At 38.5% G+C, this 57671-nt stretch carries 43 protein-coding genes and 1 pseudogene (1 of these 44 running past the window's edge); 33 read left to right on the top strand and 11 right to left on the bottom strand.

The genetic code is table 11. The features are described from left to right. The 15 genes from paaC to JEM65_RS06185 all read left to right on the top strand — a co-directional run. Window positions 1-687: the 3' portion of a 1,2-phenylacetyl-CoA epoxidase subunit PaaC gene (paaC, locus tag JEM65_RS06255; protein ID WP_199598077.1), read on the top strand. The gene continues 69 nt to the left of window position 1, outside the view; the window shows 687 of its 756 coding nt (coding positions 70-756); its start codon lies beyond the left edge, outside the window; its stop codon occupies window positions 685-687. A 100-nt stretch (window positions 688-787) separates the two neighbouring features. Then, window positions 788-1288: a 1,2-phenylacetyl-CoA epoxidase subunit PaaD gene (gene paaD / locus JEM65_RS06250; protein WP_199598076.1), complete on the top strand. Its 501-nt coding sequence runs from the start codon at window positions 788-790 to the stop codon at window positions 1286-1288. Between the two features lie 48 nt (window positions 1289-1336). Next, entirely contained in the window at window positions 1337-2119 is a 783-nt protein-coding gene (locus JEM65_RS06245) for an enoyl-CoA hydratase-related protein (protein WP_199598075.1), read from the top strand. A 45-nt stretch (window positions 2120-2164) separates the two neighbouring features. Next, complete coding sequence (locus JEM65_RS06240; RefSeq protein ID WP_199598074.1) at window positions 2165-2533, top strand: four helix bundle protein; 369 nt, start codon at window positions 2165-2167, stop codon at window positions 2531-2533. Window positions 2534-2599: 66 nt separating this feature from the next. Next, window positions 2600-3781, top strand: a complete 1182-nt coding sequence (locus tag JEM65_RS06235; protein WP_199598073.1) for a 3-hydroxyacyl-CoA dehydrogenase NAD-binding domain-containing protein — start codon at window positions 2600-2602, stop codon at window positions 3779-3781. Between the two features lie 90 nt (window positions 3782-3871). Continuing rightward, window positions 3872-4279 carry a PaaI family thioesterase gene (locus tag JEM65_RS06230; RefSeq protein ID WP_199598072.1) on the top strand — a complete coding sequence of 136 codons (408 nt, stop codon included), beginning with the start codon at window positions 3872-3874 and terminating at the stop codon, window positions 4277-4279. Between the two features lie 53 nt (window positions 4280-4332). Continuing rightward, on the top strand, window positions 4333-5196 hold the full coding sequence (gene ypfJ, locus JEM65_RS06225; RefSeq protein WP_199598071.1) for a KPN_02809 family neutral zinc metallopeptidase: 864 nt from the start codon (window positions 4333-4335) through the stop codon (window positions 5194-5196). A gap of 68 nt (window positions 5197-5264) precedes the next feature. Then, window positions 5265-6476, top strand: a complete 1212-nt coding sequence (pcaF, locus tag JEM65_RS06220; protein ID WP_199598070.1) for a 3-oxoadipyl-CoA thiolase — start codon at window positions 5265-5267, stop codon at window positions 6474-6476. A gap of 169 nt (window positions 6477-6645) precedes the next feature. Beyond that, entirely contained in the window at window positions 6646-9144 is a 2499-nt protein-coding gene (gene paaZ, locus JEM65_RS06215) for a phenylacetic acid degradation bifunctional protein PaaZ (protein ID WP_199598069.1), read from the top strand. A 68-nt stretch (window positions 9145-9212) separates the two neighbouring features. Further along, complete coding sequence (locus tag JEM65_RS06210; RefSeq protein WP_233530546.1) at window positions 9213-9518, top strand: GIY-YIG nuclease family protein; 306 nt, start codon at window positions 9213-9215, stop codon at window positions 9516-9518. A gap of 50 nt (window positions 9519-9568) precedes the next feature. Beyond that, entirely contained in the window at window positions 9569-10321 is a 753-nt protein-coding gene (locus JEM65_RS06205) for an enoyl-CoA hydratase/isomerase family protein (RefSeq protein WP_199598203.1), read from the top strand. A gap of 151 nt (window positions 10322-10472) precedes the next feature. Then, entirely contained in the window at window positions 10473-11066 is a 594-nt protein-coding gene (locus tag JEM65_RS06200; protein WP_199598068.1) for an acyltransferase, read from the top strand. 121 nt (window positions 11067-11187) lie between these two features. Then, window positions 11188-12495 carry a dihydrolipoamide acetyltransferase family protein gene (locus JEM65_RS06195; RefSeq protein WP_199598067.1) on the top strand — a complete coding sequence of 436 codons (1308 nt, stop codon included), beginning with the start codon at window positions 11188-11190 and terminating at the stop codon, window positions 12493-12495. A 187-nt stretch (window positions 12496-12682) separates the two neighbouring features. Next, window positions 12683-14767 carry an alpha-ketoacid dehydrogenase subunit alpha/beta gene (locus JEM65_RS06190; protein WP_199598066.1) on the top strand — a complete coding sequence of 695 codons (2085 nt, stop codon included), beginning with the start codon at window positions 12683-12685 and terminating at the stop codon, window positions 14765-14767. A 59-nt stretch (window positions 14768-14826) separates the two neighbouring features. Continuing rightward, complete coding sequence (locus tag JEM65_RS06185; RefSeq protein ID WP_199598065.1) at window positions 14827-15090, top strand: hypothetical protein; 264 nt, start codon at window positions 14827-14829, stop codon at window positions 15088-15090. A 140-nt stretch (window positions 15091-15230) separates the two neighbouring features. On the opposite strand, the gene JEM65_RS06180 is transcribed toward JEM65_RS06185, so the two are convergent. The 4 genes from JEM65_RS06180 to JEM65_RS06165 all read right to left on the bottom strand — a co-directional run bounded on the left by JEM65_RS06180 (window position 15231) and on the right by JEM65_RS06165 (window position 19769). Continuing rightward, the gene (locus tag JEM65_RS06180; RefSeq protein ID WP_199598064.1) at window positions 15231-16901 is read right to left on the bottom strand and encodes a SulP family inorganic anion transporter; all 1671 of its coding nucleotides are present in this window, start codon (window positions 16899-16901) and stop codon (window positions 15231-15233) included. A gap of 131 nt (window positions 16902-17032) precedes the next feature. Further along, window positions 17033-17581, bottom strand: coding sequence for a DUF4136 domain-containing protein (locus JEM65_RS06175; RefSeq protein ID WP_199598063.1), 549 nt, complete (start codon window positions 17579-17581; stop codon window positions 17033-17035). A 17-nt stretch (window positions 17582-17598) separates the two neighbouring features. Next, window positions 17599-19593 (bottom strand): urocanate hydratase, encoded by a 1995-nt coding sequence (locus JEM65_RS06170; RefSeq protein WP_199598202.1) that lies wholly within the window; start codon window positions 19591-19593, stop codon window positions 17599-17601. 14 nt (window positions 19594-19607) lie between these two features. After that, window positions 19608-19769 carry a DUF5522 domain-containing protein gene (locus JEM65_RS06165; RefSeq protein WP_199598062.1) on the bottom strand — a complete coding sequence of 54 codons (162 nt, stop codon included), beginning with the start codon at window positions 19767-19769 and terminating at the stop codon, window positions 19608-19610. A gap of 49 nt (window positions 19770-19818) precedes the next feature. Here JEM65_RS06165 and JEM65_RS06160 point away from each other — a divergent pair, with 49 nt between their 5' ends. Genes JEM65_RS06160 through hemL form a run of 4 tightly spaced genes read left to right on the top strand, consistent with a single transcriptional unit; the run spans window position 19819 to window position 23196 of the window. Further along, window positions 19819-20151 carry a hypothetical protein gene (locus tag JEM65_RS06160; RefSeq protein WP_199598061.1) on the top strand — a complete coding sequence of 111 codons (333 nt, stop codon included), beginning with the start codon at window positions 19819-19821 and terminating at the stop codon, window positions 20149-20151. After that, the gene (locus JEM65_RS06155; protein WP_199598201.1) at window positions 20148-21059 is read left to right on the top strand and encodes a pyridoxal-phosphate dependent enzyme; all 912 of its coding nucleotides are present in this window, start codon (window positions 20148-20150) and stop codon (window positions 21057-21059) included. The genes JEM65_RS06160 and JEM65_RS06155 overlap by 4 nt, the downstream gene beginning before the upstream one ends. A gap of 4 nt (window positions 21060-21063) precedes the next feature. Then, entirely contained in the window at window positions 21064-21900 is an 837-nt protein-coding gene (locus tag JEM65_RS06150; protein ID WP_306465079.1) for a glucosaminidase domain-containing protein, read from the top strand. A gap of 9 nt (window positions 21901-21909) precedes the next feature. Continuing rightward, on the top strand, window positions 21910-23196 hold the full coding sequence (gene hemL, locus JEM65_RS06145) for a glutamate-1-semialdehyde 2,1-aminomutase (protein WP_199598060.1): 1287 nt from the start codon (window positions 21910-21912) through the stop codon (window positions 23194-23196). A 62-nt stretch (window positions 23197-23258) separates the two neighbouring features. On the opposite strand, the gene JEM65_RS06140 is transcribed toward hemL, so the two are convergent. Next, window positions 23259-23702: a hypothetical protein gene (locus JEM65_RS06140; protein ID WP_199598059.1), complete on the bottom strand. Its 444-nt coding sequence runs from the start codon at window positions 23700-23702 to the stop codon at window positions 23259-23261. A 200-nt stretch (window positions 23703-23902) separates the two neighbouring features. Here JEM65_RS06140 and JEM65_RS06135 point away from each other — a divergent pair, with 200 nt between their 5' ends. From JEM65_RS06135 to JEM65_RS06125, 3 genes are read left to right on the top strand one after another with little or no spacing between them, the layout of a single operon-like run. Further along, window positions 23903-24475 carry a DUF2157 domain-containing protein gene (locus JEM65_RS06135; RefSeq protein WP_199598058.1) on the top strand — a complete coding sequence of 191 codons (573 nt, stop codon included), beginning with the start codon at window positions 23903-23905 and terminating at the stop codon, window positions 24473-24475. A 29-nt stretch (window positions 24476-24504) separates the two neighbouring features. Next, a complete protein-coding gene (locus JEM65_RS06130) occupies window positions 24505-25185 on the top strand; it encodes a hypothetical protein (RefSeq protein WP_233530544.1) in 681 nt (226 codons plus the stop codon). Between the two features lies 1 nt (window position 25186). Further along, window positions 25187-25747 (top strand): GDYXXLXY domain-containing protein, encoded by a 561-nt coding sequence (locus JEM65_RS06125; RefSeq protein WP_199598056.1) that lies wholly within the window; start codon window positions 25187-25189, stop codon window positions 25745-25747. A gap of 338 nt (window positions 25748-26085) precedes the next feature. Here the strand turns inward: JEM65_RS06125 and JEM65_RS06120 are convergent, their stop codons facing one another. The 3 genes from JEM65_RS06120 to lysS form a co-directional block, all read right to left on the bottom strand. After that, window positions 26086-28560, bottom strand: a complete 2475-nt coding sequence (locus JEM65_RS06120) for a zinc-dependent metalloprotease (RefSeq protein WP_199598199.1) — start codon at window positions 28558-28560, stop codon at window positions 26086-26088. Between the two features lie 198 nt (window positions 28561-28758). Next, a complete protein-coding gene (locus tag JEM65_RS06115) occupies window positions 28759-29670 on the bottom strand; it encodes an endonuclease/exonuclease/phosphatase family protein (protein WP_199598055.1) in 912 nt (303 codons plus the stop codon). Between the two features lie 5 nt (window positions 29671-29675). Further along, window positions 29676-31364 (bottom strand): lysine--tRNA ligase, encoded by a 1689-nt coding sequence (gene lysS / locus JEM65_RS06110; RefSeq protein ID WP_199598054.1) that lies wholly within the window; start codon window positions 31362-31364, stop codon window positions 29676-29678. Between the two features lie 156 nt (window positions 31365-31520). Between lysS and JEM65_RS22330 the strand changes: the two are divergent. From JEM65_RS22330 to JEM65_RS06100, 3 genes and pseudogenes are all read left to right on the top strand, one after another. Then, window positions 31521-31595, top strand: a pseudogene (locus JEM65_RS22330) (YqaE/Pmp3 family membrane protein); the annotation flags it as partial. Window positions 31596-31841: 246 nt separating this feature from the next. Next, window positions 31842-32558, top strand: coding sequence for a lipoyl(octanoyl) transferase LipB (lipB, locus tag JEM65_RS06105; RefSeq protein WP_199598053.1), 717 nt, complete (start codon window positions 31842-31844; stop codon window positions 32556-32558). A gap of 5 nt (window positions 32559-32563) precedes the next feature. Next, a complete protein-coding gene (locus JEM65_RS06100) occupies window positions 32564-33043 on the top strand; it encodes a hypothetical protein (protein ID WP_199598052.1) in 480 nt (159 codons plus the stop codon). A gap of 251 nt (window positions 33044-33294) precedes the next feature. Here JEM65_RS06100 and JEM65_RS06095 read toward each other — a convergent pair whose 3' ends face one another. From JEM65_RS06095 to JEM65_RS06085, 3 genes are all read right to left on the bottom strand, one after another. Next, a complete protein-coding gene (locus JEM65_RS06095; RefSeq protein ID WP_199598051.1) occupies window positions 33295-34344 on the bottom strand; it encodes a nucleoid-associated protein in 1050 nt (349 codons plus the stop codon). Window positions 34345-34512: 168 nt separating this feature from the next. Beyond that, window positions 34513-36942, bottom strand: coding sequence for a ribonuclease HII (locus JEM65_RS06090; RefSeq protein WP_199598050.1), 2430 nt, complete (start codon window positions 36940-36942; stop codon window positions 34513-34515). A 26-nt stretch (window positions 36943-36968) separates the two neighbouring features. Beyond that, complete coding sequence (locus JEM65_RS06085; RefSeq protein ID WP_199598049.1) at window positions 36969-37571, bottom strand: ribonuclease HII; 603 nt, start codon at window positions 37569-37571, stop codon at window positions 36969-36971. 192 nt (window positions 37572-37763) lie between these two features. On the opposite strand from JEM65_RS06085, the gene JEM65_RS06080 reads away from it, so the two are divergent. The 8 genes from JEM65_RS06080 (at window position 37764) to JEM65_RS06045 (ending at window position 56512) form a co-directional block, all read left to right on the top strand. Continuing rightward, window positions 37764-40904, top strand: a complete 3141-nt coding sequence (locus JEM65_RS06080; protein WP_199598048.1) for a SusC/RagA family TonB-linked outer membrane protein — start codon at window positions 37764-37766, stop codon at window positions 40902-40904. 22 nt (window positions 40905-40926) lie between these two features. Then, a complete protein-coding gene (locus JEM65_RS06075; RefSeq protein ID WP_199598047.1) occupies window positions 40927-42540 on the top strand; it encodes a RagB/SusD family nutrient uptake outer membrane protein in 1614 nt (537 codons plus the stop codon). Between the two features lie 481 nt (window positions 42541-43021). Further along, the gene (locus tag JEM65_RS06070; protein ID WP_199598046.1) at window positions 43022-46165 is read left to right on the top strand and encodes a SusC/RagA family TonB-linked outer membrane protein; all 3144 of its coding nucleotides are present in this window, start codon (window positions 43022-43024) and stop codon (window positions 46163-46165) included. Window positions 46166-46177: 12 nt separating this feature from the next. Continuing rightward, the gene (locus JEM65_RS06065; protein ID WP_199598045.1) at window positions 46178-47593 is read left to right on the top strand and encodes a RagB/SusD family nutrient uptake outer membrane protein; all 1416 of its coding nucleotides are present in this window, start codon (window positions 46178-46180) and stop codon (window positions 47591-47593) included. Between the two features lie 655 nt (window positions 47594-48248). Next, a complete protein-coding gene (locus tag JEM65_RS06060; protein ID WP_199598044.1) occupies window positions 48249-51416 on the top strand; it encodes a SusC/RagA family TonB-linked outer membrane protein in 3168 nt (1055 codons plus the stop codon). A 21-nt stretch (window positions 51417-51437) separates the two neighbouring features. Continuing rightward, complete coding sequence (locus JEM65_RS06055) at window positions 51438-52892, top strand: SusD/RagB family nutrient-binding outer membrane lipoprotein (protein WP_199598043.1); 1455 nt, start codon at window positions 51438-51440, stop codon at window positions 52890-52892. 28 nt (window positions 52893-52920) lie between these two features. Further along, the gene (locus JEM65_RS06050; RefSeq protein WP_199598042.1) at window positions 52921-53721 is read left to right on the top strand and encodes a hypothetical protein; all 801 of its coding nucleotides are present in this window, start codon (window positions 52921-52923) and stop codon (window positions 53719-53721) included. A gap of 868 nt (window positions 53722-54589) precedes the next feature. Then, the gene (locus JEM65_RS06045) at window positions 54590-56512 is read left to right on the top strand and encodes a putative porin (protein ID WP_199598041.1); all 1923 of its coding nucleotides are present in this window, start codon (window positions 54590-54592) and stop codon (window positions 56510-56512) included. The last annotated feature ends 1159 nt before the right edge of the window (window positions 56513-57671 follow it).

Genomic DNA, 57671 nt, shown 5'->3' with positions numbered 1-57671 from the left:
ATGGGCGAACTGTGCGGTCACGGGCCAAGTTTGGAAACGGATATTGCCTGCACCAATATTTCACTCGATTTATTCGGGCAGGTGCGAAGCTATTATCAATATGCCGCTAAAATTGCCAATGACGGACGTACGGAAGATGACATTGCGATGCTTCGTAAGGAGCGTGATTACGTCAATGTGCTTTTGGCAGAACAGCCGAATACCGATTTTGCCTACACGATGGCGCGTCACTTTTTATTTGATGTGTATCACTTTTTGTTCTTGACAGAATTACAAAAAAGCAAGGATTTAACTTTGGCAGCCATCGCTACCAAATCACTTAAAGAAGTAAGTTACCACCAGCGATTTTCTACAGATTGGATCAAGCGCTTAGGAGACGGCACAGAAGAAAGTCATCAAAAAATGCAAAACGCCATTAACGATATGTGGACCTATACGGACGAATTATTCCATCAAACAGATGCTGACAAAGCTATGTTTGCAGAAGGTATCGGTGTTGATGTGACCAAATTGAAAGCTGTCTACTATGATAAAGTGAATGCAATTCTAGAAGAAGCAACCTTGTCAATTCCCGAATCCAAATACTTTCAAAAAGGAGGTAAAAAAGGCATTCATACCGAGCATATGGGCTTTTTATTAACCGAATTGCAATACATGCAACGCGCGTATCCTAATATGGAATGGTAGAAGAATAATGAATAACGAAGTTCGAATAACGAATCATGAAGTTTTTAATAAGCACAACTTCAGCATTCAATATTCAGCGTTCGATATTCGATTTTAAAAAATGATAGCAACCCAACAACATATCGACCCAAAACTGATCGCGATTCTGGAAACAGTGTCTGATCCAGAAATTCCGGTGCTTTCCATCATGGATATGGGTGTGGTGCGTTCCGCAATAATTCAGGATGACTTTGTAAAAGTTCAAATCACTCCAACTTATAGTGGTTGCCCAGCTATGGATGTTATCGGAGATGATATTAAAAAAGCATTACAGGAAGCTGGATATAAATCAGAGGTAGAATTAATTTTAGCTCCTGCTTGGACCACCGATTGGATTACTCCGAGAGGCAGAAAAGCCTTGGAAGATTATGGCATTGCTGCACCATTAGGTGCTGAAGCAGACAAAGATGTATTGTTACACGGCAAACGCATGGTAAAATGTCCACAATGTGGATCGATAAATACAAAAATGGTGAGCCAGTTTGGTTCTACAGCCTGTAAAGCACAATTTCAGTGTGAGGAATGCCTGGAACCTTTTGATTATTTTAAATGTTTGAAGTAAGTTGACATTACCGAAAGGGTACCAGTTATATAAAAATAGAATTGCAATATGAACGAAAGTATAGTACTCAAAATAGAAAATAAAGTCGCTACAATCTCATTGAACCGACCGGAAGTCTTCAACAGTTTTAATCGCGAAATGGCCTTCAGGCTACATGATGTTCTAGATGAATGTGAAGCTAACAATGAAGTACGAGCAATCATACTCACTGGAAACGGGAAAGCATTTTGCGCGGGCCAAGATTTGAAAGAAGTAACGTCACCAGAGCTAAACCCTGGGTTCAAGAAAATTCTTGAGGAGCATTACAATCCAATCATCACCAGACTGCGTTCTATTAAAAAGCCAATCATTGGAGCTATCAACGGTGTAGCGGCAGGCGCAGGAGCAAATATTGCTTTGGCTTGCGATATTGTGGTAGCTCATGAAAAAGTAAGTTTTATACAAGCCTTTAGTTTGATCGGACTTGTTCCTGATAGTGGCGGAACCTTCTTTTTACCGCGACTAATCGGATTTCAAAAAGCATTAGCATTAGCCATGTTGGGTGATAAAGTATCGGCTGAAGAAGCGGAAAAAATGGGAATGATTTATAAAGTCCTTCCTTTAGAAAGTTTTGAAGAGGACGTCAATCAGCTAGCTATAAAACTCGCAAATATGCCTACAAAAGCATTAGGCATGATTAAAGAATTATTCAACAATTCCATGACCAACGATTTGGAAGCGCAATTAGCTCTAGAGTCTAAATTCCAAATCGAAGCTGCGCAAACTAAAGATTATCTTGAAGGCGTTACTGCCTTTGTCGAAAAGAGGAAACCAGCGTTTAAAGGCAAATAAATATCGAATATCGAACTGAAGAATAACGAATATTGAAGTTTAAGCATGGCGATTCATAAATATGATTTGGAAGAACGTTTGATTCAGTTTGCAGTAAATGTTATTTTAATTTCTGGTAAGATTGATGGAGGTTTCGCGTCTCAACATTTGTCAAAACAACTCATTCGTTCTGCAACCGCTTCTGCTCTAAATTATGGAGAAGCTCAAAGTGCAGAGTCTTCCAGAGATTTTCTTCATAAAATGAAATTGTGCCTAAAGGAATTAAGAGAATCTCTGGTGAATTTGAAAATTCAAAAAGGAGCTGAATTAATTCAAGATTTAGAAAAAGTAGAAGTCATATTGAAAGAAAATAATGAGCTTATAGCCATTTTCGTTTCAAGCATTCGAACTTCAACAAATAAGAATAAATTATAAAAATATGAATCTGATAGAGAAATTAAACTTCGATATTCAGTATTTAAAATTCAATAGTCGTTATTCATGAAAGTAGGAATTATAGGTAGTGGCACCATGGGCAGCGGCATCGCACAAGTTACTGCAACTTCGGGATGTCAAGTTAAATTATACGATACGAATCAACAGGCACTGGATAAAGCAAAAGTTGCTTTAGAAAACATCTTGTCAAGATTGGTTGCAAAAGAGCGGATTGATGAATCCGAGAAAACTCGAATTCAAAACAATATTTCCTACGTCGACACTCTTAAAGATTTGTCCGATTCAGATATAACGATAGAAGCGATTGTAGAAAATTTGGAGATTAAGAAAAAGGTGTTTTCAGAATTGGAAACTTTTGTGTCTGATGATTGTATCATCGCCTCCAATACCTCAAGTTTATCGATTGCATCCATTGCGGCGTCCTTAAAAAAGCCAGAGCGTTGTATTGGAATTCATTTTTTCAATCCCGCACCACTAATGAAACTGGTTGAGGTGATTCCAGCCATTCAAACTTCTAAAGAGGTATTAGAGATGTCAACAAAAATTATCACCGATTGGAAAAAAACAGTGGCCGTCGCAAAAGACACACCGGGCTTTATTGTTAATCGTGTAGCACGTCCATTCTATGGTGAGGCCTTAAGAATCTACGAAGAAGGTATTGCTGATTTTGTAACTATAGATAACAGTCTAAAAACAATAGGTGGTTTCCGTATGGGGCCCTTTGAATTAATGGATTTTATTGGGAATGATGTCAATTACACCGTCACCGAAACCGTATTCACCGCTTTCTATTTCGACCCACGCTACAAACCAGCTTTTACTCAAAAACGATTTGCAGAAGCAGGTTATCTCGGGAGAAAATCAGGGAAGGGTTATTATAATTACGATGAAAAAGGGGCTATTGTAGTACCGAGTTCCAAAGTCACTCAGAGCGCAGTCGAAGAGTCTAAATTAGCACAAAAAATTTTTGACCGTGTTTTAGTCATGCTGATCAATGAAGCTGCTGATGCCTTGTTTATGAATGTCGCTTCCGCTGAAGATATTGACAATGCCATGACCAAAGGGGTAAATTACCCAAAAGGTTTACTCGCTTGGGCAAATGAAAAAGGCATTGATTGGTGCGTTTCCAAAATGGACGAATTGTACAATGAGTATCATGAAGACCGTTACCGTTGCAGCCCTTTGTTGCGGAGGATGAGTAGAGAAGATTTGAGGTTTTTTGATTAACGATTGCAGATTTTTGATTTCAGATTTTTGAAGTATTGATGATCACTTCAAAAATCAACAATCGTTAATCGACAATCTAAAATAATTGTAATGAACGGCGAAAAAATCCCCTTTAAAATGTTAAACCAAGATCCCTACAGCACCTGGCTAGGCATCGAAATTTTAAAATCCGAAATCGGCAGATGCAAAGTCGGGATGACCATTCGTAAAGAAATGCTCAACAGTATGGGGAAAGCACATGGTGGCATCAGTTACGCATTAGCAGACACCGCCTTTGGTTTCGCAGCCAATACCCATGGTAAATATGCCGTGTCCATTGAAACCAGCATTAATCATATTGAGGCATTAAATGAAGGCGATTATTTAACAGCGGAGTCTGTAATTGAGAAAGTGAAAAACAAATTAGGATTTAATATTATTGAAGTCAAACGCCAAGAGGAAGTGGTGGCGCTGTTTAAAGGCGTCGTATATAGGACAAATAAAGAATGGATAGAATAACCAATATTGTTTAATTTTATAAAAATATATACTAACACTAAAGACAAAACAATATGAAATGGCAAGGTAGAAGAAAAAGTGGGAATTTGGAAGACCGTCGCGGGATGAGCGGTAAAGGTAAATTGGCTGCTGGCGGTGGTATTATAGCAGTTGTTGTAGTACTGCTTCAAATGTTTGGAGGTGATACGGGACAAGTATTGGCACCAATTCTTGAAGGTGTAACACAATCACAATCCGTATCAGAAGGCGGAGAGCAACGCGAACTGACTGAAAAAGAAAAAGAACTCGGTGCCTTTATGAACGCTGTCATAGTAGATACTGAAGATATTTGGAGTGAGATATTTAGAGAGAATAATTTAGGGACTTACAAAGAACCAACTGTAGTGTTGTTTACGGATGCTGTGAGAAGTGGCTGTGGCACTGCGAGTGCAGCGTCCGGACCATTCTACTGTCCTGCTGACCAGAAAGTGTATATGGACTTGTCCTTTTTTGATCAGTTAAGAACACGGTTTGGGGCCAAAGGTGGTGATTTCGCAATTGCTTATGTTACTGCCCATGAAATTGGTCATCATATCCAAACCATTTTGGGAACATCTCAAAAAGTCAGACAATTACAACAACAAACCAATCAAGCGGGAGCTAATAAGTTGTCTGTGGCACAAGAACTTCAGGCGGATTTCTACGCTGGGGTTTGGGCGCATCACAACAGAGATTATTTAGAAGAAGGGGACATTGATGAAGCATTGAGTGCGGCAAACGCTGTTGGTGATGATGCTATTCAAAAAAGAACCCAAGGCAGCGTTAAACCTGATAGTTTTACACACGGAACTTCTGAACAACGCAAGTATTGGTTTTTGAAAGGCTATAAAACCGGTGATATCAAGCAAGGCGATACCTTTTCTGAAATCATGAATTAAAATTTAATAACAATAATTCGAAATTGAAGTTTCAATTTTCAACTTCAATTTCGACTTCAATTTCATACATGGAAGCATACATTATAGACGGTATTAGAACACCAATTGGAAGTTATCAAGGCGCATTATCAACTATAAGAACTGACGATTTAGCGGCATTAGTCATAGAAGAACTCGTCAAACGGAATCCAAACATCCCAAAAGAAGCTTATGAAGATGTCATTTTAGGATGTGCTAATCAAGCGGGAGAAGATAACCGAAACGTGGCAAGAATGGCGTCGCTATTGGCAGGTCTGCCGGTCACAGTTCCGGGTGAAACCGTTAACCGTTTATGTAGTTCAGGACTTTCTGCTATTATTCATGCTAACCGCGCGATTAAAGCTGGCGATGGCGATTTGTTTATTGCGGGTGGTGTTGAGCACATGACTCGTGGACCCTATGTGGTTGCGAAACCTTCAAGTGCGTTTGGAACGGATGCTAAAATGTACGATTCTAGTTTTGGATGGCGATTTGTCAATCCGAAGATGCAAAAACTATATGGTACCGATGGGATGGGCCAGACTGCTGAAAATTTAGTAGAGCAGTACACTATTTCGCGTGAGGATCAGGATAAATTTGCCTATTGGAGCCAGATGAAAGCTGCAAAAGCGCAAGAAAATGGTCGATTAGCAAAAGAAATTGTGACGGTCGAAATTCCGCAGCGCAAAAAAGATCCTATTCTATTTTCTAAAGACGAATTTGTAAAGCCAAACACGTCAATGGAAGTTTTAGGGAAATTGCGTGGCGCATTTAAAGCTGAAGGCGGAAGCGTGACCGCTGGAAATTCTTCAGGTTTAAATGATGGTGCCGCTGCAACCATTATCGCTTCAGAAACTGCTGTAAAAAAATACAATCTAAAACCATTAGCACGCATCGTAAGTTCTGCAGTAGTTGGTGTAGAGCCACGAATCATGGGTATCGGTCCTGTTGAAGCTTCTAATAAAGCCTTGGCGAAAGCCGGATTGACTATGGATGATATGGATATTATTGAGCTCAATGAAGCCTTTGCGGCACAGGCATTAGCCTGCACGCGAGCTTGGGGATTGGAGGATAATGATCCACGGTTGAACCCGAATGGCGGTTCCATCGCTATTGGTCACCCGCTTGGTGTTACTGGAACCCGATTAGCGTATTCTGCAGCTCTAGAATTACAAGAAACAGGAAAAAGATATGCGTTAATTACGATGTGTATTGGCGTTGGTCAAGGCTACGCCGCCATCATTGAAAACGCGGATTTGTAGTAATTGGGCGCCTGCCTTGCCTCAAATGCGAAACATTCACGAACTCCTATTTAACAAATAGAGATTGGTGAATAATCCCTAGCGCAGTCAGACATGATAGAACAAGTTGCTACATTAAAATTAGAGTACATAATTTAATAATAAGATATCCACTTTTGTGGGCATTACTATGAAGAAATTACAAAATTACGTCACAGGACAATGGATTGAAGGAAAAGGAGAAGGCGTTCCTATGTTTGACGCCATCACAGGCGAAGTCGTGGCGCTTTCTGATACTGAAGGATTAGATCTTGCTGAAATTTTGCACTACGGACGCACCAAAGGCGGCGAAGTTTTGCGTAAAATGACTTTTCAGGAACGTGGTAATATGTTGAAGAGCCTTGCGCTTTATCTCACCAAAAGGAAAGAAGCTTTTTACGAATTAAGTTATCGAACAGGTGCTACTAGAGTGGACAGCTGGATTGATATTGAAGGCGGATTCGGAAATCTATTTGCCAATGCGTCGTTAAGAAAACTCTTCCCAAATCAGTCGTATCACGTAGAAGGAGAACCTATCGATTTATCTCGTGGCGGACGCTTTATGGCGCATCACATTATGGTGCCAAAACGTGGTGTCGCCATTCATATCAATGCGTTTAACTTCCCAGTTTGGGGGATGTTGGAAAAATGTGCCACTAACTGGATGGCAGGTGTACCAGCAGTAGTGAAGCCTGCAACCAATGGGTCCTTCTTAACGGAAGCTGTCGTGCGTGAAATCATCGTCTCTGGAATCTTACCAGAAGGTGCTTTACAATTAATTACAGGCTCTGCAAGAGCAATTTTAGATACAGTCGAATCTCAAGATGTGGTCACCTTTACAGGTTCCGCGACTACCGGGCGACTTCTAAAATCCCATAAACGCATTATCGAAGAATCAGTGCCTTTCAATATGGAAGCCGATTCCTTAAACTGTTCCGTTTTGGGTGAAGACGCACTTCCGGGAACACCTGAATTCGATTTGTTTATCAAGGAAGTCCGTAACGAAATGACCGTCAAATGTGGACAGAAATGTACCGCCATCCGTCGTGTTATCGTTCCTGAAAATCTTGTCGAAGATGTGCAAATCGCCTTAGGAAAAGCCCTAGATAAAGTCACTATTGGAGATCCTAGATTGAAAGAGGTACGCATGGGTGCTTTGATCAGTAAAGATCAAGCGAATGAAGTAAGAGATCGTGTTCAAGAATTGGCTAGAACAGCAAGCATTGTCTACGGACATCTCGATAAAATTGAAACGATTGGTGCGGATGCCAAAAAGGGTGCTTTCTTAAGTCCAATTTTACTTCGCGAAGATCATCCTTTTATAAATTTGGCAGTTCATGAAACGGAAGCTTTTGGTCCGGTAAGTACTATTATGCCTTATAAAAATTTAGATGAAGCCATTACTTTAGCCCATATGGGGAAAGGTTCTTTGGTCTCCTCAATCGCAACCTACGATGATAAGATCGCAAAAGATTACGTCATCAACGCGGCAAGTCACCACGGACGTATTTTAATCATCAATCGTGAAATGGCCAAAGAAAGCACCGGTCATGGGTCGCCATTACCAAATTTGGTACACGGTGGACCGGGTAGAGCAGGCGGTGGCGAAGAAATGGGCGGTGTGCGTGGTATCAAGCATTACTTGCAACGTACCGCTATCCAAGGATCGCCAACAACCTTAACTGAAATCACTGGCATCTATCAAGCCAATGCAAAATATAAAGAAGCGGAACAGCATCCGTTCAAATACCATTGGGAGGATATTGAAGCAGGAATGTCATTAAAAACCCATAAACGGACCCTGACGGATACAGACATTATCAATTTCGCAAACTTGACTTGGGACCATTTTTATGCCCATACCGATATCACGTCTCTTGACGGCAGTATTTTTGAAAAACGAACTGCTCACGGCTACTTTATCATTGCCGCCGCTGCAGGACTGTTCGTTTATCCAAACAAAGGTCCAGTGGCTGCCAACTACGGATTGGAGGACTGTCGATTCCTTCGTCCATTATACCATAACGACACCATTTATGTGCGTTTAACCTGTAAGCAGAAAGTTGATAGAGACGTCGCTTCAGCTGAACATCCAAGTGGGATTGTCAAATGGTTTGTTGAGGTGTTTGACAGTGCAGACGAATTAGTTGCCGTTGCCACAATTCTGACCATGGTTCAGAAAAAACAAGAGGTTTTTGTTGAAATGACGAACGACACTATCAAAAACTATCTCTCAAAGTTAACGCCGGACCTGAAGCCGAAATGGGGCATCATGACGCCACAACACATGTTGGAGCATCTAGAATACACCTATAAAATTGCCGCCGGAGAAATTCAAGATTTTGAAGTTGCTACCCCAGAGAAAATTTTGGAAAAGGTACATGCGAGCCTGTATAATTATGAGAAATTTCCAAAAAATACCCATTTCCCAACACTCGAAAAAGGCAAATTGGAGCGTTTGATTTATCCAGATTTAGAGACTGCAAAACAGAAGTTTATTGAACAAAGAGAAAAGTATCTGGAGTTTTATAAGGAACATCCAGAAGCTAAATTGAAGAATTTGGTGTTTGGGGAATTGAATAAATATGAAGCCTATTTATTGGAACGAAAACATTTGAATCATCACTTTGAGCAGTTTGGGTTATTATAGAAAGTCACTGCGCACTCGTTGCGCAGTCGCTCATATTGAAGTTTAAATTATGATTTTAATAAGTCATCATGATGTCCAGAGAATATTATACTTACATCCTAACGCACGAAAGAAATCATATCTTTTATGTTGGTGTAACAAATAATATGGCTAGACGGATGAGTGAACATAAGGCAGCGACTTTTAAAACTCACGTTGGTCATTATAATATTAAGAAATTGGTCTACTATGAAACCCATACTGATATTAGACTAGCCATAAGAAGGGAGAAGACCATTAAAAAGTGGAAACGAGATTGGAAAATAAACATAATTACCCAAATGAATCCCAAATGGAACGATTTAAGTGACGGTTGGGATTTATCTAAATATTGAAAAAGAACAAAACGAATGCGCAACAAGTGCGCATTGACAAATTAAGAAGCATGACACAACCCTACGTAAAACAAACCATAGAAAACGAAGTCGCTTACATCGAATTTTTTCACCCAGCCCACAATTCCCTACCAGGAGATTTGTTGGCAGAATTAACGGACACCATAACCGCTGCAGGCAAAAATGACGCCATAAAAGTACTAGTCCTTAAAAGCGGCGGCGAACGCACCTTTTGTGCAGGCGCGAGTTTTAAAGAATTAATCAATATCAATGATGAAGCTACCGGGAAAGTATTCTTTTCAGGATTTGCAAACGTCATTAACGCCATGCGCAAATGTCCAAAATTCATAATCGGACGTATTCAAGGCAAGACTGTTGGAGGCGGCGTCGGATTGGCATCAGCAACCGATTATTGCATGGCATCTAAATTTGCCGCTATTAAATTAAGCGAGCTCAATATTGGTATCGGACCATTTGTTGTTGGGCCTGCTATTGAGCGTAAAATGGGCTTGAGCGCCATGTCGCAAATTGCTATTGACGCCAATACCTTTTATCCGGCCGATTGGGCAAAAGAAAAAGGCCTGTTTACCCAAGTTTACGAGTCCACCGAGGAACTTGACGCTGCAGTAAAAACAACGGCAGAGCATTTGTGCACCTACAATCCGGAGGCGATGATAGAAATGAAAAAGGTATTCTGGAGTGGTACGGACGACTGGGATGATTTATTGGCGGAACGCGCAGCAATCAGCGGCCGTTTGGTCTTAAGCAAGTTCACCAAAGAAAAATTGAAAGGTTTTAAATAAATAGCGAATTACTATTAGGACAATTCAATTTAAGAAATTCAAAAATCGACAACCCGCCCGTACCGAAAAGGCACGTTCGGGCGGGTCAACAATCAACAACCCGCCCGTACCGAAAAGGCACGTTCGGGCGGGTCAACAATCAGCAATCACCATGATTTACAGTTTCAAAGGCTACACACCAGTCGTTCACGAAAGTAGTTTTGTACATCCACTCGCGGCCGTAACGGGCAATGTCATTATTGGCAAGCACTGTTATATCGGTCCGGGAGCGGCTATTCGTGGCGATTGGGGTCAGATTATTTTGGAAGACGGTGTCAACGTTCAGGAAAACTGTACGGTGCATATGTTTCCAGGAAAATCCATCACCCTCAAAGAAAGCGCGCATGTAGGTCATGGCGCGATTATTCACGGCGCTAATTTGGGCAGAAATTGCCTTATCGGAATGAATGCCGTCATTATGGATGACGCTGAAATTGGTGATGAAAGCATCATTGGAGCCATGTCGTTTGTTAAGGCCGAAACTATCATTCCAGAGCGAAGTCTGGCAGTGGGGAATCCCGCAAAAGTGATTAAAGAAGTGAGTGACGAGATGATTGCTTGGAAAACTAAAGGCACACAATTGTACCAGCAATTACCAGCGGATTGTCATGAAAGTTTAAGAGCAGTGGAACCTTTAAGAGAAGTTCCGGAAAGTATGAAAATGCAGGAAGATGTTTATAAGACGCTTCGTGATTTTATGAAGTAATAGTTGGGCGTTACCCAAAAGGGTCAGGCTTTCCGCTATATCTTTTTTGTGAAAAACAAAAAAGGATGTCGCTGCAATCCTTAACGCAAACGTTAACTAAAAAAGAAAATTAGATAATAAAATGTCAAAATTTGACTTAACAATGCCCAAAATGGGCGAAAGCATTACAGAAGGTACCATCATCAATTGGCTCATCAATGAAGGTGACTCCTTTGAAGAAGGCGACATCATTTTAGAAGTAGCGACTGATAAAGTAGATAACGAAGTCCCAGCCCCAAAATCGGGAACCTTGGTGAAAACCCTCTTTAAAGCAAAAGATGTCGTGCCCGTAGGAGAAGTGATTGCCGTTTTAGAAGTTTACGAAACGTCTCAAATAAAAAAAGAGCTTGTCATTTCGAGCAAAAGCGAGAAATCACATAAGGAAGTCAGAAATGCAGCGCCACAAAAGGCAACAGCTCCTTCAACTTCAATTTCAATTTCAAGTTTATTTTCAACTTCAAACTCGAACACCTTCTTTTCGCCGTTAATTCAAAAAATAGCCAAAGAACAACACATCAGTTTTGAAGAATTGGCCCGAATTCCAGCCACAGGACATGAAGGGCGTTTGCGTAAAAGCGATGTGTTCACTTATATTGAAGACGGACGACCTTTCAAGTTTGCGCAGCCCGTAACCCAAGATCCCACGGCGTATCGCATTCCGCAATTAAATTTTGATAAAGGCAAAGGCAAAATCATCGAAATGGACCGGATGCGTCAGATGATTGCAGATCATATGGTGTATTCGAAACATACATCGCCTCACGTAACCGCCTATGTAGAAGCCGATATGACCAATATGGTGAATTGGCGTAATGCCAACAAAAAAGTTTTCGAAGAAAAATATGGCGAACGCTTAACGTTTACCCCATTATTTGTGGAAGCCGTAGCGAAAGCGGTCAAAGATTTTCCAAACATTAATACTTCGGTAGATGGGAATAACATCATCGTTAAAGAAGATATTAACATCGGGATGGCCACAGCATTACCAAGTGGAAATTTAATTGTTCCCGTAGTTAAAAACGCAGATCAGAAGGATTTGAAAACCTTGGCACAGAACGTTAATGACATGGCTGATAAAGCTAGAGAAAACAAATTGGGCGGCGATGATATTAAAGGCAGCACTTTTACGATATCAAATGTCGGAACCTTTGGGAGTGTGATGGGAACGCCTATCATTAATCAACCAGAAGTTGCCATTTTAGCGTTGGGGATTATCAAAAAACGCGCTGAAGTGATGGAAACAGAAACAGGTGATGAGATCGCAATCAGAAGTATGATGTATTTATCCTTATCCTTTGACCATCGCGTTGTGGATGGTTTTTTGGGAGGAAGTTTTGTACGTCGCGTAGCTGATTATTTCGAGCAGTTTGATTTCAATAGAAAAATATAATAATAAATAAGGCTTGACACATACATCGTATTTTGTCAAATCTTAAATTTTGCGTTAGGGATTACGAATCTCATTTGAATTTGATAAATAGGTATTCGTGATACCGCTTTGCTAAATTGCAGTGAAAAGCCCGGAGCTTGCGAGGACTTGTAACGAAAAGCCCGCTCGAACGCCCAAAACATAACACATGTCAGTAACTAAAGCTATTTTAAAAAAAGCATTTTCAACCCTTTGTACCGCCAAGGCTATGGCCGAATTGTACGAGGCTAATTTTAAGCAGGTTTCTAAATACGTCCATGCAACCTCTAGAGGTCATGAGGCCATTCAGATTGCTGTGGGCATGCAATTATTACCACAGGATTATGCTTTTCCGTACTACCGAGATGATGCGATGTTGCTGTCTTTCGGATTAGAACCGCATGATTTAATGTTGCAATTACTTGCAAAAAAGGACGATCCGTTTTCTGGCGGTCGCACCTATTATGCGCATCCAAGTTTAAAGGATGACGACAAACCGAAAATCCCACACCAATCTTCAGCAACTGGTATGCAGGCCATTCCTGCGACAGGAGTTGCTATGGGAATGCAATATAAAGAGTTCCAAAATATAGAAGACCAAGCGGCAAAACAATCTCCATTTTCAGAGTCTAGAGACCTCAAGCCGATTACGGTGTGTAGTCTTGGCGACGCATCCGTGACTGAAGGTGAGGTTGCAGAAGCATTTCAAATGGCGGTCCTAAAACAATTGCCAATTCTGTATCTCGTGCAAGATAATGGTTGGGATATCTCGGCCAATGCCGCGGAAACGAGAGCCCATGACGCTTATGAATATGCTAACGGATTTAAAGGTTTAGAAGCGATTACTATTGATGGAGCCAACTTTGTTGAAAGTTATGAAGCGCTTGAAAAGGTGATTCATACAATTCGGGAAGAGCGCCGACCATTTTTAGTACATGCTAAAGTTCCGTTGTTGAATCATCACACTTCTGGAGTCCGTATGGAATGGTATCGTGATGATTTGGAAGAGGCTAAGTCACGCGATCCGTATCCAGTAATTAAACAACAATTGTTGGATGCGGGAATTGCTATCGATGATATTCTAGATATTGAAAATATTGCTAAATCCAAGGTTCAGCAAGATTTCGACAAGGCATTGGCGGCTGAAGATCCAAAATCAGAAGATTTATTCACAAATGATTTTGCGCCGACTCCAATCACAGAAGAAGTAGGGGAGCGCTCCCCAAAAGGTGCAGAAAAGGTGGTCATGGTGGATTGCGCTTTGTTTGCTGTGGAAGAATTGATGCGTAAGCATAAAGAGTGTTTGCTTTACGGACAGGATGTTGGTGGCAGATTAGGTGGTGTGTTTAGAGAAGCCGCTACCTTGGCTCAGAAATTTGGTGGTGATCGCGTTTTTAACACTCCAATTCAGGAAGCGTTCATCGTAGGTTCGACCGTTGGGATGAGTGCCGTGGGGCTAAAACCGATCGTTGAGGTTCAATTTGCCGATTATATCTGGCCTGGGTTGAATCAGTTGTTCACGGAGGTCAGTAGAAGTTGCTACCTATCCAACGGGAAATGGCCGGTAAGCATGATCTTGCGTGTGCCAATCGGTGCGTATGGCAGTGGCGGACCTTATCATTCGTCATCCGTAGAAAGTATTGTCACCAATATTAGAGGAATTAAAATAGCCTATCCGAGTAATGGTGCCGATTTAAAAGGTCTGATGAAAGCCGCGTATTACGATCCGAATCCGGTGATTGTTTTGGAGCATAAAGGCTTGTATTGGAGTAAGGTGCCTGGCACTAAAGGTGCCACATCAGTGGAGCCTTCAGAAGATTATGTATTGCCATTTGGCAAGGCTTGGGTGCTGCAAGAAATCTGGAAACAGGAACACCTAGAAACACTGACTATTGTTACGTACGGCATGGGTGTGCACTGGGCCATGAATGCCTCGGAAGCATTAGGCATGAAAGACCAGATTGAAGTGATTGATTTAAGAACGCTTTTTCCATTAGATGAGGCTACCGTTATGAAATCAGTTAAAAAAACAGGAAAATGTCTGATAGTTACTGAAGAACCTTCAAACAATAGTTTTGCTAGAGCTTTGGCAGGAAAAATACAAGAAGTATGTTTTAAATTTCTCGATGCCCCAGTAATGACTATAGGTAGTGAAAATATGCCTGCGATTCCGTTGAATTCCACCTTAGAAGAAACGATGATTCCTTCAACGGAAAAGGTAAAGGCCAAAATAAATGAGCTATTAAATTATTGATTTCAGTATAGATTTCAAATTTAATGATTACTTTTCACCTTATACTAAAACCAATATTTATGAAAAAAGTAATTTTTATGTCATTTATGGCATTATTCTTATCAGTGTCACTTACCTCTTGTAGAGAAACAGAGGAGAAAGATGTTCGCACAGAGAATGAACGCATCATTGATGAAATGAAGGCAGATGGTGCCGAGATAAAAGTGAAGGAAGATGATGGTGACACTAAGATAAAAATGGAAACTGACGACAGAAAGGTCAAAATTAAGGAAGATGATGGCGACGTTAAAGTGAAAGTCAAAACTGACAATGACGATAACTAATTACGATTTAGAATAGAAAAGAGGCTGTCATAACTCATGAAATAGCCTCTTTTTCTGTTTTACATTCGGACTCCTACCGGAGAACATATCTCAAATATGCAATTCTTAAGGACTTGTTTTAGTTTAGAGACTCCTTCTTTTTATAATTTATATTCTGAGAGCGGTTTTGTGAACCTTTCAGGATCAGCCGCTAAATGATATCTCGGATCATCAATGTCTTCAATAATCACCTCTTTAAATTTCGGACTTGCCTTATAGAGCAACACCTTGCAGTCCTCACTCAAATGTTTCAAGCGAATGGTTTTCCCTTCCGCTTCGTATTTATTCACAAGATTGAAAATAGCTTCAATGGCGGAATGGTCACTTACCCGAGATTCCACAAAGTCTATTTCTACATTCTGAGGATCGGTTTTTACATCAAATTTGGTATTGAAATTTTGAACGGATCCAAAGAACAAAGGCCCCCATATTTCGTAAATTTTTGTGCCATCTTCTTTGACGAGTTTACGAGCTCTAATCATGGTCGCACTTTTCCATGCAAATACAAGTGCAGATAGAATCACACCAATAAATACAGCAATTGCAAGATCTAATATGACCGTTACTGCAGACACAACTACAAGAACAACGGCATCTGCTACAGGAATTTTTCTAATAATTCTAAAACTAGACCAGGCAAATGTTTCAATTACCATCATAAACATTACACCGATTAATGCAGCAATAGGAACTTGTTCAATATACTGAGCTGTAAATAAAATAAAAGTCAGTAAAGTTAACGCCATGGTAATCCCTGATAAACGGCCTCTACCCCCGGCATTAATGTTAATAACGGTTTGTCCAATCATACCACAACCTCCAGTGCCCCCAAATAAGCCACTGACCATGTTTCCGGCACCTTGCGCCACACATTCTCTGTTGCCATCACCTCTGGTTTCTGTAAGTTCATCAACAAGGTTCATGGTCATTAAAGATTCAATAAGTCCCACAGATGCTGCTAAAAAGGCGTAAGGGAGAATAAACATAAGCGTATCAAAATTGATAGGTAAATTATGCCATAATTCTGTATTGGGTGTAGGGAATTCACCTTTCATACCTTCTCCACCACCTTCTATAATATACGAACCAACGGTGCTCACATCAAGACCGCCAAAAACAACAACAGCTGTTGTAACCAGAATTGCTACTAAGGCTCCAGGGATTTTAGTGGTAACTTTAGGAAGAAGCCAAATGATGGCCATTGTTACTCCCACTAAACCAAGCATGATGTACAATTCAGAACCTTGCATTGGGATGTTGATAAATTTCTTTATACCGTCAGCGCCTATTTCTAATTCTTTGTGGGAGAACATACGAACCTGCGCTAGGAAAATAACAATTGCCAAACCGTTTACAAATCCCATCATCACGGAATGTGGTATTAAACGCACAAAACGCCCTAATTTAAGAACTCCAGCACCTATTTGTATGATTCCCATTAAAATAACAGCCGCTAATAAATAGAAGTAGCCCATATTATCGATGGGGGTGTCAAATAACATGCCTTTAGCGTGCCCTTCTGTAATAAGGTTTACAAAAATAACAGCTACAGCGCCAGCGGCTCCAGTAATTAATCCAGGTCTGCCTCCAAATATGGCAGCTATTAATCCAACTATAAATGCCCCTGATAATGCGACTAAGGGGTCTATTTGCGCCACAAATGCAAAGGCGACCACTTCAGGAATCATTGCTAATGATACTGTAATTCCGGCAAGAATATCATTTTTGGGGTTTTGGGTGAAGTTTTGTCTTGTGGTTTGGCTAAAAATCATAAATTTTGCGATTGAAAAGGTGCAAATATAGGGTTTTTGAGCCGAAGCGTACTTTAGAGCTTTATCTTAAAATAAAAAAAAGCATCAAAACTAGTGTCTGATACTTCTTTAAAAATGCTATTCTTTTTATTTTAATTGACCATTCCTGGAGGATATTTCTCCATAATTTTGGCTACAAATTCTTTGATGCGTTCTTCTTTTTTTTCCATGTTTTGAGAAATAAAACCGATCCCCATGCCTTGCCATACCAATTCTTTCTTATTGGCATCAATCAAATCTACATATAAGGTGCCTTCTGTGGAGGTAGATACAGAGCTATATCCGGAATTCCAGTAATATGGGCTCCATCCCCAGCCATAACCGTAAGGGCCGTACCCGTAATTGTTATTGTAAACATTTACTTTGTCTCTAGACTTTGTAAAAATACTGACCAACATATCTGGGTTTTCAGATTTTGTAAAACCCTTTGCCATCAACTCAGATTCGATAGCTCTTAAAATACGACGTTTGTCAAGGTCACTAATTTCGGCCTTATCTATGCCGGTTTTGTAGAAAGCAAAAGTTTTATATTGGTTAAAATTTGCATTCTTGTCGTAATCAGATGCGACTTTTACAGAGCTGCAGGATGCCATTAATACAAACAGCATCAATATTGGAACTACTTTAATTATTCTATTCATTGCATTTTTATTTAGGTTCATAATGAGGTCAATAAATCAGCGTCCACGAGATTTGGAAGGGTAACCTTTAAATTAGGTTCAGCCTCCATGGCACGCTTAATAGCAAAAATAGCTTCTTCATTTCTTGCCCAACTACGTCTGGAAATTCCGTTATTGACATCCCAAAACAGCATTGACTTTAAGCGTCTTTCAGCTTCCTTACTACCATCAAGAACCATACCAAATCCGCCATTAATAACTTCGCCCCAACCAACGCCGCCACCGTTATGGATGCTTACCCAAGTGGCACCTCTAAAGCTATCACCAATCACATTTTGGATGGCCATATCTGCAGTAAATCGGGAGCCATCGTAGATGTTTGAGGTTTCTCTGTATGGGGAATCCGTCCCAGATACATCGTGATGATCACGCCCTAACACCACAGCTCCAATCTCTCCATTGGCAATCGCATCATTGAAGGCTTTGGCAATTTTAGCCCGACCTTCGGCATCGGCATACAAGATTCTAGCTTGAGAGCCGACTACCAATTTGTTTTCCTGGGCACCCTTAATCCATTGGATATTATCAGTCATTTGCTGCTGAATTTCTTCAGGTGAATGCTTTTTGATGTCCTCTAAAACATCACAGGCAATTTGATCTGTTTTTGCGAGATCTTCAGGTTTCCCAGAAGTACAAACCCATCTAAATGGTCCAAATCCGTAATCAAAACACATCGGTCCCATGATATCCTGTACATAACTTGGGTATTTAAATTCTTTGCCTAAAGTTGGGTTATCAGACATCACATCTGCACCCGCACGAGAAGCTTCAAGCAAAAATGCATTGCCATAATCGAAAAAATAGGTGCCCTTAGCCGTGTGTTTGTTAATAGCATCGGCATGACGACGCAACGTTTCCTGAACTTTTTCTTTAAACAATTCTGGATTGTTTGCTATCATTTCATTAGCATCCTCAAAGGAAATGTCTACAGGATAATAACCGCCAGCCCAAGGATTGTGAAGGGAGGTTTGATCACTTCCCAAGTCGATGTGGATGTTTTCTTGATCAAACTTTTCCCAGACATCCACTATGTTGCCTAAATAAGCGAGGGACACCGTTTCTTTTTCTGTCTTGGCTTTTTTTACGCGATTCACCAAGTGATCTAAATCGGTGATCTTTTCATCAATCCAACCTTGATCCAGACGGACTTGGGTAATTTTCGGATTCACTTCAGCACAAACCGTTATACAGCCTGCAATGCTTCCTGCCTTTGGTTGTGCGCCAGACATTCCGCCTAGACCAGAGGTGACAAACAAATTACCTTTGGTAGATTTTTTTATTTTTCTGAATGCATTCAAAACGGTAATGGTAGTACCATGAACAATGCCTTGCGGACCAATGTACATATAGCTTCCGGCAGTCATTTGTCCGTATTGTGTCACGCCCAATGCGTTGAATTTTTCCCAATCGTCCGGTTTGGAATAGTTGGGAATCATCATTCCGTTAGTCACCACCACTCGTGGCGCTTCCTTATGGCTTGGAAACAAACCCATAGGATGTCCTGAATACATGGTCAGGGTTTGCTCATCCGTCATTTCGGCCAAATACTTCATGGTCAATCGGTATTGGCCCCAATTTGAAAATACCGCGCCGTTCCCGCCGTAGGTAATCAATTCATGCGGATGTTGCGCTACAGCGTAATCGAGATTATTTTGAATCATCAACATGATTGCCGCAGCCTGTTGAGATTTGGCAGGATATTCATGTAGCGGTCTGGCGTACATTTTGTAATCCGGACGCAAGCGGTACATATAAATCCGGCCGTAAGTCTCTAATTCGCTCTTGAATTCAGGAAGTAGCTCGGCATGATGTTGAGGTTCAAAATAACGCAACGCATTTTTTAAGGCAAGCTTTTTTTCTTCATCAGATAAAATATCTTTGCGTTTGGGCGCATGGTTGATCGTGTCATCATAAGGTTTTGCTGGTGGTAAAACACTTGGGATGCCTTCTAAAATTTGATCTTTAAAAGAAATAGAAGTCGTTTGCATTAGTTTGTTTTTAAATTTTTTTTATCAAAACCATAAGGGCAATGTCTGCAGCCACTTTCACAGCAATACCCGCGTTTGAGATGGTATTGTTCTGTGAAGCAGCGATAACCTTCTGGTGTGAGATAATAATCACCTTCTTCAACAGGTATAATTTTCTTCATATCTTACAAATATAGTGTAAATTGGAAAGATTTTTGAAAGACGATTGGGATGATTCTAGTTTCAAAATTTATGGTTCCTAAGGGGTTTACTGGCATCACGTTGTTTCCTTTTGTATTTGTGAAATACGCACAGCTCAAGTTAAATAAAGTGTTTGTGAATCATGAACGCATTCATCTTAGGCAGCAATTGGAATTGTTGATCCTTCCATTTTTTATATGGTATGCGTTAGAATTTTCCATGCGCTATATTCACTATAAAAACTGGCATCTAGCCTATAGGAATATTTCTTTTGAGCGCGAAGCTTATCAAAATGAAGCACACTTAGAATTTCTTAAAAAGCGTCCCTTTTGGAACTTTTTGAAATATCTTTGCAAACCATGACATTCAATCTACAGCTTTCTGAAAATCAAATCTTAAATCTTGGTAAAGATGCCACACAACTGATGGCTCTTAAGAGAGAAGATCGCATTCATCCGCATATTTCTGGAAATAAATACCGAAAATTAAAGTACAACATTGTTCAGGCAAAATCTGAGGGTAGGCAGACCTTATTGACGTTTGGAGGCGCCTATTCCAATCATATTTCGGCAGTGGCAGTAGTTGGCAAGGAATTTGGATTTAAAACTATCGGTGTCATCCGAGGCGAGGAGCTTATTGATAAAGTTGCTACCAATCCGACACTTCAATTTGCTCAACAGTGCGGCATGAGCTTTAAATTTGTTAGTCGAGAGGTGTTTAGATTTAAAACATCAGAAAGTTTTATTGAGAAATTGAAAAAGGAATTTGGAGAGTTCTATTTGATTCCTGAGGGCGGTACCAATGACTTGGCCATAAAAGGCTGTGAAGAGATGCTTTCAGAAGACGATTTTGACTATGATTATATCTGTTGTTCTGTAGGAACCGGTGGAACCATTTCTGGGATTATTAATGCCTCAAAACCACATCAGAAGATTCTAGGGTTTCCGGCGTTAAAAGGTGATTTTTTACAAGAAGAAATTAGTAAATTTGCCCAAAATTTAAACTGGCAACTCATTACTGAGTATCATTTTGGAGGTTATGCTAAAATAAATACTGAATTAATCAGTTTTATGAATCAGTTTAAGACCGATTTTGATATTCCTTTAGACCCAGTATATACCGGGAAATTGATGTTTGGCGTCATGGATTTGATGCGTCAGGGGTATTTTCCTGAACATTCTAAAATTTTGGTGATCCATACCGGCGGACTACAAGGCGTTTTAGGAATGAATGCGGTGTTGAAAAAGAAGCAATTGCCTTTAATTAGTTAATGAAATGATGAAGTTTAGTGTAAGAATTATAATGGTTTTGGTGTTGGCCTTGGTGCTCACAAGTTGTGGCGGTAAGAAGCGTATTGTAACGAAAAAGAAAAATTCGAAAGCAAAAACCGAACGTGTCATCGTTAGAAAGGACCGTTCTACGCCGTCAGTTAAAAGTAATGAAAACAACGCGCCACATGTTGCCACTCCTAAACCATCTGGAAATTTAAATATTAGTGAAATCTATATCGCTACATTTAGTGAGATTGCCAAAAACAATATGCGCCAGCATAAAATTCCAGCGAGTATCACCTTAGCCCAAGGTATTTTAGAATCGGGTTCGGGTAGAGGACGATTGGCTGTAGAGGGCAATAATCATTTCGGAATTAAATGCCATGATTGGACTGGCGATAAAATTTACCACGATGATGATGCTTCCCAAGAATGCTTTAGAAAATACAAACATGCCGATCAATCTTTTCAAGACCACTCTCAATTTTTGACCTCTCGCGGCCGTTATGGAGCGTTATTTAAGTTGGATTTGGATGATTATGAAGGATGGGCAAAAGGCTTGAGAGCAGCAGGATATGCTACCGATAGAAAATATCCAGATAAATTAATCAGTCTTATTGAGCGGTTTCAATTGTATGTTTTTGATGAAGAGGTTTTGGGGACTAGGAGGGAAAACACTAGAACATCTGATATCACCAATAACTTGACGCATAAAGTCGTTCCTGGAGATACCATGTATTCCCTTTCAAAACGCTATAATATTTCAGTTAACCAATTACAGAAACTCAACAGAATGACCAACTCTAATTTACAGGTTGGACAAATTCTCATTGTAAAATAAATTAAGTTCATGTTATACCAACGCAGTAGTAGTTTGTTTAAGGAAGCAGAAAAAGTTATTCCAGGTGGCGTTAACTCGCCCGTAAGAGCATTTGGCGCCGTTGGCGGCACGCCTATTTTTGCAAAATCGGCCAAAGGTGCTTATGTGCATGATGAAGATGGCAACATCTACATTGATTATATCAACTCATGGGGTCCGATGATTCTTGGGCATGCTTTTGAACCTGTAGTTAATGCAGTTATCGAAAAAGCCAAACAAGGCACCTCTTTTGGAATGCCGACGGCTATAGAAACGGAAATTGCCCAATTGGCAACGTCTATGGTGCCCAATATCGACAAAATAAGATTTGTAAATTCGGGTACAGAAGCTTGTATGAGTGCGGTAAGATTAGCGCGGGGCTATACTAAAAAAGATAAAATCATCAAATTTGCAGGCTGTTACCACGGTCATAGTGATTCCTTTTTAATTGCTGCAGGTTCTGGGGCCATCACTTTTGGAACACCAAATAGTCCTGGTGTTACTCAGGGTACTGCCAAAGATACCCTCTTGGCAACATACAATGATATTGCTAACGTTAAGGCATTGATGGAAGCCAATAAAGGTGAAATAGCCTGTATTATCATTGAGCCAGTCGCTGGAAATATGGGATGTATTCCTCCAAAGGATGATTTTTTAAAGAAATTAAGAGACCTGTGCGACGAACACAATGTGCTGTTGATTTTTGATGAGGTGATGACCGGTTTTAGACTGGCTCCAGGCGGTGCACAGGAATTGTACAATGTAGACGCTGATATTGTGTGCTTCGGAAAAGTGATTGGAGGCGGGTTGCCAGTAGGAGCATTTGCCGCACGCAATGACATCATGGATTATTTAGCCCCAAATGGCCCTGTGTATCAAGCAGGAACCTTAAGTGGGAATCCGTTGGCAATGGCAGCAGGATTAGCCATGTTACAACATTTAAATAAAGATGGAACGGTATTTAAGCGCCTAGCTGAAAAAACGGAATACTTACACCAAGGTATTGAAAAGGCACTTCAAGCCAATTCTATTGACCATACCATTAATAGAATGGGTTCTATGATTTCCATTCATTTTGAAGCTCATGAAGTGGTGGACTTTGATACGGCCGCAAGAGCAAATAATGAACGCTTTAAACGCTTCTTCCACGGGATGCTAAAAGAAGGCGTCTACATTGCTCCAAGTGCTTTTGAAACTTGGTTTATCAGTGATGCATTAACCTACTACGATTTAGATGCTACTATTAAGGCGGTAGATAAGGTCAGTAAAGATTTATAAAAGAAAAAGGGATTTAAAATTAATTTAAATCCCTTTTTAATTGGTCTAACCCGACCTACATATTACTGTTTTGTTTTATTCGGACCTTTCTTATGTGCTCCCTTATGCCCACGTTTCTGACCCATTTTCTCCCATTTCTCGTACTGTTCTGCAGATAAAATAGTCTTCATTTTTTTCTTCATTGCAATCTGACGGTCTAAACGCTCATTTTTCATTTTTAAGCGCTCTTCTTTAGATAAGGATTGTTCACCCTTATCTTTAGTCATGGCAGCTTTTTTATTGGCTCTGAATTTTGCTTCCTCTAAAAAGATGACCGATACGTCTTTTTGTTGCTTATCGTTCAAATCGAGTTTTAAAGTCATTTGTTTGGTTCTAAGTTGCGCCATTTCTTCCGGAGAATACTGCATTTTAGATTCCGCATGATCCTTTCTCATTTCTCGTTTTTGCTCTTGTGCAGAAACTTGTAGCGTCGCAAAAGCCACCAATATCATTACTAATTTTTTCATAAGATTTTTATTTTAAGTTTATACTACTTGGACTGCTAATCTGTTAAAAGGTTTAAACAAGGCGAGGTTCTGGTCCATTTAATAGCATTTTAGAAGCGTCGTAAGTTATTTGGAAGGGCAAACTTTGCGCTATGTATGTTGAGCCTCTATAACTGCCTCAAAAGAATTATTAAGTACATTTAACCTGAAAACAGAAATAGATGAAATCAAAATTTGTTGATGAATTGCCTGACTTGATCAAGCATCAGGTTATATCAGAAGAAACTGCCTTAAGAATTAAATCGCACTACGAGTCAAAACAGTCCGATGCTCCAAACCGGTTGTTCACCGTATTTGGTGTTTTAGGGGCATTGCTCGTTAGCTTGGGTATCATCTTAATATTGGCTCATAATTGGGATCATTTTTCAAGATCCCTAAAAACGATGCTTGCGTTTTTACCTTTATTAATCGGACAGGTTCTGGTAGGCTACACTATCTTAAAAAGAAAGAGTGCAACTTGGAGGCAGGCCACGGGTACATTTCTGTTTTTTGCTGTGGGTTCGAGTATTGCCTTGGTCAGTCAGATTTATAATATTCCCGGAGATCTAAGTGTGTATGTTTTAACTTGGGTGGTGCTTTGTATGCCACTGGTGTATTTGCTGAAATCCAATGCAGTGGCCATTTTGTATCTGGTCTTTTCAACATTTTATGCCGCCAGTTTAGGCTATGACGGATTAGGCCAAGTGCCTTGTGGTATCTCATTCTCCTTGGTTTACTGCTTCCGCACTATTTAAGAATATTGAAGCACAGCCCCCAAGCCCATATGGTTTCCATTTTCAATTGGTTGCTGCCCTTGAGCGTAGTCATCACTTTAGGGACGTTTTTGAAGCACCATGGCGAATTGGGATATCTGATGTACGTGATTCTATTTGGTATTTTCTATAACATAGGAAAATTGCCCATCTTTAATGACCAAAAGCTAAGACGGAATGGGTATTTGGCATTAGGCTCTGTCGGAACTGTGGTGATGCTGTTAATCATGAGCTTTAGCGGGGTTTGGGATTTTGAATGGAATTCTGCACTGTTTTCGTCACGCGAATTCTTAATGACCATACTTTTATATGCTATGGGACTGGCATTGCTGATGTACTTACAGAAAAGACGGTTGCTGCAACTAGCGAACCTCTTTCAATACGCATTTATCATATTTGCCATCGTGTTTTTTAGTGGGATGGGGAATAGCGTAGTGGCAACCGTTATCGTTAATCTTCTTGTGCTCACCCTTGGATTGATCACGATCAGATTAGGTGCGGACAAGTTCCATTTCGGAATCCTTAATTACGGCCTAGTCATTCTTACCGCGTTGATTGTAAGTCGCTTTTTTGATACCGACATGAGTTTTGCCACTAGAGGACTCTTGTTCGTTGCAGTGGGTATTGGGTTTTTTGTAACCAATTATGTGATGCTCAAAAAGAAAAAAGCAACTCTAACCCCAAAACTTTAAGATGATGAAAACAATCTATACAGTTTCGATATTTCTAGTGCTCGTTTTGGCACAGCTGTTTGTTCCTGTTAGAATGATTTTTGATCAAGAAAAAGTCCTCACAAAAGGAGTGGCCTATAAATTCAAAACCCAACCTGTAGATCCGTCAGATCCTTTTAAAGGAAAGTATATTTATTTAAATTTTGAAATTAACGCAGCCCCTTCCAAGGACACGACCTGGGTGCATGGAACACCCATCTATATTGCACTCGCTACCGATTCCTTAGGGTTTGCAAAGGTTAATGCCATTTCAAGAATTGCATTTGATGATTCCGACTATGTTCAGGCCAAAGTAGATTATTATAATAATTATCAAAAAACTGTTCACTTTTCTTTTCCCTTTACTGAATTTTATATGAATGAGGCGAAGGCTTATGATGCAGAAGTGGCGCACGTTAATGCACAAAGAGACTCCCTTCCTAATAATACCTATGCTTTGGTTTATGTTTTAGATGGGAAAGCGGTACTTGATAATGTGTTTATCAATGAGACGCCCATCACGGATTATGTTGAAAAGGAATAATTTCATCAGTATTAATACACGTTGAAAAAGGTTTAAAATCATCAGTGTGCGGTAAAACAGGTGAAAAGTTTGCAAACCCAACTAAAGCATGACCTGGTACGAGATCTCAAAAATGACATCTTGTTTTTTTTAAACCAATTTCACTTAGAGTGATTGGACAAATTTAATTTAGAATAACGATTATTTATCAGTCAGTTATAATCAAATCTTTGTTCTTTTCCCGATAGCTATAGGGACTATAAGCGCAGCGGTCTTAATTCTTTATCGGACAATAGTTTAAAATAAAAAATGCTCCAAGAAGTTCTTGAAGCATTTTTTATATAAGTGTGTTTGGAGTACTAGCCCAATGGGTTTAGAATTGCATCAATACGTTCTAAAGCATCTCTCAAATGGATTTTGCTCATCGTGTCACCGGTTCTTGACAAACCAGATCTAATAGCGCTTTCCAATGATTTAAGCTCTGCTCTAGCAATAGCTCTGATGTCTGATTGGTTAACATCTACATTGGTTCTAGAAACAAAACGTCTAAACTGAGAAGGAATTGGCGTTTGGTCTTTAGTCATCAAATAGTTCATACGGTCAATATAGCCTCTTTGAAGGTTTCTTCTGTAAGCATCAATTGATTTACCGCTGTTCAACTCGCTAAAAATACCTTTGCGTAAATCTTGCATCATGGTCAATAAACCATAAGCTTCTTTGTCGTTAGTGGTTTCATTTTCAATCATACGCTGCATTCTTCCAAAATCAAGAATATTATCTAACGTGTTAATTTGCATGCCTCGGATGCGCTCTAAGCTACCGTCAAATTCAATTTTGTTGAAAATGGATGCATCAATTAGCCATTCTGGCGTTGCAAACAATTCGTTTTGAAGGAACTTTAAAGCTTCTTTTTGTTTCGCTTTGTTCACTGGTGTGTAAACCGCACCTTCTTGATCGTAAGTTTTGTAATTTTCATAAACACCACCAATGTTTGCAGTAACGTGGCCCATATAACGGTTGTATTGGCCTAGCACTTGCTCGTACATAGTGCCTAAATCATTATAATCCTTCCCATCTTCCGCAGTCCATTCAATAAGGTTAGGAACAATGCGTTTTAAATTGGCAATTCCATAAGAACTTGCTTTCATCGCATCATCACCTAAATCTTCTGTCTGAGAACTTGGATCAATAACACCACCGCTTTGTTGTCTTCCAAAACGATACATTGGATCTCCAGCATGGTCTAAAATCCAGCTGTCTAAGGTTTTCTTTTCGTCTTCTGCAGTTTCTGCGTTTAAAATTGGACGGTAGCCCCATGCAATGGCATATTTATCATACATACCAATATTTGGCATTAATGCAACGCCTTCATCACCCGGTTGAGCGATATAATTAAAACGTGCATAATCCATTATAGATGGTGCTGTTCCATATTTTTTAGTGAATTCTGGGTTGCGTAAATCGTCCACTTTATAAGCGGCACTACTTCCCATATTATGAGGTAGACCTAAAGTGTGGCCAACTTCATGAGAAGATACAAAACGAACTAATCGGCCCATAATGTCATCTTTAAATTTCACACTTTGCGCATCAGGATTGATAGCTGCCGTTTGCACGAAAAACCAGTTGCGCAACAAGGTCATTACATTATGATACCAGTTGATATCGCTTTCTAAAATCTCACCACTTCGCGGGTCACTTACGTGAGGCCCATTAGCATTTGGGATTGGTGAGGCTAAATAACGCACTACAGAATAACGGGCATCTTCAGGGCTCCATTCTGGTTCTTCCTCTACAGTTGGAGGATCTTTAGCGATGATCGCATTTTTAAAGCCTGCCGCTTCAAAGGCAACTTGCCAATCTTCAATTCCTTCTTTTATGTATTTGCGCCATTGTTCAGGTGTAGCTCTGTCAATATAATAAACAATCTGTTTTTTAGGCTCAACCAATTCACCACGATTAAATTTTTCAAGATCTTCATCTTTTACTTCAAGACGCCATCTGTCCAAATACGTAACTTTTTTACTCTCATGAGCATCTAAACCGTAATCCGTTTGTCCGCTGGTAAACCATCCTACACGTTGGTCAAAGATTCGGCGTTTCATTGGAACTTCTGGAAGGAGTACCATAGAGTTGTTCAATTCTATGGAGATGGCACCACTAGTTGCATTTGAAGGCGGCTCACTCGCGCTGTAGGTTTTTACGTGGCGTGATTCAATGTTTAACGGATAGCTTTTCACACTTTCAATATAAGATAAATCACTATCCAAACGGGTTACTTTATATTGTTTTCTGGCACGATCTGGTAAACCAAATGGCTTCACATCATTGCTGAACAAGTCAGTCACATCTATAACAGTAGTTAATGAATCCTTACCGATTGCTTTAACCGGGAAGCTAAAAATAACCGGTTCAAAGTTAGAATTTACAACCGCTTCATGTACCGGAAGCGTATCATTGGCAACTACGCTGTGCGACACCATGCGTAACAATACTTTTTTGTCCTTTTTTTGCCAACGTAATACTTGTTCACCTTGCTTTCCACCACCAAAGCCTAACCCGCTAGCTGTTTTGGCAATACGCGTTACCATGAGCATTTCCCGTTCAAAAAGCGAATCTGGGATTTCATAAAAGTAGTTTTCATCTACTTTATGTACTGTAAATAATCCGGGATCACTTTGAGCATCTTTAGTAATGACTTTATTGTAGGGCTGGATGTCATTTTTTCCAGGTTTTTTTGTCGAAGTCGAATCGGTGGTAGCGGTAGATGACGATTTAGACGCTTTTTTTGTAGTTGCACAGGATGTAACTAGAAAAAAAGATGCCATCACCATCACGCTCAAAGTAATTTTTTTCACGTTGTTAGGAGTTTTCAAAATTTTAAAAAGGGAAAATACGTAATACCTAACATAGTTGTAGTGTTGGTAAATAATTTAATATTATTTTAACTATTCAAGGTTTTTTAAAGGTCAGAGTCGTGTTATGTTAAATAAAGATTTCGTCTACACTAGTGAGATTGTGCCCTAAAATTTTTAGAATTGCTCTTCAATATAACCCACAAGCATGCCGTGGTCCGACTCAGGATAATAAAACTTTTTTAGTAAAATGGGCGTTAGGTTTTTTTTTGCAAAAATCTGATCCAGTTCAAGCAGTGGGATTCCAAATGGCCAAGTGGCTGTAAATCCTTGTCCGTATTCATGAAAACTCCTATATTCTGTTTGAAAACTTTTAAAATGTACACTTTCCTGAGGCGTATTGAAATCGCCAATTATAAGATCAGTTTTTTTTTGGGAAGCGAATTGCAACACCGTTTCTATAGCTTTTTTCTTATCCATGGTTGGACTCTGAAAAATGTCCGTAATCGCAACTGAAATCCTGCCGTTACGGAGTTGCGCTTCTATAAAGTTGATGTGATAGCTGCGTTCTTCAGCTTTAAAAATAACGTTTTCAATACGGCCTTTTACGCCCACCAACATGTTGCCCTTCAGTATCCGGAATTCATATTGGGGGAATGTTGTTGATAGTAGATCAATATCTTCTACGGTAGCGTATTCCGCTTCCACAAGACCTATAATATCTGGCTTCATGGAAGAAATGCTCTCCATAAGAACATCCACAGGGAGGTCCCACCCATCGGCAGCATTCCAAAATAAGATGGATGACGCATCTTTAGGGATGTCTGTATTGTTTGAAAAATTATAAGACGTACTGAACCAATAAACTACCAGTGCTAAAATCAAGCAGATACCTAACACGAAATACGTTCGTGTTCTATAAAATAAGAGAGTGACAGTGCTTCCTGTAAAAATTAAAATAGGCAGCGGAAAAGCATAGAAAAAAACCTGTAAAAGCTGATAATGATCCTTTACGATAAAATGTATTATTAATAAAAAAGCATATGCAATCAATGCACATGCCTTAACTATTAATTTAAATTTTCTCATGATTTTTAGACAAGATCAACAAAGAGACCTTCGTCAGTTTTAGTAACTGTGGTAAGTTTGTTTTTGGTTAACCCTTTAATTGTCGCATCCCATTTTTTATTGCTCAATCCCGATTGTTGTTTTAAGCTATTTAAATCAATAGGTGCGTTGGCTTTTAGAATGGCCAATACCTCTTTTTCTTCATCTGTCATCGCCACCGCTTTCTTTTCTGGTTTCATTTGTGGGAAGAATAATACTTCTTGAATGGATTGATTGTTGGTCAAAAACATGATCAGACGGTCCATCCCGATGCCCATCCCAGAGGTTGGAGGCATTCCGTATTCTAAAGCGCGCAAGAAGTCATAATCGATGACGCCAGTAGCTTCATCATCTCCTTTTTTAGCCAATTCCATTTGGTGCTCAAAACGCTCGCGCTGGTCAATAGGATCGTTTAATTCTGAATAGGCATTAGCAATTTCCTTTCCACAAACCATCAATTCAAAACGTTCCGTCAATTCAGGATTGTCCCGGTGTTCTTTGCACAACGGGCTCATTTCTTTAGGGTAATCTGTTATGAATGTTGGTTCAATGTAATTGCCTTCACATTTTTCGCCAAAAATCTCATCAATCAATTTCCCTTTGCCCATGGTGTCGTCTACCGCAATGTGCATATCCTTGGCGGCCTGTCTGATTTCTTCTTCGGTCTTGCCGGTAATATCAAATCCTGTAAAGTGCTTGATAGAATCGGTCATGGTGACACGGGCATAGGGCGCTTTAAAATTAATGTTGTGTTCGCCAAAGGTAGCTTCGGTTGTGCCGTTTACAGCTATGGCGCAATGCTCCAACAACTGTTCACAGAATTCCATCATCCAATTGTAATCTTTATAGGACACGTAGATTTCCATGGCGGTAAACTCCGGATTGTGCGTACGGTCCATCCCTTCATTTCTGAAGTTTTTAGAAAATTCATAGACACCGTCAAAACCTCCAACAATTAATCGTTTTAAGTACAATTCATTGGCAATTCTCATATATAATGGAATATCCAAGCTATTATGGTGGGTTGTAAACGGTCGTGCCGCTGCGCCTCCAGGAATTGGTTGTAATACAGGGGTCTCCACTTCAAAATAACCAGCATCGTTGAAAAACTGACGCATGGCATTGTATAATTTGGTACGTTTTATAAATACGTCTTTCACTTTTGGGTTGACTACCAAATCAGCATAACGTTGTCTGTAACGTTGCTCAGGATCTGTAAACGCGTCATAAATGACACCGTCTTTCTCTTTTGGCAACGGCAATGGTTTTAAAGATTTACTCAACAGTGTAAAATCTTTAACTTTTACCGTTTTTTCACCTACTTGAGTGGTAAATAACTCACCTTCAATACCAACAAAATCGCCAAAGTCCAACAGTTTTTTAAACACTTCGTTGTACTTGGTTTTATCTTCTCCGGGGCAGATTTCATCTCTGTTAAAATAGACCTGAATCTTGCCTTCAGAATCCTGTATTTGAGCGAAACTTGCCTTTCCTTGAACTCTCATCGACATTAATCGGCCAGCAATAACAACTTTTTTACCTTCCTCAAATTGCTCTTTTACCTGTTTAGAGGTGTGGTCTACAGGATATAAATCGGCCGGGTAAGGATTGATATCCAACTCACGTAGTTTGTCTAATTTTTCTCTTCGGATGAGTTCTTGTTCTGAAAGTTGCATGCTGTTAAATTTTTGAACTGCAAAATTACACTATTTACAAAAATTAGCACCCTACTTTCGCGTATAGATTGCCTTGAAACCGTAACAAAATGGATAATTTTACGTCTTATTGGTACATCAATCATCAAAATTATTAAAATTATGAGTATTTGGAGGTTTTTGCTTTGGCTGTGCGGTTGGGTTCCTGGAGTGATAGCGGCCTTGGTTATTTTAAATAATCCGAAACGGTAGGTGGTCAGTTGGCAGTTTTCAGTCTTCAGTTTTCAGTTGGTGGTTTGCAGTCCTCAGTGGTGAATAGTTTTGAAAAGTGGCGCTCTGTGGAACTCTGTGCTTCTTTGTGTAACTCTGTGGAATAGCAATCGGTCATCTGTCCTCCGTCTTCCGTCTTCCGTCTTCCAATCAAATGAGGTTACAGTCTAGATTATTTCATCCCCACATCACACACCATCCATCCAAAATAGTTTAAATTTGTAGGCTATGAATAAAACCATCGACATTCAAGATTTAGGCCAGAAAGATTACAAAGCAACGTGGGAATATCAGGAAGGTTTGTTCCAATCTATTGTGGATACTAAAATTAAAAATAGGCGGGAAGAGGCCAATTTAGAAACCTCAAATTATCTATTGTTTGTAGAGCATCCCCACGTGTATACCTTGGGGAAAAGTGGCAATTTTTCTCATCTTTTATTGAATGAAGAACAGCTTACCCAAAAAGGAGCAACGTTCTACAAAATAAATAGAGGCGGAGATATTACATATCACGGACCGGGACAAGTGGTGGGTTACCCCATATTGGATTTGGAGAATTTTTTTACGGACATTCATAAGTATTTACGACTTTTGGAAGAGATGGTTATCTTAACCTTGTCTGATTACGGGGTCAAATCTGAACGAAGCCCTGGTGAAACTGGTGTATGGCTTGATGTAGGCACTCCTTTTGCACGTAAAATTTGTGCAATGGGCGTTAGAGCGAGCCGATGGGTGACCATGCACGGATTTGCATTTAATGTCAATGCTGATTTAGGTTATTTTGACCATATCATCCCGTGTGGCATCCGTGGGAAAGCGGTTACTACATTAAACGTCGAGTTGGGCGTTGAGAAAGTGGATGAAGCTGAGGTTAAAGCGAAACTTTTGAAGCATTTTTTAAATCTTTTTGAAGCTATACCGCAACACAACAACGTTACTTTTTAAAAAATATGGGGCACATTCAAAAAATGATTTTATTGGTTGTAATCGTGCCTTTAGCGCTCTTCCCAGGGGGATTGATTTCTTATGTTCTGCTGTTTGAAAAGCCAGTATTCGAAACTACCATGTGGGTGCCTGTTGGGATGACGGTGTTAGGCATTTGCAGTTTCATCTTTCATTTTAAATCGAAAAGTTTTTATAAACTGCTAAAAAAGGAGGCAACTATACCAAAAGTCGAGACCTTATTTTGGGTGCTGGATATTGCTTTTGGTGTTATTTATATGATGATGTCAATTTATCTGTTATATATGATGTATCAATTAGGACGAGGGGATGACTATGCTATGCTGCTCTATTTTATAATTCCCTTATTTATTATAGGAGTGTGGACAGTAGGAGAGGCATTTTATCTCAATAAATTAATACAGATTCACAAATTTGCGCACCGTCATTCTGAGATTGAAGATATTAAAGGAGAGGGATTGGAGTAGGAAGTAGGTAGTAGGTAGTTTGTAGTCTTCAATTTTATGTTTTCTGTACTTCAACAATCAGCAATCAACAATCGTCAATCAACAATCGTCAATCAGCATTCAGCAATCCTCGTGACAGTAGGCATTAGGCAGTTTGCAGTCTTTAATTTTATCTTTTTTTACTTCAACAATCAACAATCAACAATCAACAATCAGCAATCAACAATCGTGAGTCGTAAATCAACAATCGTAAATCTTAAATCCCTATCCCACTATCCTTCCTCATTAAAATACACCTTATAATAATGCATTTTTTTAACATCATCATAGCCGCGTTCTAAATATTCTGCAGAAGCATCAGGTGCATCAACATCCAATTTAATCTGGATATTGGTGTCGAGTTTAATTTCGGTTTTAATCTTTTGTTTTTCCTTTTTTAGGACGCTCTCAGAAACATCAAATTGGTTGCGAATGACCAAGGCGTGGTCGGTTTCAAAACCTTTCTTATAATCGTCAAAAAGGTCTTTGTAGCTGTCCTCCCCAAACACGTCATCCTTAAAGTTTTCTACGTTAATCACTTCGTTTTCCTTAAAGAAATCAATTGTTTTGGCCAAAAATGTACTTCTTTCCTGTAGTCCGTAAGTGGGTTTTAAGATGTCTTCAGAAAAATCCTTGCAGAGCTCAATATAGTTTTTGGTATGCTGGTTATAATCATCAGGATATTTAATATTTAAAAAATGCTTTATCCAATATTGCGTGTCGTAAGAATTGTTGTCAACGCTCAAGATAATGTTCCCTTCGGTGTCTGAAGTGTTTAAGATCAAGCAACCTTTATCCACCTTTTTCGTGGGAATTCCCTTTTGGGTGATGATGTCATAACTGTTATTTTCCAGATAGGTTTGGAAAAATTCAGCGCGTGTTTCGATTTTAAAAATTCCCACGGCGTTAACAAATAAATCTTCGTATTGAATGTCATTAAATAAGCACACTAAAACATCCCCGGTTTTTATTTGTGCAGAATTGCTCTGTTCAAACAAATGGGTCACAATGTGCTTGGAGACTTCTACAAAATTGCTTTCATCTGCAAATAATTGTGCAGCATAGCTGTTAATTTCATTAAGACTGATGTTGGAGTGGTGGTTAAACCGATAGCTCTCCACCAAACTTCCAAAAGGACGGAGTAAATACGGCAACATCAAATCATAACTGATTTCATCAAAGTCCAGCTCTTGTTCAGAAAAGGCGTTTTTGGTGCTGTTAAACTTGTTGCCAACTTTATGAAGAATGGCTTTTGATAACGAAGCTTTGGTGCGTTTAATCATGATGGAATATTAACTTTTTTGAGGTGTGCAATACTACATAAATTTGATCGAAATCAATCACTAAACGCCAAAGAAAAATCTTTGAACTTTATGAAATAAGATAAGATTTCAGATCCTGCAATAGCGTCATAAATGCGACGCTTCTGCTGTTCGCTTTATAGCTGTGAATTAATTAATTTGATAAATGATAATGCTGTTTTTGTCACCTGTAGTCACAAATTCAGGACGTTTGTCTTTATCGATATTATCAAGATCTATGGCAGAGTTTCCGTAAACAGGAAAGTTGTCTATAGATTCGCCCAAGCTGTCAAACAAATAGACTTTTTTAGCTTGTAAATCGGTTACCGAAACGTAAATTTTATCGTTGATATAAAATATTTTTGGTGATGTATACTCTCCAAAATCCAGTTCTACTTTATTGGTCTTAATGTGTAAGATGTTTTCTGAAAGTGTAACCAAAGTTTTACTGGTAGCGGTAATGGCGTGTTTCTCCCCTAAATTTAAATTGATGCTGGACAGTTTGCCGTTTTGATCAATTTGAATGAGATCTCCCTTAGCAGTTGTCGTGGTGAATTTGTTATTGTAGAGATAGATACCACTGTCACTAAAATCGATGTTATTTTTGATTTTAACCCGGGTTTTGCCAACACGGCTCAATATTTCAAGTTCCGTGCCTTGCACAAAGACAATGTAATCCTTTCGGCCAATCCTGAAATGCTGTGGTTGTGTATTGATGGTTTGCTCTGCTTTTTTATAGGTAAATCCTGTTACTTTTTTACCGTGTTTGTCATACATCAATACCGATTTTCCTTGAGTAACCATCAATCGGTAATCCCGATTTTTATCGTAGTCAAAAACCGAAAGAGGTTGCGTAATTTGATCTTTAAACTTCAACGGAAATCCATCAGCGTCCTTACCGTTCCTGTCCAACACATGTACTGCGTTTTGAGTAGCAAATGCTAATTGAAGACGACCGTTTTTAAATAGGTCCATCTGCTCAACCCGTCCTAAGATTTTGCTTTTTAATTGCTTTTTCCATTGCACCTTCCCGTCCTTGGAGATCAGGTATAAGTTGTTGTTGACATCTTGTACCACCACTTCCATTTGGTTGTTGGTGTGGTTGTTTACAAATTGCGGATTTGTCAATAGGTCAGCGTCCAAAGTGACACTCATATCCTCATAAACAGCATTTGCTGTTGATATTTTCTTGTGTTTTTGGGTCAGTGCGTGTACGTGAGCAAAATCAGTATCATATATAAATTGAAGGGCAGACGCATTAAAACCCTCTGGATTTATAGGGTCTTCTTTCTCAAAATTAGAATTAAGAATGGTTTTTAGATGATTAGCGTTGGCGTATGCAAATAATGACGATTCATCGCTCAAGTTGACCATCATGTCTTCAAAAGGTGCAGAATTTGAGAGCGTTGTGCTATTTTGATAACTACTTACCACATCTTTTAGCAAATCAATATTATCTGAAAACACAAAATAGTCGTCCATTCTGATGTAGTTTGTAGCCTTATCAAAAGAAATGAATGGGCTGAATACTTTATAAAACAGATCAGGTTGATCAAATCCGTAAATTGGAATGTCTCTATAAGTTTCTGTCGTATTTAAAACACCTAAAAAATTGCTCATATTTGGCGCATCAATGCTATTCAAAAACAGCGCTTGTTGTTTATTCCTGTAGAGCATACCAACTTCCACAACACTTTCAAAAATAGAAGCATCAACAGCAGAATCTTGAGCTCGATATGTGGAGAGATTTTTATGGAAAATTTCAAAATTATTGAAAGAGAAACTTAAAAATCCGTCCACATCTGAAGGCGAAATTTTAGGCAGTTGATTCTCTTGGGGGACGGTGTTCTTAAAAACATTAATAAGACTTTTTAAAGAATCTTTAGCGGTGGTAATACCATCAAATTTAAGTTGATCTTGAGTCAATTCTGCATCCAAAAGCATATAATTGGTCAGTTGGTGGCTATTGAGCTTTGCATCAATGAATAAATGGGGTTTAAAGGAGCTGGTCTTGGTGTTCACTATAATAGACACTGAATTGTCATTGCCTGTAGTCTGGTATAATCTTTTTAATTCAGGGTCAGATTTCTTACGCTGAAAAGCAGCTTCGGTAAGTGCACGGTCATTGGAGGCAAAAAAGATACTGTCTTTTATAACACTATATATGATGCTGTTATCAATCGTGGTTTTTGTTACCGTATTACCATTAGAGGTTAAGGTTTCTACTGAATGGTTAGGAATGGAATCGAAATTGAAAAGAGCCTTGTGGTATTTTGTGATGATTGCAACTTGTAGGCTGTCTGTTTTAAGTTTACCAAAAGTGATAAGAACTTCTTCAGATGGTTTGAGATAGTCTAGGAAACGCAGCTTTGAATTGACAGTAGCCATTGCTTTAGCATCCGAAAATTGAAGGAGTAAGCTGTTGTTTTTGAACACGTTTTTTAAACCTTCAATAGACGTGGTTTTAACGATGACAGCGCTGTTTTCTGGAACCAAATTTATGAGATTGGAATGTTCTGTCGTATCAGTGCTGCAACTTATTACGAGAATTAACGTAAGTAATAACCAAATTGTTCTCATGTAGGGTTTCTTGCAAATATAAAAAGTTAGAGGTCTAATTGAAATTGTTGTGGCAATAATCTAAAACTTTTACGGTGATATTTGGTAATTCCGTAAGTTCTGATGGCTTCTCTGTGCTCTTTGGTAGGATAACCTTTGTTTTGTTTCCAATTGTACATCGGGAATTCTTCATGAATCTGGCACATATAGAGATCCCTATTGGTCTTGGCCAGGATTGATGCTGCGGCTATATTCATATGTTTACTGTCCCCTTTAATAATAGTTTGATGCGGAATGTCTCCAAAAGCTTTAAACCTGTTGCCATCAACACTGATAAATTTGGGTGCCGTCTTTAAATTGGTAATGGCTTTGTGCATAGCAAGAATAGAAGCGTTTAAGATGTTTACTTGATCAATTTCTTCAGGAAAGACGTGCGCAAATGCAAAGGCTATAGCATTGTCTTCGATAATAGGTTTTAGTTTGTCACGCTTCAATTCAGAAAGAAGCTTAGAATCATTCAAGATGCTATTTTCAAAATCTTGTGGTAAAATTACAGCGGCTGCGGTAACAGGTCCTGCAAGACACCCTCGGCCAGCCTCGTCGGTGCCGCATTCAAAAGGATCTGAAGTATAGGAAAGTATGAGAGCCAAAGCGTAATAATTTTTAGGCAAAGTTAGAATTTTAGAATAACCAATTACTACTTAATATTATTTATTGAATAAACAAAAAAGAATATATGTCTTTAATGATCAAACGTTAATTTTTTAACTCTTTTCATGTTAAATATTGTTTCTTTAAGATATTATTAAGAAATTCGCCGTAACTAACTTAAATAAATATTCATGAAAGTAAAATTACTAGGATTAATGACGCTATGTATGGCGTTTGTAATGCAGGTTTCTCTCGCACAAGAGAAGACCGTCTCAGGAACGGTGTCGTCTGCGTCAGATGGGTTGCCAATTCCTGGAGTAAATGTTATTGTTAAGGGCTCCACTCGTGGTGTTCAAACAGATTTTGACGGTAACTATACTATTAAGGCAAGTGTTGGGGAAACCTTAGCATTCTCTTATGTGGGTATGAAAAGTTTAGAAGCCATCGTAGGTTCTAGCAATACCATTAACATGAGCTTAAATATGGATAACACCTTAGATGAGGTGGTGGTTGTGGCATTTGGTACTACAACTCAGGAGGCTTTTACGGGTTCAGCCTCTGTTATTAAGGCTGAAGAATTGGAGTTGAGATCTTTGACCTCGCCAATAGCGGCTATTGAGGGTAGTACTACAGGTGTGCAATTTTTATCGGCATCTGGTCAACCAGGATCTTCACCAAACATTGTAATTAGAGGTGTAGGGACTTTAAATGGTAGTACAGACCCACTTTATATTGTGGATGGTATCTCATTTCAAGGAGGACTTAACACCATTAATCAAAATGACATTGAATCTATAACAGTACTTAAAGATGCGGCATCTACAGCATTATACGGTTCTCGTGCAGCAAATGGTGTAGTAATCATTACCACCAAAAAGGGTAGAAAAGGATCTGGTGTTACTGTTGATTATACAAGTCAGTTTGGTGTGATTGATAAGGCTATTGACGAATATGAGCAGGCAAGCCCTGGAGAATATTACGAATTGATGTTTCAATCCTATAAAAATTCGTTAGATGGTGATGATGCGGCTCAAGTAGCATCATCCACTATTTTTAATCGTTTGGGTAGAAACCCGTTTAATGTGCCAAATGATCAAATTGTGGATGTTAATGGTAATCTCAATCCGAATGCAAGAGTAATTGCAGAAGACCTAGATTGGTATAAAGCTTTAGAAAGAACAGGCACAAGACAGAGTCATTCGATAAATGTATCGGGTGGTGGTGATAATTTCTCTTCATTTTTCTCTGCATCTAACTTGAAAGAAAAAGGATACGTCATAGAAAGTGATTATAAACGTACAACTAGCCGCTTAAGTGGAACCTATGATCCAACACCTTGGTTAACTATGGGTGGAAACATCAATATTGCGGTAGAAGAATCAACGGGACCACCATCAAGAGGGTCTTCTATCGCCAATGTGTTTGCGTTTGCAAAAAACATGGGGTCTATCTATTCACCTTATTTAATAGATCCGAATACCAATCAAATCATTTTAAATGAGGATGGAAGTCGTAGATGGGATAGAGGTGAAAGTATCTCTGAATTGGGAATATTATCAAGACCATCAGATCCAGGTAGGAATGCTTTAGAAGAAGCAATCTTAAATAATGAATTAGATAAGAGAAACAACTACGGATTTAGGTATAATGCAGATTTGACCATCATTGAAGGTTTAAAATTTGGAGTAATTTACGGTAAGGATTTTCAAGATTTTATCAATCAAAGTTATGAGAATGCTCAAGTTGGGGATGGTGCTCCAACCGCTCGATTTGACGACAATAGATATAGAAGAACCGTTGAGAACTTTACACAGTTACTAAGTTATAATGAATCTTTTGGAGATCATAGTTTTGATTTAACTCTAGGTCATGAAAGTTTTGACAGGAATTATTCTGAAAATAGAGTTTTTAAGAGTACAGAAACCATCGCAGGAATTTATGAAGCAGCTAATTTCTCAGTGGTGTTAGCTGGTGAAGGTTTTAGTGAAGATTACAGGCTTGAAGGATTTTTTGCACGGTTAAATTATGATTTTAACGATAAATACTATTTGAGCGGCTCTGTTAGAAGAGATGGATCTTCTGTGTTTACCAACAATAAATGGGGTACTTTTTATTCTGTTGGTGCCTCTTACAGAATCAGTCAAGAAGAATTCATGAAAGATGTCTCTTGGGTAAACAATTTAAAATTGAGAGCTTCTTATGGACAAGTTGGTAATGATCAGCTGCTTTCTGACGATGAAATAAACTATTATATTTCTCAACCCTTATATTCTATTTATCCAAATGCTACATCACCAGGATTGCGTTGGGATACAACAGGTAATGCCGATTTGCAATGGGAGACCTCTGAAAGTTTTGATATTGCTTTAGAATTCGGACTCTTTGATAACCGTTTATCAGGTTCATTTGAATATTATAAAAAAGTATCTTCTGATTTATTATATAACGTACCTATTCCTGGGTCAGAAGGTCAAATAGAAGCACCTGATAACGTTGGAGATCTATTCAACTCAGGTTTTGAATTTGGTTTGAACGCTCGTTTAATAGACTCAGAAAATTTCTCTTGGAACTTAGGTGTTCAAGCTTCAACATTGAAAAATGAAATTTCTTTCTTACCAAACCCATTTGTAGATGGTTCAAAACGTTGGGAAGAAGGACGTTCAAGATTCGAATTTTTTGTGTATGATTATGCAGGTGTAGATCCAGCAAACGGAGACGCCCTTTATTATATGTATGAAGAAGTAGATGGTCAAGTTGGTATCCCTGTTTTAAATGATGATGGTACGCAGGCCACTGTAAATGATTACGAAGATGCTGGAAAAGGTTATGTAGGTGCGTCTTCAGTACCAGACGTAATTGGCGCTATTACAAATAACTTTTCTTATAAGAACATTGATCTTAGTTTCTTATTTACGTATCAGCTTGGTGGTGATATTTTGGACTATGGTTATGCTAATATGATGCATGAAGGCTCTTATGGAGATTCTTTTCATCCTGACGCCTTAAAAGCTTGGAAAAATCCGGGTGATATTACGGATGTGCCACGTTTGGAAAATGGAAATCGAAACTTAGCACCTACACTATCTTCAAGATGGTTGACGGATGCGTCTTATTTATCACTTAGGAATGTTACATTATCTTATAATTTAAATAAAGATGTGGCTGAACGAATTGGGGTTAACAAAATAAGATTGTTTGCAACAGGGGAGAATTTGTTTATTATCAATGATAGAATAGGATTAAACCCACAATATAATTTATCAGGAACACCTAGCGGTAATGATTACAATCCGAACAGAGTAATTTCAGTAGGATTAAATGTTGCTTTTTAAAAAAACTATTAAAATAAGAAAAATGATACGAAAAATATATATGGGACTTTTTGTGGGTGCAATGGCATTGACAATGGGTTGTGAACAAGAATTTCTTGAAACTGTCCCAACCAATGCAATTTCAGAAGAAACCGCCTATTCTACACCTGATAATATTGATTTGGTGCTTAACGGACTACATCGAATGATGTATGGACAAAACCAACTGACTGGAGGGTCTTCAAGTAGATCTGGTGAAAGTCACTTCATACCAATGCTAGATGCCGTAGGCGGAAGCATTATTCATTCTTCACCAGGTAATGGGTGGATGACAGCAGACTTACAGTGGCAAAGCCATATCAGTTCAAATGCGACCACAGGGTTTAATCTTTGGTTTCAGCGTTACCATTTTGTGACGGTATCAAGTGCTATTATTAATAAGGTTGCAGGAAGTGATTTTCCGGTAACGCCACAATTGAATAATATATTGGGTCAAGCACACGCATACCGTGCTTGGTCATATTTGAGATTGGTAACAACATTCAGTAAAGGATATCTTATAGGAAATCCGGCTACAGATCCTGGAGTGCCATTATTATTGCAAGAAGGTGTTCCTTATGAAGGAGGCCCAAGAGGCACTGTACAAGAGGTCTATGATCAAATGTATATTGACATTGATAAAGCTATTGCTTATTTAGGGGAGGCGAGCCCAGCGGCAGATAAATCGCACTTATCGTTAAATGCGGCTTATGGCATTAAAGCGCGTATAGCTTTATCAAGAGGAGATTGGATGGTTGCGGCTGAAAATGCAGCACTTGCAAGAAATGACTATCCTTTGTTGGATGAAGCTGGCTGGCTTTCTGGATTTAATACGGTTGATTTATCTGAAGTGATATGGGGAGGGCGTGTAATTGATACGCAAACCAATTTCTACCAATCTTATTTCTATTACGTGGCTTTTGCCTTTAACGGTAGCCAAAATAGAGGTAACCCTAAATTGATCAGTAAAGAATTGTACGACAGACTGCCTGTTACAGATTATAGAACCAAAGGATGGTTGCCATTGGCACCAAATACAAATCCTTCTGCATCGAACGATCAGGGAGGAAGTGCTGAGACAGATCCAAATTATACTTCTCAAGATGCTTTTATTGCTGCAAGAGATGCTATTAGAGCGGAATATGGTGCTACAAGCGGGCATAATACGCATCCTTATATGAATGTAAAATTCAAGCAGAAAAATCCAGGTACTATTGATCCTGATGATGTAATTTACATGAGATCAGCAGAAATGGTATTGATTGAAGCAGAAGCAAGAGCCATGTTGGCTGATGTTTCAGGTGCTCAAGATGCACTTGCGATTCTTGGAAACAAAAGAGATTCTGCTTTTGATAAAAGTGTATTCAGTACCAAAGAATTGTTAATGGAAGAGATTAAATGGCAAAGACGTGTGGAGTTATGGGGTGAAGGGTTTAGTTACCATGACAATATCAGATGGGATGAAGGTCTTGATCAATCTAATTCAGGCGCGGCCTCAGTATTGTATCAAGATGGTTTTATGCAAGCAAAACCTTCTGTTAATGATGACTGGATTTTTAAAATTCCACAACAGGAGATTGATGCTAATCCGTTTATTTCTGAATCAGACCAAAATTAAACAGTACAAAAAATTTTGGTTTAAAAACTGAAGTTTAAAATATTTCTAAATCTCGGAACACGTCGTGTTCCGAGATTTTTTTTTGACTGATTAACGCACGATAGTATAAACAATATTTTAAATAATCCGAAGACTAATTTTATTTAAAGGCTAAATCATCGTTTAGAGGTTGTTAATTTAATTGTAAAATTTTCAGCAGATTATCAATGTCATATTAGTTGTTAAAATATTGAATAAAACGTACTAAAATTTCATATTATTAATTTTTACATATTAATCCAATCAGTAGGTTTTATTTTCTTCAAAACATTAACCTATTTTAATTTTTTTAACATTTTTGTATTGCATTGCAAATCAGTTATTTGTTCTTTGTATCCCGCGGTATCACTGGGTTTTAGCTTAAAACAATATTAAGTGTAAAGCTTGCCTAATTTGGATTTTATTATGATGTTTGCGCCAGACTAACTCAAATAATTGTTTTATGAAATTAAAATTAACATGGTTAATGACGCTTTTTATGGCGTTTGTGATGCAAATTTCTCTTGCACAAGAGAAAACTGTATCGGGTACGGTGACATCCATTTCAGATGGTTTGCCGTTACCTGGTGTGAATGTAATTGTAAAAGGAACAACTCGTGGCGTCCAAACTGATTTTGATGGTAACTATTCCATTAATGTAAGTGTTGGCGAAACGTTATCGTTCTCTTTTGTGAGTATGAGTAAAAAAGAAATAGTTGTGGGCGCAAGCAACATTATTAATGTAGCGCTTGAAGAAGATGTTGCAGCTCTTGACGAAGTAATAGTAGTGGCATACGGTACCCAAACTGCAAAATCATTAGTTGGTTCTGTAACGTCTCTATCTGCTGAAACTATTGAAAAGCAACAAGTAACAACTGTTACTTCTGCCATTCAAGGTACTGTTGCGGGAGTAAATGTCATTACTTCTGGGGGGCAACCAGGTGAGAATCCAACCATTAGAATTCGTGGTATTGGCTCAATCAATGCGAGTGCAGGCCCTTTAATTGTTTTAGATGGTGTACCGTTTAATGGAAATATTAACTCTATTAGTGGTGATCAAATTGAGTCCATGAACGTCTTGAAAGATGCTTCTTCTACTGCTCTATATGGTTCTAGAGCTGCCAATGGTGTTATTTTGATAACTACTAAAAAAGGTGCTTTGAACTCTAAGCCAACTCTTCAACTCACAGCTGTAACTGGTTTTTCTGAACCTGCGGTAGATTTACATAAAACCATTGGTACAAATGATTTTATGCGTTATTCTTGGGAAGCTGAAAGAAATAACCAGTTATATGTAGGCAACCTCACTCCAGCAGCAGCGGCCGCAGCGGCCTCTCAAAATCTTATTCCAACGTTAGGGTATAATCCTTACGGTACATTGGCTCAGCCAGTAGATGCAAACGGCAATTTACTACCGGGCGCGAATTTATTGTGGGAAACGGATTGGAAAGATGCTATTTTGAGAAAAGCAGCACTGCGTAGCGAATACAGCCTTAGTCTTTCAGGTGGTGGTACTAATACAAGATATTTCTTATCTGCTAACTATTTAAATCAAGAAGGTTCAGTGAAGGAGTCTGATTTTGAAAGAATCACAACCCGTTTAAATTTAGAGTCATCTATTAATGAGTGGTTGACCGTAGGTTTAAATTCCTCACTTTCAAACTCTAAGCAAAATTTCCCGGAACAATCAGGCAACACTTATCAAAGTTCTATTCAGTGGATTTACAGTATGTCTTCAGTGTATCCATTATATAGGCGCAATACAAATGGTGGACTTATATTAGACGATTTTGGGAATACGATATATGATTACGGTTCAACTCCTGAACAGGCTCAGAATGGTACGCGTCCATTGTTTGGTAATGAAAATGCAGCAGGATCATTGTATAATTACGAAACTTTAAACAATAGAACAGCTGTAACAGCAAACGGATTTGCTAATATTGATTTTACTGATGATTTATCATTCAGGTCTACTGTTTCTTATGAAAATTATTTATTTGATGGCTATGAATATAATGCGTACAATATAGGAAGCGCTTCAAGTGTTGGTGGTCGTGTTTCTCAGGACAGAGATATTACAACAACCTTGAACTTTACAAATGCTTTCAATTATGATAAGACTTTTGGTGACCATGCCATCAACGCAACTGGAATCTTTGAGACCTATCAGTTTAAAATTGATGCCATGGGCGCTCAAGGAACAGGGTTTTTACCTGGAGTAGGAGTTCTTAATGGTAGCACAACACCTGAGGAGGTAAGCGGTTATATAAATGAAGAACGATTGACTTCCTATTTAGGACGATTGGGATATAATTTTAAAGAAAAATATTATGTAGAAGGGTCTTTCCGTCGTGATGGTTCGTCTCGTTTTGCTAAGGAGTCAAGATGGGGTAACTTCTATTCTGTTGGTGGTACTTGGATAGCATCTTCTGAAAGTTTCTTGGAAAACTCTACTTGGTTGGATTTTTTGAAATTCAGAGTGTCTTATGGTGAGCTTGGAAATAACAAAACACTTAATGATGATAATGATGATGTGTATTTCCCTTATTTACAGTTATTTGAAACTGGATGGAATGAACTTGGTAATACGGGTGTCCTTTTAGGTGGTGTGACTGATCCTAATTTATCTTGGGAAACTAGTGCATTGTTTAACGTGGGTATGGATTTTACATTGTTCAACAATACAATTGAAGGCTCTGTAGAATACTATAATAAGGAGTCTGTTGATTTAATTTACCAGAAGCCCCTGCCAATATCAACAGGTAATGATGGGATTACAACAAATGTAGGATCAATTAGCAACAAAGGTGTTGAGGTGGCTTTATTGGGTAGAATTATTAAAGGCAACAACATATCTTGGTCTGCAGGATTGAATTTTGCATTCACTACCAATGAAATTACTGAGTTAACCCAAGAAAGTTTTATTAAAGGAACTAAGAGATGGGAAGTTGGTAGATCATTATATGATTTCTATATTAGGGAATGGGCAGGAGTAGATCCAGTTGACGGTTACGGTATGTGGTATAAAGATGTTTTAGATACAGATGGCGAGCCTACAGGCGAGCGTGAAACTACAAAATCTTATGCTGATGCAGAACGGTATTATCAAGGCTCTTCATTACCAGATGTAACTGGTGGTTTTAACACAGATTTAAAAGTTGGAAATTTCGATTTCAATATGCTATTTAACTTCAGTTTAGGATCTCAAATTTATGACAGTTCATATGCTGGTTTAATGGATGGTTTCTCGAACCCAGGTTACCAAGCGTCTCCAGATATTTCTAGAAGATGGCAACAACCAGGTGATGTTACTGACATTCCTTTATTGTTAAATTCTCAAAATGATTTTAATGGTACGTCTACAAGATTCTTATTTGATAACGATTATCTAAGAATGAGAGCTATAACTTTAGGATATACTTTGCCTAGCAATGCTACTAAAAGCCTATTTATTGAAAAGGTAAGAATATATTTGAGAGGTGATAATTTATTGACTTGGAGTTCTCACAAAGGTTTAGATCCTGAGCAGAATGTTGCTGGTACTACAGACAGTAGATCTTCTATAATGAAGACAGTAAGTTTCGGATTAAATGTAAAATTTTAAAAAATTAAATTTATGAAAAAAATAACAAAAATTGGATTCTTGTTGTGTGCAAGTGTTCTAACCTTTTCTGGGTGTTCAGATAATTTTTTAGATGAACCAGTTCCTACAGAGGCTGTAGCAGAATCAGTTGTTTTTGGTTCTCGGATAGGTGTTGAAGCATTTATATCCGGGATTCAAAGAAGGGCTCGTGCGCAATTCGAGAGAACTGATGCTGGTGGGGTGAATTCTTTATACTTTGCTAGGACTATTAAGGGTAATGATTTAATTCATGCAAATTCTTGGTGGAGTTTTGACTATGCCAATGACAATAGAGAACCAACCTATACAAGAACGATTTTCTCTTGGGAATTTCCATATTATGTCATAAACCAGACTAACACCCTTATTAATGGAATTGAAGTTTCTGGGCTGTCTGAAATAGACAAAGTAGAGCTGTCAGCTCAAGGCAAAGCGTTACGAGCATTCTATTACTTTCAATTGGCTCAAGAGTTTCAACTGACCTATGCTAAAGACCCAGACGCAGTAGCTCCTCCTATCTATACAGAGTTATCTTTAACAGGGAACCCTATGTCAACTTTAAGAGAGATGTATAAGCTAATTGTTGATGATTTGACTTTTGCAGTTGAGAACTTAGGAACAGATAGGCTAGGTAAATCTTACGTTAATGTTGATGTAGCCAATGGATTACTAGCCCGTGTTTATTTAGTAATGGAAAATTGGTCTGGTGCTGAGGTTGCTGCTCGTAATGCTTATGGCGGTGATGTAAATGCTTCACTGGCGCCAAGTGCTTATAAAGACGGATTCAGCGACATCAGTAATCCTGAATGGATTTGGGGTTTGCCACAAACAGCTGACCAGTCAAATTATTATTATAATGCCCCTTCAGCTTTTGTTGACCCAATTAATCCAGCTTACAATAATATTTATGTCAACAAGTTCTTTTCTGATACGTTTACTGAGACTGATGTAAGAAATACGTTTAGACAAAATCCATCTGGTGTCACGGATTTCAGACAAATACAAAGTACTAAATTTGTGTTCGCATTTGATAGTGATATTGTTTTGATGAGGACTCCAGAAATGATTCTTATGGAAGCTGAGGCAAAATTCCGACAAGGGGATGAGCCTGGTGCGCGTACGTTGTTATATGCACTGCAATTGAATAGAGATACTGCGGCCGTTGCAAGTAACAACGGAGGTTCTGCTTTAGAAGAAGAAATACTTTTGGAGAGAAGAAAAGAAATGTATGGTGAATTTGGGGTTGAGTGGTTTGATGCAAGAAGATTGCAAAGAGGTATTACAAGAACTGCCAATCATAGAATTGTTCTTACTTTGGAGCCGAATGACAAGCGTTTTTACTTGAAAGTTCCTCAGAAGGAAATTGATGCGAATGATAACATCGATGATTCTGTTAACGCTAATAGATAATAACTTATTTTCATATTTAAAAAAGGCAACCTGTAAAGGTTGCTTTTTTTGTTTTGCCATCGGTTTAAATGACACCTCAGATGTCTGTCACATTGTTGTGCAGGAATGTTATGGTTAGCACCGGACATGTTCTCTATTTTATAGTAGGTCTGCTGATGTGTTCTAATCTTTAATCAAAAGACTTCAAAAACAATTTTGACGTTTCAATATATTGTTGAGAGTAGACATTTGAGCTTTTAGCTTTAAGATAAGTGTTTGAAAGCTGTATTTTAAAATGCAAAATCCAGCTTTAACTCAGTCAATGATTGCCTCTTGTAGAAAATGAAATAATTTAACATATTTTAAGTTTAACCGCCATTGTGATCCAAATAGCCCATTGGTTTGTCTTTATTCAAATTACAGCCGTTAGAAATGTGTTTTTTATAGTTTTTAGCGGCTTTTTGACAATAAAGTGAAAGGGTTTTATTAAAGAAATAATGTTTTAATACTTGGTTTAAAAGACATAAAAGTTACATTGGGTGCTAGTAATTAATGTGTTAGCCTAATAGTAGCCTATTTTAGGGAGATTTCGGTTTAACATATTTTTAAGTAAAAAGATTGTTTTTTTAATATTTTATTATGATGTTTGTGGAAGACTAACTCAAATAATTGTTTTATGAAATTAAAATTAACAAGTTTACTGACGCTATTATTGGCGTTTGTGATGCAAATTACGTTTGCCCAGCAACAGGCGGTTACCGGTACGGTCACAGATGAAATTGGCTTACCGTTACCAGGAGCAACCGTAATTATTAAAGGCACATCTGCAGGTGTCTCAACAGATTTTGATGGGAAGTACTCCATTGAAGCAAGCACAGGTCAAACCCTTGTGTTTAGCTATGTGGGGTATGCTTCGAAGAGCGTTACTGTCGGATCTTCCACGGTAATTAATGTCCAATTGAGTGAAGATGCTCAGGCGTTAGAAGAGGTTGTGATTACAGCTTTAGGGATTAGTAGAAACGAGAAAGCGGTTGGCTTTGCTACGCAAAACATTAAATCTGAAGAATTAATGAAAACCGGATTATCAGATCTTTCTAAGGCTCTACAAGGTAAACTTGCTGGTGTAGATATTAAGATGTCTAGTGGTATGCCAGGAGCTTCTTCCCAAATTACTATTAGAGGATCTCGGTCATTTACAGGAAATAATACGCCTTTATATGTGATAGATGGAATGCCAGTAGCTTCTACTGCTTCTTATTCTACTGGAAATAGCGTTACTGGATCCGATATCTCGAATAGAGCTGTAGATATTGACCCGAATGATATTGAATCCATAAACATTTTAAAGGGTCAAGCTGCATCCGCTTTATATGGTATTAGAGCTTCCAACGGTGTAGTACTTATAACCACAAAAAGTGGTAAAGGCGGTCCAATTGGGAAAGCAGTTGTTACAATTAATCAAACGACTAGTTTCGAAACGGTGTCACGTACTCCTGATTATCAAACAACTTGGTCTCAAGGTTTTAATGGAAGTTATAGCCCAACATCATCCATGTCTTGGGGGCGAAAAATAAATGATTTACCAAACGACCCTACTTATGGTGGTAACGGAAATGGACATGAAGGAATGTATAAAGTTCCTCAGTTGGAACGTGCGGGCCTAGATCCTTGGGTTACGCCACAGGTATATAATAACTGGGATGATTACTTTCAAATTGGTCAAACTGCTACTACTTCAGTAAACCTCAGTCAGGCTGGTGAGAAAGGAAATTTCTCTATTGGGATATCAAATACTACTCAGGACGGTATTGCCTTAAATACAGGAATGACCCGATGGAATGCAAAAGCAAATGCAGACCTAGAACTTAATGAGAATTTCTCAACTGGTTTTTCTACTAATTTCTCCACAAATGATGTTGATAAATTAACTGGAGCAAATGACGGTTCATTGGCGGGAGTACTTGCGGCTCCATCAAGTTATAATTTAAAAGGAACTCCTTTTAATGAACCTGGAGATCCTTATACGCAAATTTATTATCGTTCACTAACTTTTGATAACCCATATTGGATTGAGCAAAATCATACATTTAATGAAGGAACTGATCGTTTTTTTGGAAATGGCTTTATTAGTTATGCCACACCACTAGGTGAGGATATGAATTTAACGGTAAGATACCAGTTGGGTATTGACAGTTATACTACTAATTTTCAAGATATTTTTGGTTTCGGCTGGAAAGGTGGTACGGGTGAAATTAATAATTATGGAACAACCCAGTTGACATACAACTCACTTTTAACGGCTAATTACGATTGGAAATTTAATGAGGATTTTGACTTAAATGTCGTTATTGGTAATGAGTTAAATCATAATAATGAAAAATTCTATAGTCAATATGGCCAGGAGTTCAATTTCGGAGGATGGAATCATATTGAAAATGCAAACATTGTAACTGCTACTGAAACTCAAAGACAAGATAGACTTGTTGGTGTATTTTCTAGTGTTTCTCTATCATGGAAAAACATGCTATTTTTAAATGGTACAGGTCGAAATGATATAGTTTCTACAATGCCTAGAGATAATCGTTCTTTCTTTTATCCTTCGGTTGGTTTAGGATTTGTCGTTTCCGAGCTTGATTTTATAAAAGACGTGTCATGGATAAGCTTCGCTAAACTTAGAGGTTCCTACGCGGAAGTAGGTCAAGCGGGAAGATATCTCCCTAACAATTATACCAAACCTGGATATGGAGGTGGTTTTTGGGCAGGAGAACCAATTACATACCCACTGGATGGTGTAAATTCATACACACCAAATAGTACCTTATATGACCCAGAATTGAAGCCACAAAACACAAAATCTTATGAGTTTGGTGTGGATTTAAAATTGTTTAATAATCGTCTTGGAATTGACTACAACATTTCTCGTCAAGATGTCAAAGATCAAATTTTTACAGTACCACTTGCTGCTTCAACAGGAGCTTCAAGTTTGCTGACAAACGGAGGTTCTGTTCATACTGATGCTCATGAATTAATGGTATATGGTACACCAATAAAAACAGAAAACTTCTCTTGGGATGTAAGTGCGAATTATACCAAAATAGATAACGTTGTTGATGAGCTTGCTGATGGAGTTGAAAGTATTTTCCTTGGAGGCTTCACTACTCCTCAGGTAAGGGCTGGTATTGGATCTACTTATCCTGTGCTTTATGGTGATCAGTATGCAAAAAATGACAAAGGTCAAATACTTGTTGATGAAGATCCAAATTCGCCATCTTATGGTATGCCGATGGTTGGTGCTCCTGGAGTTCTTGGAAGTATTTCCCCAGATTTTATAATTGGTGCCACAACAAATTTCACATATAAAGCGTTCTCGCTTGGAGCTGTATTTGAAATGAAAAGTGGAGGACATATGTATTCAGGATCTAATGGTTTATTGGATTTGTATGGGATGTCTGAAAGAACTGAGGACAGAGAGTCTACTTTTATCTATAATGGATATAAGGCAGACGGTACGCCAAATGATATTGCAAGAGGTGGACCTAGTGATCCAAATGCTATGCAAACATTGTACAGTGATGTATTGGGGAATATAGATGAATATTATATTTTCGGAAATTCATACGTTAAATTAAGAGAGCTTTCTCTAAGGTATGACCTTCCAAAAAAACTGATTCCATCATTGGATTTATCGATTACTGGCTTTGCTAGGAATATTTTACTTTGGACAGAACTACCAAATTTTGACCCAGAAAGTTCTCAAGGAAACAACAACATAGCAGGTGGATTTGAGCGTTTTTCTCTACCTCAAGCCACAAGTTTCGGTATGAATTTAGAAATTAAATTTTAATAACAATAAATGATTATTAACATGAAAAAATATATTAATCAAATAATGATTCTCTTAATTGGAATTGTTTTCTATTCTTGTTCTCAGGACAAGCTTGATGACATTAACTTTAATGTCAATGATCCTTCAGAGGTTAGTGCTTCATTAATCATTACAGATGTTATGGTTAGTTCTGCATTTAGCGTGATAGGTAGTGATTTGGCTTTTTACGCAAGTACTTATATCGAGCATAATGTTGGTGTCTTTGGACAAATGAACGGTGCAGAAATAAGAGTTGCTCAACCTACAAGTAGTTCAACATATAACAACACGTGGGATGGAATTTATACAAATCTTCTAAACCTAAAAGACATTATTAAGAAGTGTTCACCAGAGGGTACTGAAGAAGGGAATTTTCATACCTTAGGTATTGCCCAGATTCTTACCGCTTATAATTTAGGCGTTTTGACTGACGTCATGGGCGATGTTCCATGGACGGAGGCTTTACAACCAGGAGTTATTTTTACACCAAACTTAGATAGTCAAGAATCTATTTATGCTGAGTTATTCGTTTTACTAGATGAGGGTATCTCAAATTTAGAAAAAGAAACTACTTTTGGATCTTTAGGTAAACAAGATGTGATCTATGGAGGAAACACTGACAACTGGATTAAAATGGCTTATGGATTAAAAGCTAGACACACTATGCGTCTATCTCTTAAGTCTCCTGATTATGCGAATGTTATAGCATTTGCAAACAAATCATTCACAAAAGCATCAGAACAAGCACAATTTGATTATAACGGAGGAACGTCAAAAAGTCCATTTCAACAATTTATGGACGATAGGGATTATTTTGGAGCCAGCACAAGTCTTCATAATAAATTAACTGATAGAGACGATCCACGAGATTCGATCTTCTTTAAACCATATCCAAATACGGGAGATGATCTTGTTTTCGCTATTAATGGTAGTAATGATCAAGCTCAAGGAAAATATTCAGTGTCTGGAATTAGCGATATTACAGCTCCAACATATTTATTAAGTTATCATGAAATTGAGTTTCTTAAAGCTGAGGCTTATGCTAGACTTGACCAACTTGATAATGCCAAGGAAGCTTTGGGAAAAGCAATTACAGCAGCTTTTGGGAAAGTGAATATAGGTTTATCATCGGATGTAGCTGAAACTTACTATACTGATGAAGTTGAACCTAAGCTTACCAATAAGAATAATGCATTAAGGGAGATTATGGTTCAAAAATATCTTGCTTTCTATGAAGAGGAAGCAGTTGAAGCCTACAATGACTACCGTAGATTAAAAGCCATGGGTGAGGATTTTATAGTTCTTGCTAATCCTTTAAATAATGCTAGTAAGTTTCCTTTACGTTTCACATACGGCTCAAGTGATGTCACTACAAATGTAAACGTACGTGAAGCCTATGGAGATGGTAACTATGTATATACTGAAAATGTATGGTGGGCCGGTGGCACTCGCTAGTGGTTTATAACTTTTAAAATTAAAAAACATGAAAAAATATAAAATATTAGCCTTCTTCTTTGCTTTTGCATTGATTATAAGTAGTTGTGAAGATACATTCGAGAACCGTGTTGAGTCAAGAGGGGTCGCGGTAGTTCCGGTGCTTTCTGATGTCAATCCTGCTTTTTACACAACGGATTTATCAGGGTCGTTTGTGAAATTTACGGTAGCATTAGAAGACGGTGATACCGTAGATGCAGCAGAAGTTCAAATTACTTATGAAGGGAAAACTGAAATATTACAGGATATCACATCATTTCCTTCTACCATAACTGTGGCTGCAAGTGATGCATTAACAGCATTGGGTTTAACAGAAAGTGAAGTTGAAGTTGATGATTTCTTTTTGATCCAAGTAGTTACAACTAGTGGAGGCATTACAACTCGTTCACTAGCCTCACTAAAAGTGTTTGTTACCTGCGAATTCGATCCTGTTCTTACAGAAGGAAGCTATCATGTAGTCTCTGATAGTTGGGAGGTTGAAGGAGATGTCACATTAACTGCAGATCCGGATGACCCTTATTTAATTGGCGTAACGGGCTTATTCGAAATGGAAGGTGGTGCGCCTAATAACACTGTGTTATATTTGAATATAAATCCGAGTAATTTTTCTGTATCGGGTGTGAAAACAATTTTAGGTCCTACGGCGCCTTGGGGTGCATATAATGATTATGCTTATACCCCTGTAAGTGGTTTATATAAGTCCTGTACAGGTAGTTTTGAAATGAAATTTGCCATTACCGTAGCTCAGGGAGGTTTTGGTAGTTTTGATTTTGTATTTACCAAAAATTAGTTCTCACTATATATAATTAATTAAAGAGTACTACAATCAATCCTTATAATAACAATTCCACTAGAGTCTAGACTCTGGTGGATTTTTTTTATACCTATAAACCATGGGACACGAAATAGTAGTTTTTGGAATCAGGACGAGCATAGAGTTCATTAAACCTGAAGAAAATATTGACTATTTTTTGGTGTTGTGAATTGCAAGGCTAATTGTTTACAGAACTGGTGTAGCTCTTATATAATTAACATATGGTTCTCTTTTCTTCCTGTTCAATAGCTCAACCGACTTGCCCAAAAGAATCACCAATGTGTTGTAACTTAATTTTAGCTATCAGTTTCTAACCTTTAGAGGAATTGGTTACTGATGTCCTTGAATCTGGCAAAGCACCATTGTTCTGGCTAGTCTACCAATTGAGTGATAACCGCAATTTAAGAGTCATCATTTGAATGGAGGGATGGACAGGTGTTTCCACAATTATAATTTTAAAAAAAAAATGCTACTCCCAGTTGACGTTGATTCAAAAAACAAATTTTAAGATTAATTTTTTAAAAAGTTAATTTGTAAGTTTTATCCTATTATGAATGTTTTTTAGATATGTTTTCAGGCCTTAAATGATTGTCACATCGTAGGGACGAAGCAGAATACATTAAGAGATCGCTGTGCGCAAAGATAATTAATTGTTTAATTCTAAAATTAGCCTCTGAAAAATATTTATTTTTTAATTGAACTGGCATGTTTCATGTATAGAGGGCATTTTGTTTTTTAGATTTTAACCCTTGTTTTCTTTTTTTAATTAACAACAGTGCATTCACAATCGATATTCACATAAAATAGAAGTTATATTATTATTTTTGTCACTCAATAATTGATAATGAATAAAGTATTTTTATTAGGGATTTTCTTGCTTTCAACTTTTAGCACCGTATTTAGCCAAGCCGTGCGTCCGGGAGAAGGTCACGGGAGAGATACTTTACAGTCCAATCCTAAAAACAAGGTGGCCAACATTGAAGATTATCTCATTATTAGTGCTGATAGAGACACCACCTTTGTAGACACCACCCTATCCATAAAAAAAGAATATAAATTCAATTATCTGAGAAGAGACGAATTTGGTCTAATGCCCTTTTCAAATTTGGGACAAACCTACAACAGTCTAGCTCACGATTATAAGACTAAAAAAACACTCCCATTATTCGGGGCGCGTGCCAAGCATTTCAATTATATGGAAATTGAAGATATTAGCTATTACCATGTGCCTACACCACTAACAGAGCTGATGTATAAAACAGCATTTGAACAAGGCCAGTTGTTGGATGCCTTCTTTACGGTCAATACCTCTAAACAGGTTAATTTCTCCATAGCCTATAAAGGCATGCGGTCCTTGGGTAAGTACCAGAACATTTTAAGCAGCACTGGTAATTTTAGATTTACCAGCAGCTACATTACAAAGAACGCTAAATATCAAGCTCGGGCGCATATTGTCATGCAAGATATTTTGAATGAAGAAAACGGCGGACTCACTGATGAAGATGTTGCAAATTTTGAATCAGGTGATCCTGAATTTATTGACAGATCTGTATTTGCACCCAATTTTGAAGATGCAGAGAGCATTCTTGAAGGCAAACGGTTCTTTCTAGAGCACCAATACAATCTTCTCAAACCTTCAGATAGTGTATCAAATAGTTTGAGTGTTGGGCAGGTCGTTTCATTTGAAGACAAATATTATCAGTTCACCCAAGCCACTCGCAGTGAATTTTTTGGAGCGTCCTTTTTAAATACTAATATTAATGACAAGGTTACGTTGGAAGAGTTTTCAAACCGGTTTTTCGCCCAATACCAAAATAAGACCCTAGGCCAACTGCAATTCAATGCAGATTATACCAACTACAATTACGGATACGATGCCGTAACCGTTATCGACGGAAACCAAATAGCCAACCGACTAAAAGGCAGTATCCTCGGAATAGGAGGAAGCTATAAAAATACCATTGGCGGATTTCATTTAAATGGCGACTTTGGATTGAACCTCTCGGGGGATTTTAACGGAAATTTTCTGGACCTTAATGCCTCCTACCAACTCAACCCTGATTTTAAGGTGTTGGCACGTTTAAATACCAACTCAAAACAGGCCAATTATAATATGTTGCTTCATCAAAGTGATTACCTCAATTACAATTGGGACAATAGTGAGCAGTTTAAAAATGTGCAGACCCAAAATTTGGCCTTCAAGCTGAAATCTGATCGAATCGCTACCGCAGGAATAGAATTGACCACCATAACCAATTATGCCTATTTTAGCAAGGACAGTGACAATAACGTCAAGCCTACACAAACAGGCCATACCCTTAAGTACTTAAAAGTGGATGTCTCCAAAGAATTTCAGTTTGGTAAGTTTGCTTTAGACAATACTATACTATATCAAAATGTTTTGGATGGCGAAGGGGTATTGAACGTGCCGCAAATCATTACGCGTAACACACTCTATTTTTCTGACCGTCTGTTTAAAAATGCGCTCTTCCTACAAACAGGAGTCACAGTTAACTATTTTACGGACTATGCTATGGATGCTTATGACCCGTTGTTGGCAGAGTTCTATGTTCAAAACCAGACCGAAATAGGAAATTTCCCAAGGTTGGACTTTTTTATCAATGCCAAGATAAGACAGACACGCATCTTTATCAAGGCGGAGCATTTCAATTCAGCATTCACCGGGTATAATTACTTTTCCGCACCCAACAATCCGTACAGAGACTTCACCATTCGTTTTGGATTGGTCTGGAATTTCTTTCTTTAATAGATACACATAAATAGCAGGATGGGCATAGCATTTCGGTAAAGCTCTCTTTTCAGTTATGATTTGTAAAGTCAGTCTAGTCATATGGCTTTCCGTTATGTAGGGCGTGAATGCAATATTGGTACTCAGCCTCCTGATGTTTCTACGGAACAAAATAGTGCTATACTATATATATGGAGGTACAGAGTATCTGCCACGTCGAATTATTCTGCCCAACATTTCCGTTTATCGTTCGTCATAGATCCTCAATAAATTTTTGCAGCATTCTCCAATCTTAAAAACATATAAAATGGTCTACCTATTAATAGATACACTATAATGGGGCGTCCAGTTATCGTATAAAGAACATGTCAAGTTGCAATCGCATTCGCTTCTAAAATGGTTGGCTTCACAATTCATTGAGTTCTTGTACTATATATAGGTGTCGGTTGCTTTATATGTAATGACCCTATTTTTTTTTGGGCGTTCGGTCTGCCCTCTGGGGCAACCCACCGCGCTCTCGCCCCTCACTTTTCCCAGTCGCAAAGGCGCCTGGTAAAGAGTTCAAACAAGGGCTCCATCGCTAACGCGGGCCAACCGCAGAGATCCTACCGTAGGAAGAGCGTTGCTCCGCGCGGACTAACCCGTTCATTTTCAGAACGGAGAAAAAAACTTTAAAAAAAGGGAAAGATTAGTTTGTTTGTAAAGTAAAAAGGGTTGTATATTTGCACCCCGCAAACGAGGGGCCGCAGGGCCGCCGAGACAAGGGGAAGCGTTCATTACCATCTTAAAATAGGGAAGCAGAAATTTTCAAAAAAAATGTTTTGCGGAACGAAAAAAGGTTGTATGTTTGCAGCCGCTTAAAACGGCAACGTTTAAAGCGGGAAGTTCATTAAAATAATGTTTATTGTAAGTTGATTAGAGTGTGAAAAAAAACTTTTAAAAAAAACTTCAAAAACATTGTGGGAATTAAAAAAGGGTTATATATTTGCACCCGCTTAGCGATTGAGTTCGTTGAGGAAAACGAGAAATAAGTTCATTAACATATTGGATTGACAGCGTAGCGAAGTACCGGAAACGGTGCTCCGCACAAAAGAGAACAAACCATTTTGAGTACCAAACATTAAATTTCCTTTGGTCGTTGAAAAGTACTGAACGCAAGTTCAAAAAAATTAACGAT

Source organism: Gelidibacter salicanalis (genome assembly GCF_016469035.1).
GTDB lineage: Bacteria > Bacteroidota > Bacteroidia > Flavobacteriales > Flavobacteriaceae > Gelidibacter > Gelidibacter salicanalis_A.
Note: the sequence above shows the minus strand (reverse complement) of the source record. Positions and strands in the feature narration are given on the sequence as shown.

Coding starts and splice junctions, on each gene's coding strand:
- JEM65_RS06120 (WP_199598199.1), bottom strand. CDS start 28,560: ATGGTGATGGCATCTTTTTTTCTAGTTACATCCTGTGCAACTACAAAA.
- JEM65_RS06245 (WP_199598075.1), top strand. CDS start 1,337: ATGAACGAAAGTATAGTACTCAAAATAGAAAATAAAGTCGCTACAATC.
- JEM65_RS06140 (WP_199598059.1), bottom strand. CDS start 23,702: ATGAAAAAATTAGTAATGATATTGGTGGCTTTTGCGACGCTACAAGTT.
- JEM65_RS06200 (WP_199598068.1), top strand. CDS start 10,473: ATGATTTACAGTTTCAAAGGCTACACACCAGTCGTTCACGAAAGTAGT.
- paaD (WP_199598076.1), top strand. CDS start 788: ATGATAGCAACCCAACAACATATCGACCCAAAACTGATCGCGATTCTG.
- JEM65_RS06155 (WP_199598201.1), top strand. CDS start 20,148: ATGACATTCAATCTACAGCTTTCTGAAAATCAAATCTTAAATCTTGGT.
- pcaF (WP_199598070.1), top strand. CDS start 5,265: ATGGAAGCATACATTATAGACGGTATTAGAACACCAATTGGAAGTTAT.
- JEM65_RS06195 (WP_199598067.1), top strand. CDS start 11,188: ATGTCAAAATTTGACTTAACAATGCCCAAAATGGGCGAAAGCATTACA.
- JEM65_RS06060 (WP_199598044.1), top strand. CDS start 48,249: ATGAAATTAAAATTAACAAGTTTACTGACGCTATTATTGGCGTTTGTG.
- JEM65_RS06175 (WP_199598063.1), bottom strand. CDS start 17,581: ATGAATAGAATAATTAAAGTAGTTCCAATATTGATGCTGTTTGTATTA.
- JEM65_RS06100 (WP_199598052.1), top strand. CDS start 32,564: ATGGGGCACATTCAAAAAATGATTTTATTGGTTGTAATCGTGCCTTTA.
- JEM65_RS06210 (WP_233530546.1), top strand. CDS start 9,213: ATGATGTCCAGAGAATATTATACTTACATCCTAACGCACGAAAGAAAT.
- JEM65_RS06130 (WP_233530544.1), top strand. CDS start 24,505: ATGGTTTCCATTTTCAATTGGTTGCTGCCCTTGAGCGTAGTCATCACT.
- JEM65_RS06165 (WP_199598062.1), bottom strand. CDS start 19,769: ATGAAGAAAATTATACCTGTTGAAGAAGGTGATTATTATCTCACACCA.
- paaZ (WP_199598069.1), top strand. CDS start 6,646: ATGAAGAAATTACAAAATTACGTCACAGGACAATGGATTGAAGGAAAA.
- JEM65_RS06230 (WP_199598072.1), top strand. CDS start 3,872: ATGAACGGCGAAAAAATCCCCTTTAAAATGTTAAACCAAGATCCCTAC.
- JEM65_RS06055 (WP_199598043.1), top strand. CDS start 51,438: ATGAAAAAATATATTAATCAAATAATGATTCTCTTAATTGGAATTGTT.
- JEM65_RS06090 (WP_199598050.1), bottom strand. CDS start 36,942: ATGAGAACAATTTGGTTATTACTTACGTTAATTCTCGTAATAAGTTGC.
- hemL (WP_199598060.1), top strand. CDS start 21,910: ATGTTATACCAACGCAGTAGTAGTTTGTTTAAGGAAGCAGAAAAAGTT.
- JEM65_RS06185 (WP_199598065.1), top strand. CDS start 14,827: ATGAAAAAAGTAATTTTTATGTCATTTATGGCATTATTCTTATCAGTG.
- JEM65_RS06205 (WP_199598203.1), top strand. CDS start 9,569: ATGACACAACCCTACGTAAAACAAACCATAGAAAACGAAGTCGCTTAC.
- JEM65_RS06075 (WP_199598047.1), top strand. CDS start 40,927: ATGATACGAAAAATATATATGGGACTTTTTGTGGGTGCAATGGCATTG.
- lysS (WP_199598054.1), bottom strand. CDS start 31,364: ATGCAACTTTCAGAACAAGAACTCATCCGAAGAGAAAAATTAGACAAA.
- JEM65_RS06080 (WP_199598048.1), top strand. CDS start 37,764: ATGAAAGTAAAATTACTAGGATTAATGACGCTATGTATGGCGTTTGTA.
- JEM65_RS06150 (WP_306465079.1), top strand. CDS start 21,064: ATGATGAAGTTTAGTGTAAGAATTATAATGGTTTTGGTGTTGGCCTTG.
- JEM65_RS06235 (WP_199598073.1), top strand. CDS start 2,600: ATGAAAGTAGGAATTATAGGTAGTGGCACCATGGGCAGCGGCATCGCA.
- JEM65_RS06095 (WP_199598051.1), bottom strand. CDS start 34,344: ATGATTAAACGCACCAAAGCTTCGTTATCAAAAGCCATTCTTCATAAA.
- JEM65_RS06115 (WP_199598055.1), bottom strand. CDS start 29,670: ATGAGAAAATTTAAATTAATAGTTAAGGCATGTGCATTGATTGCATAT.
- JEM65_RS06160 (WP_199598061.1), top strand. CDS start 19,819: ATGATTCTAGTTTCAAAATTTATGGTTCCTAAGGGGTTTACTGGCATC.
- JEM65_RS06125 (WP_199598056.1), top strand. CDS start 25,187: ATGATGAAAACAATCTATACAGTTTCGATATTTCTAGTGCTCGTTTTG.
- JEM65_RS06050 (WP_199598042.1), top strand. CDS start 52,921: ATGAAAAAATATAAAATATTAGCCTTCTTCTTTGCTTTTGCATTGATT.
- JEM65_RS06070 (WP_199598046.1), top strand. CDS start 43,022: ATGAAATTAAAATTAACATGGTTAATGACGCTTTTTATGGCGTTTGTG.
- JEM65_RS06190 (WP_199598066.1), top strand. CDS start 12,683: ATGTCAGTAACTAAAGCTATTTTAAAAAAAGCATTTTCAACCCTTTGT.
- JEM65_RS06240 (WP_199598074.1), top strand. CDS start 2,165: ATGGCGATTCATAAATATGATTTGGAAGAACGTTTGATTCAGTTTGCA.
- JEM65_RS06180 (WP_199598064.1), bottom strand. CDS start 16,901: ATGATTTTTAGCCAAACCACAAGACAAAACTTCACCCAAAACCCCAAA.
- ypfJ (WP_199598071.1), top strand. CDS start 4,333: ATGAAATGGCAAGGTAGAAGAAAAAGTGGGAATTTGGAAGACCGTCGC.
- JEM65_RS06065 (WP_199598045.1), top strand. CDS start 46,178: ATGAAAAAAATAACAAAAATTGGATTCTTGTTGTGTGCAAGTGTTCTA.
- JEM65_RS06135 (WP_199598058.1), top strand. CDS start 23,903: ATGAAATCAAAATTTGTTGATGAATTGCCTGACTTGATCAAGCATCAG.
- JEM65_RS06045 (WP_199598041.1), top strand. CDS start 54,590: ATGAATAAAGTATTTTTATTAGGGATTTTCTTGCTTTCAACTTTTAGC.
- lipB (WP_199598053.1), top strand. CDS start 31,842: ATGAATAAAACCATCGACATTCAAGATTTAGGCCAGAAAGATTACAAA.